Consider the following 57,671-nt stretch of genomic DNA (forward strand, 5'->3'; position numbering starts at 1 on the left):
GGCCCGGCCGTCAAACTCGTAGCTGTCGAGCGCCCCCACCCCGGCGAACATGACGATCAGGTGGCGCCGGTCCAGCTTCGCCGCGCGCCGCTTGTACTGGACCAGCACGCCGCCGTGGACAAAATCTAGTTCCCGTTCGGACATGCGACCCCAACGCCTCCATCAATGCTTCACGTTCTCGGACTGACCGAATCTACGTGGCCTGGGTGAACGTGGGGCAAACTATCGGCGACACCGGCATCGAACCCCGGCGGTGGGGCCAGTACTTCAGGGCCAGGCCGGGTCCGCATTCCTAGGCGGCCAAGATGACGTTCAGCGCGTGCGCCTTGCGGGCCGTGCCTTCGACAAGTTCAGCCTCCCAGACTTCCTGTGCTGCCTTCACCAGTGCAGCCGGCGTCGCGGGCGCCTTGCCGCGCCTGGTCACCAAGTGGCGGGCGAGTTCGCCACGGGTGTGCTTGGCGAAGTGCGAGACCACGGTGCGTTTGCCGTTCCGCTCTTGGAAAACGTTGACCACTACCGTCCGGGCAGGGTCAGGAGTCCAAGCGGCGGCGTAGGTGCTTGAGCGGCAGTCCACCACCAGGTGGCCCTCCGCATGGGTGTCGAGCGCCTGGGGGAGGCGCTTCTTCCAATAGGAGGCAAGCTTCCCGGTTTCCGGCAGGCCCACGGACATGGACAGCCGGTAGGCCGGGATGCTGTCTGCGAAACCGATCGCGCCCCACAACGCTGAGATGACGACGACGGCGGTGTCCGCCTTGCGCTTCTGTGCCGCGGTCATGGATTGGTAGCCGAGGGCGTCGTAGAGCACACCGGAGTAGACAGTGTGCGCCGGGGCGGAGGGTTCGTCGTGCAGCCGGGTGTTGCGTTCCACCTCCGCAGCCAGCGAGGCTCCCACGCCCAGACGGGCGAGAGCCTCCGGGCTCCGGCTGACGCGGGCCAAGGCGGTCAGCACTTCCTCGCGGGCCGGGTTCAGCTCCGGAAACTGCAGTTCCTGCAGGTCGAACGGGTGTCCCTTGACGGCAGCGGTCTTCCCTTCGGAAGGCGGAAGAAGAATCAGCACCGTAAGAGCCTACCGTCGGGCGTCGCGGCCGAACGAAAGGCTGCCCGCCGCCGTCGTCCCTGAAGGGAAGCGGCAGAAGCGGGAATTACGGGTGACGGGGGAGCAGGCCGTATCCTGAAGGCGGGACGGGTTGGCTGGGCGATCGCGTCGGGCTGGTCCGCGAGGATGAGTCCGCCGAGGAAAGTCCGGGCTCCACAGGGCAGGGTGGTGGGTAACGCCCACTCGGGGAAACCCGCAGGCAAGTGCCACAGAAAACAGACCGCCAGGACTGCTTCGGCAGGACCTGGTAAGGGTGAAACGGCGGTGTAAGAGACCACCAGCGCCCCGGGCGACCGGGACGGCTAGGTAAACCCCACCCGGAGCAAGGTCAGACAGGGCACGATCGAGGGCTGCTCGCCCGAGTGTCCGGGTAGGCCGCTTGAGGGTACCGGCAACGGTGCTCCTAGATGGATGATCGCCACCCGGCGGCGGGCAACTGCCGCAGGTGACAGAACCCGGCTCATAGGCCAACCCGTCCCTTTCTCATCTGGCGCCATCTGCGGAATCACTCGGCTGCGAGTGCCTCAGACAGCATCCACGGATCGTCCGTAAAGACGCCGTCGGCCCCTGCCTCCAGCAGCGAAGCTGCTTGTTTCGGATCGTTCACAGTCCACGGCCACACTGTTAATCCGGCTTCCTTCATGGCAGCGATGCTCGTGCTGTCGACGTCCTTATGCGGACCGATGTGTGAGATTCCGTCTTCCCTCACCGTCGCCGGATCGATCTCGGCGTTCGCGCCAACGAGAAATAGAACGTTCAGTCCTTCGTTTGCCAAGCGCGTCGCGAGGCCGTAGTCGAAAGATTGAACGATGACGTTCTGTTCTATGCCGCGGCGGGTTATCGACTCGACAAAGCCGTCCACATCAATGCCCGACTCCTTGATTTCCGGTACAAGAACGTGGTTCTCGCCGTACTCATCCGCAATTTGCTCCCAAGTGGTGGGTGTGCCGGGCGCACCCCCTGCCGGATGACGGATCGCAGCCTGGCGCCACTCAGCGAGCCTGATGCTCCGCGGTTCTCCCGCAATGCCGCTCATGGTCCTGTCCACCGTTTCATCGTGGAGGGGGACCAGAGTTCCATCACCGAGAACCCGCAAGTCCATCTCGATGGGAAAGTCGGACTCCGCCACGGCTTTGAATGCTTCGGATGAGGATTCGGGGTATACCAGAGCCCCGCCCCGATGGGCCACCATCGTAGGTCTTTCGGGAGCAGCGCAGGCGGTCAGAGCCAACAACAAACCTGCGAGACATGCGATCATTCGTTTCACCCGTTGAGTCTAAGGTGCGTCCGACTATGCCCATGAATGAAACAGCCTCGCCGCGGGGGAATGGCGAGTCCATTCATGCCGCCTAACATTCCGCGGGCCTTAGACGACAGTGGTCGATACAGTCTCAGCTGGTTCCATCGCCAGCCTGCATCTCTCGCCGGGGGAACTATGAACCGCCCTTCGCTCTCGCCTACTTCGCTGCGCTCCATGTTGCGCGTTGGCCTGACAACAGCAGTCCTCACGACGCTGCTCGCCTCGACCCTGCCCGCCTTCGCTTCCAGCGAGGCGGCACCGGTCAGTCAATCTTCCCAAGCGCCCGCTCCCGCTGATCCAACACCGGACAGCATGCCGAACAATGGCGAAAGCCCCGTCCCGACCGAGGCCCCGCCCGCCGAAACGACCCCGGAACCCGAGCCGACACCAACGACCATTGCTTCTCCACCTTCGACTCCCGCGGTCCCATCCAGCGGCGCGTCGGAGGAGCCAAACGTTCCCGCAACCCCGACACCGTCGGTGCTGCCCACAGAACCGGAGAAGGCACCAGGGGAGCGTTCTAATGCGCTCGTGCAGCAGAGCGCCCCCCAGGAAGCTCCCGAGACAGATGAGACGCTGGCAGAGCCACCGCATGTAGCGGCAGGGCAGAAGACAATCGCCGCGAAGGCCATGGCCTTAAAGCTCAGCCCGGTCAATGACTTCCGTTGCACGCTCAAGGACAACGGCTGTGTCCGCACCTACACGGACAGCGGCGGGACGGCGCGGATTGGTATCTACTGGTCGGCGGCTACGGGCGCTTTCGCCGTGGATCTCAAACATGCGATCTACAAGACTTTCCAAGCTGCCAAGTACGAAAACGGCAAGTACGGCTATCCCATCGCAGACATGAAGGTCGCCTCCGACAAGAGCGCCTCGCAGCGATTCCAGGGAGGCACCATCAGCTACACGCCTCCGCACATTGTCGCCGGCAAAAAGGCCATCGAAGCCAAAGCAAAATTACTCAAGCTGATTGCGGTCAACGATCTCAACTGCCGCCTGGTGGACAACGGGTGCGTCCGTACCTACAAGCCGTCCTCGAAGAGTGCCAAGCGGATCGGCATCTACTGGAGTGCGAAAACCGGTGCTCGAAGCATGGACCTTCAGCACCAAATCTTTAAGAAGTTCAAGACTTCAGGATATGAACGCGGGACCTTGGGCTACCCGACGGCCGACATGAAGTGCGGCCTCAAGTCCAAGGGATGTGTCCAGCTCTTCCAAAAGGGGACGATCGCGTACTCGCCCTCTACGGGCGCCAGGATTCTCACTGCACAGATGAATTACAGCTGGAAGGCCCGCGGTAGCCAGAACGGCACGTTGGGCTACCCCTTGCAGGACGCCGTGAAGCGCAGCGGCAAGACCACGCAGGTTTTCCAGGGCGGCTCCCTGGTGGCGGCTCGGGTGGGCGCCGTGATGTACCCGAAGAATGAGTGCTGGGCGATCGGCGCGAACAAGACCCGCTACGCGCATGGCTGGGCCAACCGCATTTCCTTCACCATCGCGGAGAAGTACGGAACCTCCAAGGCCAGCTTCATCAACTGCGTGCGGGTTGGCTCCGTCTACAAGCAGGAATGGAAAACGGGCAAGGCGACCGTGGGACTCAAGGGGTTCAAACGCCCGGGAGTGGCATCCGGGCACACCCAGTACCGCTGGTCCCCGCAGGGCAGTTTCACTGTCCATGAAGCATTCGGTGAGGGTAACCCCGGCACGGACCTCAAGTACAAGAAGCTGAACAAGCGGTCCAGATGGTCCGGTACGCTCGGCTCCTCCTACAACAAGTACTACGAAGCCGGTTCTGTGGGTTATGAACGGTGGCCGGACGAGAACATGTGGTTTTTCATGCGCCTGCCGACCGGGGACTACCGCCAAGGCGCTGTGATCGACTACAACCGCGGGCCGGGGCAAACTATCAGGCAGGGAGCGGGATTCGCCATTTTCCTGCACGCCAACCCCGTTCCGACGGCGGGTTGCATCGCACTGGACCTCAAGAACGTGGTCCGGTACCTCAAGACCGCGGACCCCGGGGACAGAATCATCATGGGCGTCCGGCAGGACATCTTCAAAGCCTGATCCTTCGAACGGCCGACGGCGGCGCGTCCCTGAGCGGGGAGCACCGCCGTCGGCGTGAGGCGGCGGACCCAGCCGGCCGGCAATCCCCAACCCTGTGAGGCAGTTCACGTGTAACGGTGCGTACGTGCTCCGCGTAGTCTCTAGAATGGATAACGGATAGGCGTGAGCCGCCGCCGATCGAAAGTCGGCGACGGGAACGGGCAGATCCACAAAGCTTCCCGCCGGCACTTGGCGGTGGCGTGCCGCGTGGCCGGACAGACTGTCGGGCCAACCGGCGTCGTCGTGAAAATCCACGGCGGTGACAACCGGGCTCGAGGGAGAGCCCGGCTGATGTAGGAAGGTAATTCTGTGAACCAGATGTCAGAGTCGGCCCTGGATACGTGGACCAACCGCGAGGCACTTGCCGAAGCGATGATCCCGATGATCGGGCGCTTGTACCGCGAAAACAACGTAGTCACCTCCATCCACGGGCGCAGCCTGATCAACCAGTCCGTGGTGGGCATCCTGAAGGCGCACCGCTTTGCCCGCCAGATTGATGACACCGAACTGCCGCTGGAAGAGACCTTCCCCGTGCTGCAGGCGATGAGCGAGCTGGACCTCGGCGCAGGTTCCGTGGATTTGGCCCGCCTGCTGGTGAAGTTCAAGAACGAGGGTGACGGCGCCGAGCTGAAGGACTTCGTGCGCACCGAGCTGGCCGATATCGTCGGCAAGCGCGGCGCCGACGAGCGCACCAGCACCGACGTTGTGCTCTACGGCTTCGGCCGCATCGGCCGTCTGCTGGCCCGGATCCTGGTGGGCCACTCCGGCGGCGGCCACGGCCTGCGCCTGCGCGCCGTCGTAGTCCGCAAGGGCAGCGACGACGACCTGGTCAAGCGCGCCAGCCTGCTGCGCCGCGACTCGGTGCACGGCCCCTTTGAGGGCACGATCTCCGTGGATAAAGACAACAACACCATCCAGGCCAACGGCACCCTGATCCAGTTCATCTACTCCAACGACCCGGCGTCCGTCGACTACACCCAGTACGGCATCAAGGACGCCATTGTCGTGGACAACACGGGCAAGTGGCGCGACGAGGCCGGGCTGTCCCAGCACCTGCAGTGCCCCGGCGTCTCCCGCGTGCTCCTCACCGCTCCGGGCAAGGGCAGCCTGAAGAACATCGTCCACGGCGTGAACCACTCGGACATTACCGACGAGGACAAGATCGTCTCCGCCGCCTCCTGCACCACCAACGCCATCACCCCGGTCCTCAAGGCTCTGAACGATAAGTTCGGCATTGCCCACGGCCACGTGGAAACGGTGCACTCCTACACCAATGACCAGAACCTGATCGACAACTTCCACAAGGGTTCCCGCCGCGGCCGCTCCGCCGCGCTGAACATGGTGCTGACCGAGACCGGTGCAGCCAAGGCAGTGGCCAAGGCCCTGCCGGAGCTGGAAGGCAAGCTCACCGGCAACGCCATCCGCGTCCCCACCCCGGACGTTTCCATGGCCATCCTGAACCTGAACCTGGAACACGACGCCACCAAGGAAAGCCTGAACGAGTACCTGCGCGGCATGTCGCTGAACTCGGACCTGCGCAAGCAGATCGACTACATCGACTCTCCCGAGGTCGTCTCCACCGATTTCGTCGGTTCCCGCCGTGCGGGGATCGTGGACGGCCTGGCCACGATTGCCAGCGGCAAGAACGCCGTGCTCTACGTCTGGTACGACAACGAATTCGGCTACAGCTGCCAGGTGGTCCGCGTGCTCGAGGAGATTGCCGGCGTCAACCCGAAGATCTTCCCGGCCGTGCTGGAACCGGTGGCCGAGACGGTCTGATCGCCCTTACTCGGCAATAACGACGGCGGAGCCGGCGGCATGCGAATGCCGCCGGCTTCTGCCGTTTAGAGGCCGGTGGCATTGGGGGACTCTTGCTTAATGGCCGGTTCGTCGCGATCCAGACGGCCCTGAAGGTTGAAGCGGTCCACGGAACCACTGACGCTATGGCTTTGCGGCGGCGCCGTTCCTACAATGGCCGCATGGTAGAGATGACGCGTTGGGAACGGGCGCAGGTCAATCATAAGGAGGCCCAGCGGCTGCTGGATGCGGCGCAGGACGCCTACGCCCGCGGCTATGTGACGGAGAAGCGCGTTGACGAACTCAAACGGCTGCGGGACATCGCGCTGGAAGATCTGCACCGTTGCGAAAAGGACCATAGGTCCAGTCTCACGGACAGCTGACCCGGATCCGCCCTCTGGGATTGGGGACCTCAGTGCGCAGAGGGCTGCGGACGGCTAGTGGCCGAACGGGTCCGGATCGACCCCGGGCAGCCACGTGTTGCCGGGAACGCCCCAGCCTTCCCTCTTGATGTTCTTCCGCGCCCGCTTGCCCCACCGGTCATTGAGCCGGTCGATGTAGAGCTTGCCGTCCAAATGGTCGTACTCGTGCTGCATCACGCGGGCGAACCAGCCGGTCGCCTCGAAATCCACCGGGCTGCCGTCCGCGTCGAACCCTCGGACGCGGGCCCACTCGGCCCGCTTCAGGGGGTAGCTGTGTCCTGGCACGGACAGGCAGCCCTCGTTTTCCTCGTCGGGGTCGGGTTCCGCGCCCGAGACCTTGCCGAGTACCAGGGTCGGATTGACCAGTACGCCCCGCGGCGGGACGTCGTCGTCGTTGGCGAATTCATAGGTGAAGATTCGCAGTCCCACCCCGATCTGCGGCGCAGCGAGCCCTACGCCGTGTGCCTCGTCCATCGTCTCGAACATGTCATCGATGATCGCGCGGAGCTCGTCGTCGAAATTCTCAACCTCGGCTGCACGGCGGTGCAGCACCGGCTCGCCGGTGATAGTGACGGGGCGGACGGTCATTTCTCTCCTTCACTCAGGATGATTCGCCTGGGCGTGCGCTGTTTAACCATCAGCGCGAGGCGTCGCCGTCGGGCCGGACATGCGAAGAGCCGCCCCGGCTTCGGGACGGCTCTGCCTGCCGGCTGCTGCCGGACCTTCGGGGTGAGTAACGGGGATTGAACCCGCGACCTCCTGGACCACAACCAGGCGCTCTGCCAGCTGAGCTATACCCACCAAGTGCCCTCTTGTTCCTCCCGACAGACCCCGCTCCAGCGGTTCCTGCCGGTCTCCAACCAGTAAGGCAACGCAGACTAGTTTACATGCTTTTCATCTGGCTTTTGCCACTTTAGGCCATTCCCGCAGGTAAAGTGGCACAGCTAACATCTTAGGCCCCGGAACTGGCGCCGATGCTTGCGGCGATCTTCTTGGCGGTGGCTGAATCCGGGCCGGGGGAGGGGACGAAGACGGCCTGCCGGTAGTAACGCAGCTCATTGATTGAGTCCTTGATGTCGCCTAGTGCCCGGTGTCCGCCGCTCTTGGCCGGCGCTTGAAAATAGGCCCGGGTGAACCAGCGGCGCGAGAGCTCCTTGATCGTGGAAACGTCGATGATCCGGTAGTGCAGGTGATCAATGACGCGGGGCATGTCGCGGGCCAGGAAGGTGCGGTCCGTGCCAACGGAATTGCCTGCCAACTGCGCCTTGCGGGGTTCGGGAACCCACGCCGTGATGTATTCCATCACTTTGTCTTCGGCCTCGGCCATCGTCATGCCGTGCGGGAGCTCGTCCAGCAGTTTGGACGTGGTGTGCATGGTGCGGACGAAGTCGTTCATCTGGGCGAGGGCCTCCGCAGTGGGCTTAATGACGACGTCGACTCCCTCCCCAAGGATGTTGAGTTCCGAGTCGGTCACCAGGACGGCGACCTCGATGAGCGCGTCGGCTTCAAGGTCCAGTCCGGTCATTTCGCAGTCGATCCAGACAATATGTTCGTTAGAGATTGGCACTGGACAAATGTATCGCGTCAGGGTGCTGGCGCGCGGGACAGGCGGCAGGGAATGCCGAGGCCCCGGTGCTAACATGCAGAGAGCACCTCAAGCAGGCGTGCCTCCCACGCTGCCTTCGACTGACCGTTCCGAGGCGTGCAGACCACCCCAGCGGCACGCGCCGCACCGGACCAGGTGTACTGACCCCGGAGTGATTGGACCGCCGAGAAGATGACTGCCCCAAGACCCGCGACTGAACCTTCCAGCTCCCGCAGCGGAAGCGTCGTCAAGGAACGGTCTACCCGGAGCATCCTCGAGGGCGCCATTGGCTCGTTCATGATGTTCCTTGGGTCGCTGGGGGTCGGGTGGCTGGCCTCGGTGTCCGAACTGCGGCGCTGGCCCCTGCTGATCTTCCTGCGGGTGGAACTGGTCGGTGTGATCCTCTCGGTGGTCCTGCTTGCCCTCGGGGGCATGATCCTGGTGCGGGCCTGGCTGCGGCTCGGTCAACAGTTCACGGTTTGGGGCGAGTCCGCACGGCGGGCAACGCTGACCGCTATCGTCGCCTGGGGCACCCCGCTGGCACTGTGTATCCCACTGTTCAGCCGCGACGTCTACGCCTACATCGCCCAAGGCAAAGTCATGGTCAACAACCTCAATCCCTACGTGGATGGGTACGACCAGTTGCAGAACTATCTGCAGACCGGCGCCGACGACCTCTGGGCACGCAGCCCAACGCCTTATGGGCCGATCTTTCTCTGGATGGAGGAGTTCATCGTCTGGCTCACCGGCGGCCATCCGGAATACTCCATCATCATGTTCCGGATCCTCGCGATCGGCGGTGCCGCGCTGTGCGTCTACTATGGGCCGAAACTTGCCGAACTGCACGGCATCAACCCCAACCGGGCGTTGTGGCTGGCCTGTGCAAATCCGTTGTTCCTGACCACCTTCATCGCCAGCATTCACAACGATGCCCTGATGCTGGGATTGGCCCTTGCCGGCCTCTACCATGCGGCGAACCGACGGGTACTGCTGGGCATCTTGCTGGTGACGCTTTCTATTGGCATCAAGCCGATCACCCTGATCTTCCTGCCATTTGTCGGCCTGTTGTGGGCGGGCAAGGGGGCCAGTTGGCCGCGCAAATTCGGCTACTGGGCCATGACGGCCGGAATTTCCTTCGGGCTGCTGGCAATTTTGGGAGCGATCAACGGGCTGGGATTCGGCTGGGTGGGAGCCTTGAGCCAGCAAGGAGCCGGCCTGATGATCTGGTATGCCCCGGTCGGGCTGCTGGGGATCTTCCTGGGGCTGGTCTCCGGCGGCTTGGGGTTCGACGGCGCGATGGTGCAGTCCGCCGTCTACACGGGCGGCAGGGTAGTGGCCGTGCTGATTGTTCTCTACACCATGTTCCGCGGCAGCTACGACCGGATTGTTCGTCGGCTCGCGCTGGCGCTTGCCGCCGTGGTGTTGCTTGGCCCAATGATCCAACCTTGGTACATCGTTTGGCTGCTGCCGCTGTTTGCGGCCACAGGGATCCGGAATGACTGGCAGGTACAGACTGTCTACGCGGTGACGTCCTTCCTGATGATCTACGCGATCACAGACCAGCTGGACATCTTCCCCTACATCGAATTCGACCTCGACATGGCGCGGCTTCTCGCCTGCATCGTGGCCGTCGCCTTCGCGCTGTACCTGGTGTTTCTGGATCCGAAAACCCGCAAACTCTTCCGCAAGAAATATGCCGACTCACACGACCAGCGACTCTTCTGACGCACTCGGCAACCGATCTAGGAGAAACAGGGCATCATGACCGAGGCCGAACACATCATCGCCGCCGACTTCGACGTCACCGATTGGGTGCCGGAACCCTATGAGGTCGAGGGAACGAGCTCGGACCTGAGCCGGGTCCGCGTGACCAAAGTATTTGACGGATTGATCACAGGCACCAGCCGCGCAGAACTGCTGATGGCCGGCAACAGCACCGGTGCCGGATACGTTGCATCCGAAGTGTTCAGTGGCTCCGTGGATGGCCGCGAAGGCACGATGGTGATCCAGCACTGGGGACTGGCGGAGGGGGAAATCGCTGTCAGCGACGGGCACATCATCCCCGGCTCCGGCACGGGCGGCCTCGACGGGATTGTGGGGAAGGCCACGTATTCGCAAGACACGGCGGGGCAGCACAGCCTGGAACTGCGTGTGTTCTTCCGGGACGTCGAGGGCTGACCCCCGCGGCTGCTCGTAAGCTGGACCGGTTCGATCTACTACACTCAGTAGAGGCGCGGCGGGGTATGGCCCCGTCGCGATTAGCGTTTATTTGACTGACCTGTAAGGGACATGTGGCATGAGCCTTGCCGAGGAAGCGGCGCAGAACAATCTTGAGCGGGTTGGACAAAGACCACCCCTGCGCGAGTATCTGGCCGAAGTCTGGCGTCGCCGAGAACTGACGACATCCATGGCGAAGTACCGGATCCAAGCGGGCAATGAGGAAAACCGCCTGGGTATGGCTTGGGTCGTGCTCAAACCGACCATGAACGCTCTGATCTACGGTCTCGTTTTCGGTTTGCTGCAGGGCGACCGGCGGCCGGAGAACATCGTTGCCTACATCGTCATCGGTGTGTTCCTCTTCGAGTTCTTTGCCAGTTCCTTTTCTCATGGCGCGGATTCGATCATGCGGAACAAGGCCTTGGTACAGACGCTCGCCTTTCCACGGATCACCCTCCCCTTGGGAGCGGTCATTCAGCAGCTGATGAACCTCGTGCCGATCCTCGTGGTGATGGCCCTGATCGTTTTGATCTCGGGCAACCCGTTGAGCTGGAGTTGGCTGCAAATCATCCCTCTGGTTGTCCTCATGACCATGTTCAACACGGGGGTCGCGCTGATCTCGGCGCGATTGACCGTGCACTTGACGGACATCAAAGAGATCATCCCGATCATTACCAGAGTCCTGTTTTACACATCCGGGGTCTTTTTCCAAGTGGACCGTATCCTCGGCGCATTCCCCTGGCTGGTTGCTGTCTTTGACTTCCACCCCTTGTACGAATTCTTGTCCTTGGCGCGTTCTGCCATGCTCCCTGATCACGAGGCCGACCCCACCTACTGGTTCTACGCAACCATCTGGAGCGTTGGACTGCTGGTAGTCGGGGTGGTTTTCTTCTGGAAGGCCGAAGAACGCTACGGCAGGATCTACTGAGGAGCGACGGAACAATGACAGAAACGGCACATAGGAGCAAGCCCGTAGTCATCGCGGACTCCGTCCACGTGGAGTACAAGGCCTACGCGACGGGCAGGGGACTGAAGGAAAGCTCGCGAAAAATCCTGACTCCGCATAAGGCTTTGCGCACAGTCCATGCGCTGAGGGGGGTCAGCTTCAAAGCGTACGAAAACGAGTCGATAGGCATTATCGGTTCGAATGGATCCGGCAAGTCAACCTTGATGCGTGCCATTGTTGGATTGACTCCGACGACGCGTGGCGCGATCTATGCCTCCTCCCGGCCCAGCATGCTCGGAGTTGGTGCGGCCCTGATGCCGAAGCTGTCCGGCGAAAAAAACATCATCCTCGGCGGCCTTGCGCTCGGCTTCACCAAGGCCGAGATGATGGAACTCAAAGACGAAATCATCGCGTTCGCCGAACTCGAGCAGTTTATCGATCTGCCGATGGGAACGTATTCCTCCGGAATGCAGGCCCGCTTGAAATTCGCGATCGCTGCTTCCAAACAACACGACATCCTGATCGTGGACGAAGCCCTCGCCGTCGGGGATCAACGCTTCCGGCAGCGCAGTGAAGCACGCATTAGGGAGATGCGCGAGAACGCCGGAACCGTCTTCCTGGTTTCACACTCCATGAAGTCCATCAAAGACACCTGCAGTCGCGTGCTCTGGATCGAAAAGGGTGAACTGCGCATGGATGGCGAACCGGCGGAAGTCGTCAAGGCATACCAGGAGTTGCGGAATCAGTGAGCCGAAGTCCCGATCTGAGGGCGCTTGCCGGCACGCCTGGCGTCTCGTACATCATGCCGATCCTTAATGAAGCCGGGCATGTGGCTGACGCTGTTGCGAGTGTCCTCGCACAGCATTATGAGGGCCCCAAAGAAATCGTGTTGGCTGTAGGTCCATCGACTGACGGAACGAGCGCCATCGTGGAGCAGTTGAAGCAGCGCGAACCGCGGGTAAAAACCGTTGAATCCTCGACCGGCAGAACGCCTGTTGGTCTGAATTTGGCGATCGCAGCCAGTCGTCATCCAATAGTCGTCCGAGTTGATGCCCATACCGAACTCGACGCCGGCTACACCGCCCAAGGTGTAGCCACCCTTCTGCGCACTGGAGCTGCGGACGTGGGCGGGCTGATGGACGCACAGGGCCGGACACCTTTTCAGCGTGCGGTCGCCGCGGCCTACCATTCCCCCTTGGGGCTGGGGGGCGCGGCTTACCACAGCGGCGCTCCGGAAGGACCGGCGGAATCTGCATATTTGGGCATCTTTCGTCGCGAAGCGTTGGACGCCGTCGGGCACTACGACGAAACGTTTTGGCGCGGCCAAGACTGGGATCTCTGCCTACGCCTGCGCGAGGCCGGATATTCTGTCTGGTTCGACCCCAAGCTCAGCGTTACCTATTGGCCACGCAGCACTTGGAACACGCTCGTCCGACAGTTCTACGCCGCGGGGACTTGGCGCGCTGAACTCGCCCGCCGGCACAAGTCGGGCAAGTCGACGCGGCACTTCCTGCCGCCGCTGCTGATCGCAGGCCTGGGGACAGGGATCCTTGCCGCCGTTCTGACACTCGCAGGGGTAACGTCAAGCTGGCCGATCTGGCTCGTTGCCGGGACAGCGGCGCTTGCACTGATCCCGCCGTTCTACGCCTTGGGAGTGGTCCTGGCCGCGGCAACGGCCAAGGGGCAACTGCGGATGCGGGACCGGCTGTGGCTTCTAGCGGTCCTGCCATCCATTCACATCAGCTGGGGACTTGGCTACATCAAGGGAAGGCTGTTTGGCGCCCACGGGACCGTCGACACCGGTCGGAGGAAAAGATGAATACGCCTTCCCGTCCCGGCCGCCCAACCTTGGAGCAATTGAGGGCGGTCGCCCAGCCTCCGGAAGTACGCAGCCGCAAGAACGCCGAGCACTGGACGGCCGAGCTGTATCTGCGCCACATCTCCATCTACCTGACCAGCGTGCTGGTGCGCACGCCGATTTCCGCGAACGGCGTCACCGGGTTGATGATCCTCTCGGGTTGGGCGATTTCGGCATCGTTGCTGATTCCCGGCATCTGGGGCCCGCTGCTGGCGGTGTTCTTTTCCCAGTTGCAGCTGTACTTCGACTGTAGTGACGGCGAAGTGGCCCGCTGGCGCGGCACACAGGGCCCCAAGGGAATCTTCCTGGACAAGATAGGCCACTACACAACGGAAGGGCTTATCCCCATAGCGCTGGGTATGCGCTGCATCGGGGAGTTCCGCCTTCTGCAAGCCGACCCTGGCCAGGCATATATGCACCTCTTCCTCGGCACCGCGCTGGCGCTGCTGATCGTGCTGAACAAAGCCCAGAACGAGATGGTCCATGCCTCGCGTGCGCTGGCAGGACTCGAGAAACTGCCCGACACGGCGGAGGCCAAAGCGGTTCCGTCGGCTACCCTCGTGGGCAAGTTGCGACGCCTCGCCAGGTTCCTGCCCTTCCATCGGGTCCTGCACTCCGTGGAGATGAGTTTACTGATCCTCGCCGCAGCCATTGTGTCCCTCCTCGCCTCTGCTCCTGGAGTGGGGGAACGCTGGCTTCTGTACGTTCTGGTCCCCGGGGCACTGTTCGTGAACCTGGGACATTTCGTCGCAATCATGGCTTCGCCGAGGTTGCGGAAATGAACGCGAGGAGACAGAACACTTCCGAGAGCCTGACGGCGCCAGACGACGTGGGCACGAAGCCGACGTTCGGCGTCGTTATTCTGACGCAAGGCACACGCCCGAGGGAACTGTCGCGGGGATTGAAATCGCTGCAGAACCAGCGGGGAGTGTCGTTGGATGTGGTCGTTGTGGGCAACGGTTGGCAGCCCGCGGATATGCCGGCTGGCTTCAAAGCGCTGTACCTGGAGGAGAACCTCGGAATACCGGCTGGCCGGAACGCCGGTGTGCCGCATGTGACCGGAGAATACCTCTTCTTCCTGGACGACGATGCATGGTTGCCAGACGACGACTTCCTGCTGAACTGTGTTCAGCTCTTCCAGGCCGAACCGGACATCGGCATGATCCAGCCCCGCATCGAGGATCCTAGCAATCCGGATGCGCCGCAGCGCTGGATTCCGCGACTCCGCAAGGGCTCGGCGGACAAGTCCGGAAACGTGTTCTCCGTCGTCGAAATGGCCATCACGATGCGCCGCGACGTCTTCGACCTAACGGGCGGCTGGCCCGCGACGTTCTGGTATGCACATGAGGGCATCGAGTTTGCCTGGCGGGTTTGGGACACCGGCTTTCGAACGTGGTACGCCGGGAACCTCCGCGCCGGACACCCTGTCATAGACCCGCGGCGGCATGAACAATTCTTCCGCCTCAACGCCCGCAACCGGGTGTGGTTGGCACGGCGAAACCTGCCCTGGCCGTTCAGTTGGGCTTATGTGGCTACGTGGACGCTGGTCCAGATAGCCCGATCCCGACGGAACCGGCCCGAGCTGAAGCCGTGGTTCGCCGGTTGGCTCGCTGGCTGGCAACAAGACCCTTGGGGGCCGGGTGAATCGCAGCGGAAGCTGGCCTGGCGGACTATCGTGCGGATGGGGCGGGCCGGCCGGTGGCCGGTCATCTAATCGCAGCCGACCCAGCGGCGGTGGATACACTGGCCAGCAGACCTACAACGTCCAAGCAAAGAATCAGGGGCAAGCGCGTGAGCAAGACTGTGCTGACCTATGGAACATTCGACCTGTTCCATATCGGTCACTTGAACATTTTGAAGCGTCTCAAAGGTCTGGGCGACCGGTTGATTGTCGGCGTATCCACGGATGAATTCAACGCCATCAAGGGCAAGAAGCCGGTGGTTCCCTTCGAGCAGCGCATCGAAATAGTCCGGTCAATCCGGTACGTGGACGAGGCGATCCCGGAAGAGAACTGGGAACAGAAGCGCTTTGACATTGAGAAGTACGGCGTCGACGTCTTCGGCATTGGCGAGGACTGGAGGGGCAAGTTCGATGATCTGGAAGACAAAGTGGAAGTTGTCTACCTGCCCCGAACGTCCGGCATCTCTACAACCGAGATGAAGCGTGTGCTGAGCGCGTTTGATGAGCGCCACGTAGACGAGCTCAAGCGAACCCTCGACAGCATCAGCCAGATCGTCAAAGAGCTGTCCTAGCTGCAGGGAAAACAAGCCGGCCGCAGATCCGTCTGCGGCTTCCTTCGGCGCGTCGCTCACCGGTTGTCTGAGCGCGGGTCCTAGAATCGCCGACAACCGATAGTGCGAGGAATGACTGTGACTGTAGGTGCCGAAACTTCTGTGCTGGACGACATCGCCAGTGCGCTCGAGCAGTTGGTACCAAAGGGTGTGCGTGTCCGGCGGCATTCGCCGGACTGCGTTGCCTTGGATGCAATGATTCACGGTGACCGTGTGGCCTTCGACCTGATGATGCTGGCGAATGAGATACGCCTGACGGTCTTTGGACGGACCCATACGGCGCGGACTTTGGTCAGATCCTTAATCGCTTCGGGCGGAACACGCCTTCAGCGGGAAGGACAAAAACATGTGCTCAAAAGCTGGAGCGCCGCCGACCATGGCTTGGTCGCCAAAGAAGCGAACGCGCTGATCGACAGCTTCATCAAAAGCGCAGCGTGGCGCAGCATTGAGTCCAGGACCGAGGTGCTCGGCCGTGGGGAAGTGCCCGCTTTTTGGTGGGACGGACGGGTTAACTTCGGCGACCTTATCGGCCCATGGCTGGTGTCGTCTTTGACCGGTAAACGCCCGGTGAACGTCCGCGGCTCGCTGGCTCATCCCGGGGCCATCATGTCGGTCGGGTCGGTCATTAACATGCTGGAGAGGCCGGGCTACCACATCTGGGGATCGGGTTTGCTGTCTCCGCTGGACGGACCCAAAGTACGGCGCCTGCGCGCCCGGAAACCAACCCAAATCACGGCTGTCCGAGGCCACCTCACCCGCAGGGAGATCGTCTCGGGCCTTGGTTGGGACGTTCCGGAGGTACTGGGCGATCCCGCTCTATTGCTTCCAAGAATTTTTGAACCTAGGCCTGCAGAGGCTGCTGGCGGCGTGATCCTCCTGCCGCACTACAAACACAAAGCTCTGCTGCCTGAACAGATATCAGACGATATCACCACCGTCGATGTCGAGCAGGAGGCGGCACAGGTGGTGAACGAGATCGCGTCGGCATCGCATGTGCTCGCCACTTCGCTCCATGGACTGATCGTTGCCCAGGCTTACGGCGTTCCTTGGACTTGGGTGCAAATCGAAGGCAGCGAGTTGGCCGGTGACAGATTCAAGTTTCAGGACTTCTTTTCCACACTCGATGACTCCGCTGTCCATCGAATGGCGTTGACGCCAGATGAGATATCGGCTGGGTCGCTTCGAGCAGCGGCCCGCCATTCGACGCTGCCGAAAACACTGGTCGACCTCGATCGCCTCTGGGATGCCTTCCCTCACGACGCCGTGTTCGGAAAGCGCCTACGGCGTTCACAGCTCCGAAGGAGCCTGACGGCGCGGGTCCGACGCGTCGCCAAGCGCGTGGCCGCCCGCTAGGACTGTTGGGTCACCTTCGGCCGCGAGGTGAATCTCTTCAAGAAGGTCAGGGGCTCAACCGCCGGTTCAGCGATCCGCTGTACGGGCTTGGACGCAGCAACTCCGCAGAACAGCACCGCCGCGAAGATGAACAGACCTGCCCTCACTGTTGGCTGTCCGGTTTCGGTCAACGAGGTTGCCCCGATAACCGTCAGGACGGGCAGATGAAGTAGGTAAGGATACATGGTGGAACGGCCAGCATCGGCGATCCAACGCCCCGCCTTGGTCGGCGTCCCTGGTTGTCCTGGCAGCACCAACATAAAGGACGTGGCAAGGGCGGTGCCGACAACCAGCGCACCGAGGCGCCATAGCATCCCTTCACCTGGGAGGAGTCCCAAGGCCTCGTAGCCGGCATTGCCTAGGAACGGTCTGCGCCAAAAGTCTTCATGGAGGAAAACGGTCGTGATTGCCGCCATCAACAGCATCAACGCGCCGCCAAAGCGCCAACGACGGTCCAAACGCCACGCCGAGATTCTCTCCACCAGCCAAGGGCCCAGCAGGAACAACGGCAGGAAGTACATGATCCGGGACAGCGAGAGGAATCCGCCAATGTGCTCGCTCAGTCCGGCGACCAGGGCCAGAGACGTCGCCAATGGCACCGCGTAAGGAATCCCCCTGAACCATGGAGCGAGCAGGCGCCATCCGGCGAGTGCAACCAGAAACCAGAGTCCAAATGTTTGGGATGTAAAGGACCAGCTTGGGGTCGCGCCCTTCACGACGTAGTTCATGCCAAAGGCGATGAGCTGGAACACGATATACGGAAGGAGAAGCTGCCAGAAGATCTTTCGCAGGTTCTCGCCGTTTGCTTCCGTTCGAGCTGCACCCCACCCAGCGAGGAGGACAAACACCGGAATGTGAAACATGTAGACGAAGTTGGAAACGACGAGCGCCGCGCCGCTGTCCCCGCGGATTTGGCCCATCGCGTGGCCTACGACGACGAGGACGATGGCAGCCCAACGAGCCTGGTCGACCCACGTTTGCCTGGTCCGAGAGTTGGAGATCAGTGTCAATGCGCTCCCAGTCGTAAATAATGAACGGCTTACAGCCTAGCCCCTCGGGCATCGAAGTTCCCCTCTGTCACAGCGGCGGATACTCTGGTAGTCGCTAAGCTGAATCGGTCAAAGTGAGGGTTACATGGTTCTCGGCAAGAGATGGGCAGACGTAGCGCTAAAGGTGGCAGACCGTGCGAAACCGTCAGCGCACCGACGCATGGATTCAGGACCATCGGCTAGTGCCTCGACAGCGCGGGTGGCAGTTGTGGTTCCCGTCTATAACGCCATGCCGTATCTGACAGAGCTGCTCAATTCGCTGGAAGCACAGGACTTGGCCAAGGCCCTCTTCGAGGTCATTACAGTCGATGATGGCTCCACCGACTACAGCGGCGAGATTCTCGATGTTTATGCTGCCCGGCTCAGCAACATGCGGGTCATTCATCAGGCGAACAGCGGGTGGCCCGGAAAACCACGCAATGTAGGCATGGCTGCCACTACGGCCGACTATGTATTTTTCTGCGACGCCGACGACAAGCTTGGTCCGCAGGCACTGCGCCGGATGCTGGAGTTCGCAGATTTGCACGGTACGGATGTACTGGTTCCCAAGATGGTTGGCATTGGCGGCCGCCGCGTGCAGAGCGCCTTGTATCAGGAAACACTCGTGGACGCAGACCTGCGCACCATCCTTCGGTCCCTGTCACCGCAAAAAATGATTAGACGCGACCTGTTGCTGGGCAACGGCATTCGCTTCCATGAGGACAAGGTCCGGCTCGAAGACGGCATGGTCATCTCCCAGTGCTATCTGAAAGCAAAGCGGATTTCTGTTCTGGCGGACTATGACTACTACTTCATCCGCACGCGGACGGACGGTGCCAACATCAGCAGTGCTGTCACCGTTCCGGAAGGCTATACGTGGTCAGTGGGGGAGATCGCCAAGATTCTTCTGTCCGGAGCGCCCGAACCCGAGTTGGCCCGGATGTTGGTGCTTGACCTCTACCGTCGCAAGTGCCTCCGCGTCTACGAGCCCCACCGATACCTGAAGATGTCGGAGGACATCCAACGCCGCTGGGTCCATGCGCATGCTGAGTTCGTGGAAAAGTACATTCCGGCGGAGCTGGCTTCCAGCCTGCCCGAGCCTGCGCAGCGCAAGACCTCCATCATTCGTGACCGTGACGCCGCAGCAATGCTTGAGGTGGTTAGATCGGAGGAAGCGCTGGAGGTCGACCCCAAAGTCACCAGTACGACTTGGGGCCCCGGCGGTTTGGACCTGCAGCTGAGCGTCAGCTCGCCGGCTGACAGCCTTAGCATCCTCCTGCGCACCCGGGACGGAAGCATCGAAGAGAGGCTGCCCGGTCAGTCAGCGTCTGGTCCGGGGCGGTTCAGGTGCACTATCGGCCAAAGCGTACTCGAGACGCTGGGAGGCCACATCGTCGACGTATTCGGGGAACTGTCCGAGCAGGGGCGACCTGGCAGCCCACGACGAGTGGGTGTGGTTCCGGAGGTGCAGATGGGGAAGGGACCGGGCGGTGAACGTCCTTACACCACTGTTCACGGCAACGTAAGCGTAGACCTGCGCGGCTGAAAGGCAGGCGCTCAGCCTTTCAGCGCCGCCAGGACTGCGCTTTCCAGGTACGGTGCGAGCGTTTCCGCGTATGTGCTTGTGATGTGCGACGCGTCGAAATAGGTGACGACTGATCCTATGACTGCTGGGCAGGTGCCATCCGCACAGAAATAGCCGTCCATGTTCACCGTCCGGATCTTTGGATGGTCCAGCTCTATCGCGGCTGTGGTGACCGGGTCCATCCAATACCATTCGTCAGGCGTGCCCGAGCATTGTTGAGGGTTGTCGGGGTTCTCGGCGAGGCAGTCCGGAATCGAAGGAATGGTATTTCCAGGGAAGGGCGGGTCCTTGATCACGACGACGTTGGCGCCGCTGTCCGCCCAGCGGGACAGGTAGTCAAGGTAGCCATCGACGGCGGGTTTTTCGGTGCTGTCCCACGATTCGCCTTGCACCGGGACAGACTGACGTTCCGAAGTAACGATCAGGTCGAACGCATCGCCGGCGGTTTCGTCCAGCACCCAGTCGCCGTAGGCGGCGCAGTTCGCCGTCTTTTCCTCGGTATCGAACTGCAGTGGCACCGATGTCGGGTTGCACCTGGAAACCAGGTACGTGGAGATCGTCCAGTCATTCTGTTCAGCCAGCACCTGCAGCGCGGGAAGCCATTGACCGGCGTGCGAGTTTCCTACTAGCGCGACTTTGGTGGGCCCATCCCCGTACGTGCATACGGGGCGGTCGGTAAACGGCTGGTTCGACCAGCAACCGTCGGCGTAGGCGTCGGATTTGTCGTCTTTGGCCAGCGATGGCTCCGGTACTACCGGCGCTTGGGGGTTTGGTACGCATTCGTCAAATCCCTTGGCGATGGCGGCGGCACCAAAACAGGGATCACCATTGTTCACCATGGCAGTGAGCTGTTGTTCAGCCTGTGAGGTGCGGTGGTTAACTTCTACCAATTGCGCGCCGCCCACTGCCGTGAGGAGCACCATGCCCACTGCCGCGAATCGGTACGTGGGCACCAGACCATTCTTGCCGGAGGGAAACCGGAATCGGTCCTCAACGAACGTCTTGCTGAGTCCAGCCAGCACCAGCGTCGCAACCAGAATCAGCGACTTGTCGAGCCAGCCCAGTTCGCCGCCGCTGACGTACGGCAGAAGAACGATCAGGGGCCAGTGCCACAGGTACACGGAGTAGGAAACCTCGCCCAGCCATTGGACTGGGCGGTTCCGCACAAACCGGGTGGGGGAGAGCCTTCCCTCAGCAGCGGCAAAGATCACCAGCGCGGTGCCCAGGACCGGCAGTAAAGCGGTATAACCGGGGAACGGCGTTGCTCCGGTATAGAACACGCCTGCCCAGACGATTGCAGCAATGCCGGCCCACGCGAGTGCTGCGCGCGCGGCACCAGGCAGGTAATGTGCCACGGTCGGCGCCACCAGTGCCACCAGTCCGCCCATTCCCAGTTCCCACATCCGGGTGGGCGTGATGAAGTAAGCGCTGCCGGGTTCAGCAGCGGTTGCGGCAACGGAGAAGGCAAGGGAGAGGACCACGACGGCGGCAACCGCCGCCAGAAGCAGGCGCCGCGCGTTCAACGACCGCTTATGCGCGAACCAGAACACGACGAACACGAGGACCGGCCACAGGAGGTAAAACTGCTCCTCTACCGATAAGGACCAGAAATGCTGGGTGGGGGTAGGTGCGTTCTCGGCGGCCAGATAGTCGACCGAACTTCCGGCCAGCACCCAGTTCTGCACGTAGAGTGCCGACGAGATGATCTCCTTGGCGATGGCGCCCCATTGCGTGGGCGGGGCCACCAGCCTCGACGCAACGGCGGTGGCCGCCAAAACGACGAACGCTGCCGGCAGGAGACGACGGATCCGGCGCCCCCAAAACGCGGTTAAGCCGTGCCAGTCCATCGGCGGCCGCCTCACCAGATGGGAGGTAATCAGGAAGCCCGAGATGACGAAGAAGACGTCCACTCCGACGAACCCTCCGGTCAACCGGTCGGGCCAGAGATGGTAGGCAACCACCAGGGACACGGCTATGGCGCGTAGTCCCTGTATGTCCAGCCGAAGCCCGGTGCCGGCCTTCGGCATTGAGGGGGTGGTCTTGGGCGGTGCTGCTACAGCGATGGTCTGGCTCCTGGCGGTCACGTCCGAATAACAGCGGATAGTCTATCGAACCGTCACGTCGTGACGGGGATGCGAAGGAGGCAGGTCGATTCAGGTCAGGCACAGGCAGCATTGCTAAGCTATTGCAGTCTTGGGCGCCGAAGAGTGGCGGTGCCAGTGGCAGTGGAGTAGCAGCGCAAGCCGTTGCAGGAAAGGAGCCCATGCGCTTCGGACTTAAGGGCCGCCTGGCAGCGGCCATCCCGTCTAACGTGATGCCGGCGGTGTTCGATGTCATCGCCAGCGGCAGTCGGCCGCAGGCTGTTCCCGGACACACGCGAGGGTCGGACCTGCCGCTCCTGACGACGGTTGATTTCCCCATAGATGTGGTCTACACATGGGTCGACGGCAACGATCCCCAGTGGCAGCGCAGCAAGGCGCAGGCGATGGTCGGCAGCGACCCGGCACACAGGAACCGCACAGCCGCCAACGAAGCGCGTTACTCTTCGCGCGGCGAACTTCTATACTCGCTGCGTTCGCTGGATTATTTCGCTCCCTGGGTCCGACACGTGTATCTGGTGACGGCGGGACAAACGCCGCAGTGGCTGGATGCCTCCAATGGCCGGATTACCGTGGTGGACCACCGGGAAATCTTCTCCGATGCCAACGCGCTGCCAACTTTCAACTCCCATGCCATCGAGTCCCAGCTTCACCACATTGACGGGTTGAGCGAACATTTCCTGTATATGAACGACGACGTGTTCTTCGGGCGGCCGGTCGAGCCGGAGCTGTTCTTCCACGGCAACGGGCTTGCCAAGTTCTTCCTGTCCGAACAAGCAGTCGATTACCAGCCGCGCTCGGCGGAGGACCTGCCCGTGGACAGCGCGGCCAAGAACAACCGTGCACTGCTGGAGGCGGCTTTCGGACGCACTGTTGAACGGAAGTTCAAGCACGCAGCCCACCCCCAAAAGGTCAGTACCTTGTCCAGGTTGGAGCACGAACATCCGCAGGAACTGTTGCGGACCCAGCGGAGTAAATTCAGGGATCCGGGCGATCTTTCCGTAGCGTCCTCGCTGGCTCACTACTATGGGTTCGCCATCGGGGCTGCCGTTCCGGGGGAGCTGTCTTACCGCTACGTTGACATCAATGATTCGGCAGCTCAGGCCAAGCTGTTACGGTTGCTGCGGCGTAAGGATGCGGACGTTTTTTGCCTCAATGAGGTAGACAGCGCCGGGATGGATACCGGGAAAGTGGACTCGCTGATTCAGGGTTTCCTGAACGCCTACTTCCCTGCCGCCAGCACCTTTGAAAGGGAACAGTCATGACATCACGAACCGGCGCTCTCCGTTCCGCGCTTCAGGGCGCACGCCTGGTCACCCGCAGGGGCCGCGGGCCGGCGAGAAAGGACTTTTGTTCGTTGCGCCTGGAGCAACGGGGCAGGGTTCTGCATGCCCGGTTCAGTGTTTCCGCCAAACTCCGACCTGCCTCCCTGTGGAGCAAGAATACGGCCGGCAACTGGACCAAAGTCGCCGACGTAACGGAGGTTCCGGCCGCAGCAGGAAGGGAAAGCCGCAGCTACGGTGTCCAGGTTGATTTGGCGGATCTCGCGCAGGCGGCAGTGTCCCTCCCGGAAGGTGAGGACGGCGAAATCCTAGGTCTCTTCGTCCAGTTCCGGGCGGCGGCCAAGGACTTGCCGAAGTTCAGCACCAACATCTTCGACAGCGATCCGGTCGCCACTGTCCTGACGGAGGCAAGCGGAAAACGATACGCCGACATTCAATCCGCGTTGGCGGACGGTTCGTTGGCGGGGGATAAGACCATGACGGCTTGGGCGTCATTCGGACGTTTTGCCGACAGCGAAGTTGGTTCACTCCGCCGGGTCCTGGTCCAAGGGAGCACCTTCGAGCCGTACATCAACCGGCACGGACTGCTGTCACTTGCGGTGAACCGGCCGCTGAAGCCCTATAACGCCGTCTACGTCCACCGGTTGACCGTGAGCAGGGGAAAGGTGGACCTGCGCGCGACGCTGGTCACCCGCCACGGTGAGGCTGAAGCAGTGGAGTTGATGCTGCTTGGGCGTGAGAGTGGAGCTCGTTACACTTCAACCGCCGTATTCGTGCTGGATACCGAGGCGACTCGGCGCAAACACGGGCTCCGTCGGTACAAGCTGCATGCCCGCTTGGACTTGCGCGCTGTCCCCGACGAAGAATTAGTGCGCGACGAAATTCTGGATGCCTGGCTCCAAATCCGTGCCGTAGGCGCAACCGAGCCGCAGCGCACGCGCGTGGGGCGTACCCGATACGTTACGCGGAAACTGACCCGTCCCGGATGGCAAAAGCGGGGAGACAAAACGCTGGCCATCACGCCCTACTACACCTTCAAAGCCAAGAACACGTCTTTCCACGTTGAACTCCTGGATACCGATGCCTTCGAATTTTTGCGGGAGCAGACCCGGAAGGGCCGGATCCGGGATTCCCAGACAGAACGCAAGCCAGTCTGGCTTGTGGGGGAGCGTCCTTACAAGGCCCAAGACACCGGGCTGCACTTCTTCCGCTACATGCGGCGTGAGCACCCTGAAATCGACGCCTACTATGTGATCGACCCTGCGTCTCCGGACCTCCGCAACCTGGACGGCCTGGACCACGTGGTGAACTACCGCTCCAGGGAACATTTCGAACTGGCCTTGCGGGCCGAACGGTTCATTGGCTCGCACCATCCCGACTTTCTGTATCCCACCTGGCTCCCGCAGTTCCGCAAGGCAGTGGGCGGCGTCAAGGTGTTCCTGCAGCACGGGGTGATGGGTACCAAGTGGATGGTCCCGAACTACGGCAAGAAAGCTCCCGGATTCGACACCGACCTGTTTATGGTCAGCTCGGAGCGGGAAAAGGAATACATCGTCAGCGACTTTGGCTATCCGCCCAAGGACGTGCTGGTGACCGGCTTGTCCCGGTTCGACGCGCTCTTCGCCGGCGATGTGTCGGTGCGGCCCAACCAAATCCTGATCATTCCTACGTGGCGGGACTGGCTCCAGAACCCGGATCAGTTCGAAGAGTCCGAGTACTTCCAGGAGTGGAACGCGCTGCTCCACGACGAACGACTGCGCGCTCTGGTTGATAAGCACGACGCCGAGGTGATCTTCTGCCTGCATCCGAACATGCAGCAGTTCCGGCACCACTTCTCCGGGGCACCAGCGCGTGTTATCTCCCAGGGTGAGGTGGACGTGCAGTACCTGCTCAAGGAAAGCGCTGTCCTACTGACCGACTACTCGAGCGTGGGCTTCGACTTCAGTTTTCTTGAAAAACCGGTGCACTACTTCCAGTTCGACCGCGAGCGGTTTTTGGGACCGCAAGGATCGCATTTGGACTTGGATGAGGAATTGCCGGGCGACATTGCTTTTGCCCGGTCCGCCGTGCTGGACCAGCTGGAGTCCACGCTGGGGCGCGGCTGCACCCCCAGGCCAGAGAATGTCGCGCGATCCCGCCGTTTCCTGACCTTCCGGGACACCAATAACTGCCAGCGGATCTTCGAGGCCGTAGCCGGAGCCCGCCCCGCTGAATCCCGGTGGAAAAAAACCTTGGACCCGGAGTTGTTCGAACGGCTGTTTGGCAGGTTCCGACGCAGCCGCTTCTACTTCCCGGCCATGCAGCGGATGTTCGCCTTGGTCTCGAAGACGCCCATGGACGCAGACCTGATGGTGTTCGAGTCCGGGCTGGGGAAACAGTACGCCGACAGTCCGCGCTATATCTACGAAGAACTGGTGCGGCGCGGGGACACACGCCGCAAGGTATGGGTCTATCACGGCAAGCTCCCGGCGCCCGACCCCTACACCAAGGTAGTCAAGCGGCTCTCGCCGAGCTACTACTGGTATCTGGCCAAAGCCAAGTACTGGATCAACAACCAGAATTTCCCGCACTACTTCCGACGCCGGAAGGACGGGGTGTTCATCCAGACCTGGCACGGCACACCGCTGAAGAGGATGGTCCACGACCTAAACGCTGTCCACGGCCGGGACACGGGCTACATTTCCCGCGTGGACCAGGCTGTGAAGCAATGGACCACGCTGCTTTCGCCGAGCCCTTATGCTACGGAAGCCTTCAGGAGTGCCTTCCGCTACACCGGTGAGGTTGTGGAGCTGGGGTACCCCCGCAACGACATCCTCGTGCGGCCGGACGCCGAGCAGCGCTCCGCTGCCGTTCGGCGGAAACTGGGTATCCCTGAGGGCAAGCGTGTGGTCCTTTACGCTCCAACCTTCCGGGACGACCAGTCGACCGGCACGGGACGGTTCCGTTTCGATCTGCCGTTTGACGTGGAAGCCTTCAAAGACCGCTTCGGTGACGACACCGTGCTGCTGCTGCGGATGCATGTGCTGGTCAGCGACGCCGTGAAGATTCCGGAAGAAGCGGGCGATTGTGTCTACGACGTCTCCAAGTACCCTGAAATCCAGGAACTCTACCTGGCCAGCGACGTGCTGATCACCGACTATTCGTCGGTCTTCTTCGACTACGCCATCCTGCAACGGCCCATCATCTTCTATGCCTACGACCTGGAGAACTACCGCGACGCCCTGCGCGGGTTCTACCTGGATTACAGCACGGAATTGCCCGGGCCTGTGACACAAACCGAAGAAGAACTGTTCGACGCTATTGGCGAGAGCCGTTCGAGCGACTCGGCACGCGAGCTTAAGCTGAAAAACTTCGTAGCCAAGTACGCACCGCGCGACGACGGAAGCGCGGCCGGGCGTGTGGTGGACCGCTTGCTGTCTTAGGGTGCCGGCTGTTCCGCGAGGATCTTCGCCACTGCGTTGACGAACCGCACGGTGCTCGCGCCCGGCGAAGTATCGCCGAAATGGTGGGCGATCAGCTGCAGCAGGCCAGGGCTGATCCCGGCTGCGGCAGCCTCGGCCAGCAGCGCCGGCGTCCGTGCTGCCTCGGACTGGTCAATGAGCCTGGTCTTGGCGGCCACGCCCTGTGCATCGATGTAGGCCCCTGGATCCGAAGGCTTCGTCATGAGCAGGGGCTTCCGGCTGGGAAGCCAATCCAAGGCCATGGCAGAGATATCGCAGATGCACAGGTCCGCTTCCGCCATGGCGGTTGAGAAGTCGGCAGCCGTGTCCACCCGGTGGCCCGCTGGCTCAGCCTTTTCCGCAGAGACGATCATCTTTTCAATCTCGTGCAGAGCGGCACGGTGAGCGGCGAGCCTGCTGCCGGTCCGCGGATGCGGCCGGAAGACCAACCGGTAGCGGGCATCAGCCAGGAGGGAGCCGACAATCTCCCGTCCATGGCTGGCCAGCGAGCCGTATGCCATGGCTGGACGGTCCCCTTCCCAGGTGGGGGCGTACAGGACGGTGAGACGTCCGCCGTCGTTCTTGGTTTGCGACGCAGAAGCGGCGAAGTCCAGTTGCGGCCGTCCAATCTCCACCAGGTGGGACTCATCAAACCGCTGCAAGGCGGCCAGGATGCGTTCCCGGGAGGCGGGGCCCGCGATGAAGGCGAAGTCGTAGGCCTTCAGCTGGTTGGAGACCATGGACACCTTGTCGCTCTCCCCGTGGCTCAGGTGCACGTGCACCTGAGCCGGCAGGCGGAGAACCGTGAAGTTATCCCGGTTGTTATTGACGTAGAACACGATCCGGGCCCCGGCGCGTTCGATGAATGTCTCCACCTCCGCGATGCCCTTGGTGAGGAACACCGGCAGCGGGGAATCAGGAAGCAGTTCCGCGGCCGTGGCTGGCCGGTGGACCAGAACCGCGACCCGGTGGCGCTCCGCCAGCTTCGCCATGGGAGCAAGCCATTGCCTTACCTGATAGGCGCTGTCCGGGCCGTCAGCGAAGTACAGGACACAGTCGAACCGGTCGCCGGCGTTCCTGTTGGCGTCGGCCAGCCGGGTTCGCACGCGGCGTTCCGTCAGCACGCTGTTGGCCTCGGTGATGATCCGGGCGGCGAGAGGCTGAAGGCGGGACGCGATGGGCAACAGTGAATCCTGACGTCGGAGGGGTGGACCTACCTGAACAGCTTAGAGCCTCCCCACGTTGCGCCGTTTGGCATAGCCGTCGTTGGTCATGGCGTTGCCACGGTAGAGCCACATGGCGCCGGGGCCGGTTGTGGCCAGCAGATCCACCTTGTTGTCCGAGGTCGTGTCACCGGGTCCGAGGATTTGCCGGTACTGTTGCCATCCGCCGCTGCCGATCTGCCGCTCGGCGTTGAACCACGCTCCCGAAGCAGTCTTGGCGGTGCGTCCCTGCCGGAGCCAGAGAGTTCCGTCCGACTTGCTGGCCACCAGGTCCACGGTGCCGTTACGGTCATAGTCGCCGACGCCGACAATCTGCGAGTAGTTCCAGCCGGTGTCGATACGCGTGCGCGTACCGTGCTGGCCGTTGCCCGGACCGGCGTACAGCCATGCCGAGCCGTCAGGGCGGACGCCGAGCAGGTCGTTCTTGCCGTCGCGGTTGACGTCGCCCGTGCCTACCAGGGCCACGAACTGGTTCCACCCGCCGGTGCCGATCTTCACCCGGCGCTTATAGCCTTCGCTGGAACTGCTGACGGTGCCAGTACCGGCGTAGAACCAAAGCGTTCCGTTGGTCTGTCGGGCTACTAGATCGTTTTTGCCGTCCCGGTTGTAGTCGCCGACCCCGACGATGGAGCTGTAGATGTGCCAGCCATGCCCGATCCGCTCGGGCGTGCCAAAGCTTCCCTTGCCGGTTCCGCGCATCAGCCAGAGAGTTCCGTCCGCCTTGCGGCCGATCAAATCGCTGCGGCCGTCGCCGGTGAAGTCGCCCGGAGTGACCACGGTGTCAAACTGCTTCCAGGTGCTGCTGACCAGGGTCCTGGCGTTGTAGCCCTCGGAATCGACCATCTGGGTGCCCTTGTAGAAGCCCAGTGAGCCATCGGGGCTGATGGTGAGGAGATCGTCTTTCTTGTCCCGGTCGTTGTCCCAGACTCCGAGGATGTCAGCGAAGGACCCCCAGCCCCAACCAATCTTGCGGGCAGCCGCAAAGGTGTTCGTTCCGGTCTTCCCTGTTCCGGCGTGCAGCCACAGGGTTCCGTCACCCTTGGAGGCCACAACGTCTACGCGCCCGTCACCGGTGAAGTCTCTGGTCGCAACCAGCGTGGTGTAGCTGCCCCAGCCGCTGCCGATCTGGCTGCGGGTGCCGGGCTTGCCGTCGCCGGGAGCCGCGTACAGCCATACCGTGCCGTCTGACCGGCGGACGAGAAGGTCGTTGGTGCCGTCGGCGTTGAGGTCGCCGGGCCCGATGATGTGGGTGAACCCGTTCCAGCCGCTGCTGCCGATGCGAACCCGCGGCTGGAACGTCCCGTTGCCTTTGCCCTTGTACAACCACAACGACCCGTCGGTCTGCCGGGCCAAGAGATCGTTCAGCCCGTCTCCGTTATAGTCCCCGGTGCCGATCAGGAGGTTGTAGATCTGCCAGCCGCTGCCGATTCGGGTCGGCGCGTTGTACCCGCCCGATCCGGTCCCGGGGTAGAACCAGAGCGAGCCGTCCGTCCGGCGGGAAAGCAGGTCGCCGTTGCCGTCGCGGTTCAAGTCGCCCGGTGCGGCGTAGCGCTGGGTGCGATCCCACGTGACGGTCCGGTTGTAGGCGAAGTTTTGCAAGTCGGTGTAGGAACCCCGCCACACATTCGAGTCGCCCGAGTAGGGGCCCGTTGAGCTGTACTGCCAAATGTCGTAGGAATTCCAGCCAGCCGGCAGCCAAGGGGTGCCGGTAGTGTAGTGCGCGACGTGCAGCGGGTGGTTCTTGAACGCCGTGCTGTTGCCGGTGCACTTGTTCCACCAGTCCGCGGTGGTGTAGATGGCCGGGAGGCGGCCGGTGCGGGCCTTGATGGTGTTCGAGAAGTCCTTGATCCAGTTGACCATGGCCGTCGGGGACATGCTGTAGCAGGTGTTGCCCAGTTCCGGATACGGGTTGTATTCGATGTCCAGCAGGGGCGGCAGGGTCTTTCCATCGGCGGACCAGCCACCGCCGTTGTTCACCATGTAGTCCGCCTGTGCCTTGCCCGACGAGACGTTGGGGATGGCGAAGTGGTACGCGCCGCGGATCATGCCGACGTTATAGGAGCCGGCGTACTGCGATGGGAACAACGGGTTCTTGTACGACAAGGCCTCGGTCGACTTTACGTACGCAAACCGGGCCCCGTAGTTCCACTCGGTATTCCAGTTGACGTTGGGCTGGTGGCTGCTGACGTCCATGCCCTGGACTCCGCTGGGCTTCCACTTGGTGCGGCTGAATGAGGGGAGCGCCGCGGGTGCCACAACGCTGGTGCGTTCGATGTCGAGGACTTCGAGCTGGGCGTCGAGTTCTGCCAGCACTTCCGGCTGTTCCAGTTCCCGCTCACGTTCCCGGCGCTGCTGGAGACCTTGGCCCATGTCGGCGCCGTGTTCGCCCTGCAGGGTCTTCAGGAGCTTAAGGAGTTGCTCCTGGCTGAGTTCCTCGACCGGCACCTCGACGGATTCCGGTTCGTCTGCCGTCGGGGTCGTATCGCTGGCTTCGGGGGAGGGCTGGGCCGTCGGTTCTTCCGTGGCAGCGGCGGGGGAGGATGGTTGTGGGCCCTCGCCCGGTTGTTCGAGGCCCGGCGTCTGTCCGGTTTCGTCGTCGATCTGCGGTTCATTTCCGGACGAGTCGCCGGGAGCCAGATAGGAGGGCGAGGGCGGTGCCGTTCCCAGACCGGTGGCGGCGGGGGCCTGCAGCAGGGCACCGTCGGGTGTCGACGCAGGTTGCGAGTCCGGTGCTGGCTGCTGCAAGTCCTGTGCGGATGCACCGGGGGCCATCAGGAGGCCTACCGCCATCACGACGGCGGTTGCGCTGGCCAGACGAGCAGTGGCTCGCTGGTTTCGCTTGGGAGAGGCTGCGGGGCTGCGGCGGAAGCTGGGCATGGAATGCTCCGGACAATAGGGCACGAACGGGCCGGGTCAAGAGAGCCGCAACCTCCGGTTGGCAATGGCGAAGCGTCGGCTCAAGGGCGTCGGTTAAACGTTATCAGCCGCGTCTGCGAAAACACTGAGCCAAGGGATGCGTTTCCACGAAAGTCGACAACTGTTAGCCAGCTGTTAATGTGCGCTGCTGCCTCCCGAACGGCCCGCCAGACGGACGGGAGCCGGTGCCCCGGGCCTCGGCGGCGGACGGCGCGCCCGCCAGGCGGACGGGAGCCGGTGCCCCGGGCCTCGGCGGCGGGCGGCGTGTCAGTCTTGGGGCTTGCGCTTCATCGACAGCGAGCCATGCTTCGTGGCGTAGAGCTGGTATAGCAGCCCGGCCTCCACCTTGAGGGTGCTGAAGGCGAGCCGCAATTCATGGCCGTCTCCAGCGAGGCGGGCGTGGAAGTCAAAGATTTCGCCCGGTGCAGACTCTGGCACATGAAGCTGCCAGGTTCCGTCTTGTAGGTGGGCGTGTGTCGTCGCCTTGTCGCGCCGCCGGCGGACGAAAACTTCCGCCGCCTCCGCTATCCCCGGCCGGGGAGCAAGGCAGAGGACGTCATCTTCCCACCACGCACGGTCGAGCAGGCGTTCCACTGTCTTCCCTGTGACGCGGACGGCGCGCGGAGGCCCCGACAGAACCTGCCGCCACGACTCCACAAAGGTGTCGGCGTTGAACCGGTCCAGGGTCCGGAGTGCGTTTTCCCCCATCTTCCTGCGAAGCTCGTCGTCCTCCATGAGGGCGCGGATCCGGTCGGCCAACAGCCCGGTGTCACCGAAGGGGACCAAGAGTCCGTTTTCTCCGTCGATGATGACGTCCCGGGGGCCGTAGTTGGCATCGTAGGCCGCTACGGGGACGCCGTAGGACATGCTCTCCAGAAGGATCAGCGGGAATCCCTCCGACTGTGAGGTCAGGAGCGTAAGGCATGCCCCGGCGTAGATGTCATCGGGGTTGTCGGCGAACGGCATGAAACGGACGTGCGCGCGGATGCCCAATTCGTCGATCAGCGTCTGGATCCGGGTCTCCTCGTCGTCGCGGTAGCCGAACCCGAACACCTCCAGGCGGGCGCTGGGACGGGAAGCGAGAATTTTGGCGAAGACGCGCATGGCTTCGTCCACGCGCTTCTTCGGGTGAGTCCGGGCCACCAGCACGATCCGGTCGGCGTCGACGGCCTTGCCGTCTTCCCTTGCCGGCGGCGCCACTTGCGGGATCACGGCCAGTTGGTCGCCGTGGCCGAACTCGGTGCGAATGTCTTCCCGCTGGGCTTCGGTCAGGAGAACCACCGAGTCCCATCCGCCAAAGGACCCCAGGAGCCGGCGCCAGCTCGGGCTGACACCGGAACCAAGGGTGTAGGGGTGCTCCTGGTGGTTGCTGTGGACCGCGGCGACCTTTCCCAGATTGGGGTGGCGCAGCGAGTGGACGACGTCGTCGAGGTTTTCGGCCGGCAGGTTGGGCAGGTTCTCCCGGAACTCGGAGGTGATGACCGGTGCCTGCTCGCCGGCAAGCAGGCGTTCGAAGGCGAACTTGTACAGCTGGCCCATCGACGAGAAGGTCTCTGGCTCTGGGCCGAACAGGTACCCCTTGCGCCACTGCTTCTCGCCGGGGTTTTGCAGGATGGTGAGAAAGCATTGACCGTCGCGACCGATGTAGCGCTGGGCGGCCGGAGTTGCGGAGCCCGGCTGGTAGTCCAAAATCCTTGCCACGCGACCGTGCTCGTCCAGTTCCCAGCGGCGGGTGCGCAGCCGGTCTGCGCCGAGGTCCTCGATGGCCGCCGGGATGCCGCTGGCGTGGAACCGGACGTAGTGCTCCTGAACTCCGTTGCGGAAGTAGGCGAAGGCCAGACCGGAAGTTCCCACCGGGAACCGGACGAAGTCGGCCTCGCCCGGCGGCTGGACGCTGGGCCGGGTCTCGACATCCGGGCTCGGGTCCAATGAATTCAGCACGCTGCGGACCTTGACGTCGAGGTGCAGGTGGCCGTCGGCCTTCAACTCGGCTACGTCGGCTTCCAGCCGAGGCTGGAACGCGAGGACCTCAATCCAAACATCAGTGAAACCGCCCTGCTCGGCCAAGGCGCTGGCGCGGGACCGCACAGCCTTGACCAGCCCCCCGCGCTTCAGGGCAAGGGTGTTGACCGGGAAGTGCGCGGTCGGCATCGGCTCGGGTGTCTGCATCGCTGTGCTGTTGTCCTCATCTTCGTAGCGCGGGCCGAGCCAGTCATATCTTGTTGCGCCCCGGACAGGAATCGAACCTGCGACCAAGAGATTAGAAGGCTCCTGCTCTATCCGCTGAGCTACCGAGGCTGATGGCCGGCTACTGTCCACTAACCGTCGACTCCAATTCCGGAGTCTCCAAACGTATCCAGGTGGTGTCCACTCTCGTGAACACCAATGCGGCCGGTGCTTAGTCTAGCAATTCGTTCAAGGCGGGGCGCGATGGCGGCCACGGCGGCGCTTCCCGTCGTCGCCCAGGGCTGTGACGCACTGCCACACTGAAGAAGGACGTACTGTTCTGACCCGTTCCGTTCTGCTGCCCACGCCGGGGCTTGCACAGACTCCCGCGGCCGGGCGCCCGGCGCCCGGCCGCGGGAAGGGACTTGCTACTGGCCTGTTCCGGCGTCGCCGCCACTGTCGGGCGGGCCGCCCTGCCCGGCTGGGCCGGGTGCCGGGATCTCTTCCGGTGCTGGTGCCTGGCTCGGCTCCGGGGCAGGCTCGGTGGTCTGGCTCGGTTCCGGTGCAGGGGCCGGGTCCTGTTCGGTGCCGTTCGATTCTCCATTTCCCGGCTCGTCAGTTTCGGTTGAGCTGTTTCCGCCGACCGAGGGATCGTCCGTGGTCGGAGCGTCGTCGGCCGCACCATCTTCGGTCTTCGCGGGATCCTCGTCCTGCTTGGCCGGCTTGTCCGTTTGATCCGCGGCCTCCTGGTTGCCGCCCAGGGTGCCAAGGGTCGTCTTGTGGGCGCTTGAGGCATGGTCGATACCCGTAGTCGAGGAGACCAGGCTGGAGATCGGCTGGCTGGTGCCGAGTTCCACCGCGGTGATGCCGACCATCGCGATGGCGAAGGCCGCGGCACTGGCCAGTCCAACCTTGACCCACGTCATCGGGGCGATGGGCTTTCTGGCAGGTTTAGGCTGCGGTTCGATCGCTTCGGACGGGGCGCTGGCGGCCACCTTCTCGACCTCCCGCAGGGCCCCCACGCGAGCCTTGGGGATTTTCTTCAGGGCCACAGTGGCGGCCGAACTCAGCGTCCGGGCATAGAGCGCGGCGCCCACGGTGGCGACGACGGAACCGAGTGCGGCGCCGATCAGCGTTCCGGCGACGCCGAGAAAGGACCCCACTACTGCGGAGGTCACCGCGGCCAGCGCCGAGGCGATAGTTTGGGCGCCACTCAGTCCGAGAAAGGGCTTGGGCTTGTCGTCGGCAGCGGAGTCGTCAGGCATATTGGTACCTAGTTCGGTCGGAGAATATTACGAGTAGGTAACGATACCTGTGCGCGGCTGGTTCCCGACACGGCCGTCCTTAAATGAGAGGCTGCTCACACCGGGGCCCGGGAGGGTCGTTCCGATGAGCTGGCTCGGGAAAGGCGGGCCCGCCTCGTCTCGTTGGCCGGGCGCCGTCGTCGTCTTCTTTCCGCGGGAGCGGCTACTTCTCTGTGGCCTCCGTAGGCACCGCTGAGGCGAACTGCGCACTTTGCCTCTAGCGCGGAACCAGCAATGTGTCCCAAGATAACAACTGAGATCAGCGTCCGCTGTAGGGATCAAACTGCCGGTCGCTTTCGCCTCTTGTATGCTGATTCAAAGCTGATGATCGACGGGCGATGGCGTCTATGAAGGAATGGCTGGCGGACAAGATTTCGGCGGGGCTGAATTCTGCTCCTGCCCGCAATTTCCGGGGTTGGCTCGGAATCAAGCCAGCTGTGCGAGCGAACCACGAGCTCCATGGGGTGAAGGTTCCGGCTGACGTCGCCGTTTATTTCGGTGACGTGGCCGCCAAGAACTACCAGCTGGAACAATGGCTCGCGGTCCTGTATGAACTCCACCGGCACCACCCGGTCGTTTTGGTATTTCGCAGGGTCGGAGCCCTCCGCGCACTCAAAGGCAAGACCGGGCTGCCATGCATTTTCGTGCGGCGGTTCGAAGACCTGGTGCACCTGTATGAGGACAACGACTACCGATTGTGCCTGTACGTGAACAACGGTGTCAGCAACTTCCAATCCCTGGCGAATCCTCGAATGGTGCACGTGCACATCAATCACGGGGAAAGCGACAAGCTGTCCATGGTCTCAAACCAGGCCAAGGCATATGACAGGGTGATGATTGCCGGTCCGGCTGCACTGGAACGGCACCGGAGCGTACTGGTGGACTTCGACGAGTCCAAATTGCTGGCCGTCGGGCGACCCCAGCTCGACATCGACTTCCCGGCCGGGCTCTCTCCACACGCGGGGCGCACCGTCATGTACGCGCCGACGTGGGAAGGAGAGAACTACGCGAACAACTACACCTCGCTTGACGTTTTCGGTAAGGAAATCGTCACTTCGATTCTTTCCCTGGCGGGAACGCGCTTGGTCTACAAGCCCCATCCGCGCGTCGCGGAGTCCAGCGACCCAGGAGTTTCTCAGGCCCACGCCGCGATCCTCGGGCAAATAGACCAGGCCAACGCGGCGGGAGGCGATCATGTAGTGGCAACGGCCGGAAATATCCTGACCATGTTTGACCGGACGGACGTTCTGGTGACAGATGTCTCCAGCGTCGGCTTGGATTACCTTTACCTTCACCCCGACCGACCGCTCATTCTCACTGATCGCCGGAACGACCCGGAGGCACTGCAACGGGAGGCCCCGGTGAGCCGTGCCTGCCCAATCATCGATGCCGGCTCTGTTCAGGATGCAGGAGCCATCATCGCGGAGGCATCTGACGACGACGCGCGGCGCGCCAAGCGCGTGGACATGCGGCAGTACTATTTCGGAAACTTGGACCGGGGGGAGTCAACGCTGGCTTTCCTGGCGGCAGTGGACAAGTTAATTTCGGACCGCACCCGGAAGCTTTCGGACTACGAGTTCCAGAGGAGCTCGCTGGAAGCGCAAGAATAGTGGAACTCGGCCTTCATCATCTTCCCTGGGGTTGGCGGTCCTGCACTCGTTCTGCTTCAACCAGGAGCTCTTCCACTGCCCGGATGAAGCGGCTGGTACTCGCTCCAGGGGAAGTGTCGCCGAAGTGGTAGTGGATGAGTTCAAGTTGTCTTTCAGGAACAGGCTCTGCCAATCGGTCCCGTATTAAATGAGGTACACGCCAGCTATCTTCGGCTGCCAAGAGTGGAACTACCGAGGCGATTCCAGACTGAGGAACCAGCGCCTGTTTTTGGACTGGACGCGTGATAAGCATGTGCTTGCGCTGAGGCAACCAATCCATCGCCATCGCTGAAATATCGCAGATGCAGAAATCCGCGTCGGCCATCGCAGCGGCGGGGCCCTCCCTCTGGTCACGAAAATGACCGGAGGCCGGATCACGCTTTCGGGTGTTCGCAATCAAGCGCGTGATCTCCCGGACTGCGTGCTTGTGTTCCGCAAGTCGCGACCCGGTGCGTGGGTGCGGCCTGAAAATCAACCGGCAGTCACGATCCGCCAGCAGGGACTTCGCCAGGCTTACCCCATGGGAGACACATGAGCCGTATTCCATGGCCGGACGGTCACCTTCCCATGTCGGGGCATACAGAACAGTGGTACGTCCGTTGTGGTGTGCTAAAGCGGGCGGATAGAAGTCGAGCTGTGGCCTGCCGACCTCCACCAGTTTTTGAGCGTCAAAGCGTTTTAGGGCACTGACTATCCGACGGCGCGACGCCTCTCCGGCGATGAAAACCTGATCATATGCTTTCAGCTGATTGGAAGCCATGGAAAGCTTGTCGCTTTCCCCGTGGCTGAGGTGGACATGGAATGGGCCGGCGGTGCGCAGCACGGTGAAGTTGAACTGGCTGTTGTTGACGTAGAAAACGACGTAGACCGAACGGCTGGCGAGAAACTGTTCGACTTGTTGTATCCCCCGGGTCAGGAACACCGGTAGAGGGGAGTCCTGCGCCAGCAACTGGGCAGTGACGGGCCGGTGGGCGAGGATGGCCACAGGGTGGGTCTTGGCCAGTTCCCTCATTGGCTCAAACCACTGGCGCACCTGGTATGCGTTCGAGGGCCCATCTGCGAAGTACAGAACACAACTGAACTTTTCCCGCCCGCTGTTGTGGCGCTCCTTCAAGCCACGCTGTACCCGGGGCTCCAAAAAAACATCGGACGATTGCTCGCCCAGCATCTGCAGCGCCCGGCGCGACTTCGAAAAGATTGACAAGGAATCTCCCGGGAACGACGAGTTGGTGCAACAGTCTAAACATGCCGTGAACGGTCTTGTGCAGGGTACTTGCTTGCTTAATCCTTATCCCTGTTCGAGGTGACAGCCGCTACGAGTCAACTGGTTCCGCGAACCTTTCTCTGAACGATACTGTGATGGCGTGCGTCTTTGCGCCACGCAACTTGCAGGGATGCACGGCCTGAAATGCGTCGCTCTCGAGGAGATCCGGAATGGCGGGGAACAACATTGATCTCTCCGTGGTGATCCCTGCTTATAACCCGGGGCGCTACCTCCAGCCCTGTCTGGAGTCCGTTGCGGACCAGGACCTGGCTGACATGAGAGTGGAGATCATCGCCGTTGATGACGGCTCCACTGACGGCAGCGCCGAACTGTTGGAGAGGTGGGCTGACAAGCTGCGATCCATGGCCGTGATACACGAGCCTAACTCGGGTGGTCCTGGTCGCCCAAGGAATATCGGGTTGAACCAAGCCACAGGACGCTACGTGTTCTTTTTAGACGCGGATGACTACCTGGGCAGGGAAAGCCTGCGGAGAATGGTTGCTTTTGCCGACCAACACGAATCTGATCTGGTCATCCCTAAACTCGTCGGGGTCAACGGTAGGTGGATACGCGAGTCGGTTTACCGTGAGACCCAGGTGGATGCAGACTTGTTAAAAGCTTCACAAGCGTCGGGTCCGACGAAACTTTTCCGCCGATCCGTCATCGAAGAAAACTGTTTACGGTTCCCTGAGGGGAACGTTCCGGCCGAAGACACCGTCTTCTTATTCAAGATGTTTGCGGTCGCACGCCGTATCTCAATCGTTGCCGATTATGATTACTATTTTGTCGAGTTGAGAGACGATGCTGCGAATAGAACCATGCAGCCGGTGGATCCGTATAAGTATGCTGATTCGCTCATTGTCGCGATGGAGGCAATTCAAGGCAGATTGCACGACCGGGTTATTGAGATGGAGCTTTGCCTGGAGCTTTTCCGCCGGGTCGGGCTGAACAAGTATGGTCCCAGCTATGCGGAGGCGCGGTCAAAAAGGCAGCAGGACTGGGTCCAAGCGCATAGGGGTATCATCTTACGATTCTTCCCTCCTGGCTCCGAGATGGCTCTCAAGTCGCCGGCGCGAGAGCGCCTGGCGTTAATCCGGGAGCAGCGGGTCTCGGACTTGGCCAGTCTCGCTACAGTCGCATCGACCCCAAAAGTGCAGGCGGCGGCGGAACAGGTACGGGCGCGCCGCCAGAACATGGTTCTAACCGGCGAAGTGAGTCTTGAGTCCGCGTTCCGCCGATTGGACGGCGTCCATGTGGAGTTGGTCCCGCGCGATAAACAGCGCCATCTGTCCTTCGAGTCGACAGGCGGGAGGTTGGCCGTAGATGCCGGAATGTCTCAAGTTGCGCCACCGCTGGAAAAGTTTGAGTTGGAGCTTGATGCGGCGTTCCTGCAAGCGTTGCCGGAGGGGATCTGGGACATGTTCCTGGTTGCTTCTACCGCGGGCAAGCAGATCAAAGGGCGGCTAGGGGTGGCACCGGATCTTCGTATGGCCGCAATGCATGCCTACGGCAAGTCGATCACTCCCTATGAGACCGTCCACCATAATCTCAGCGTGAAGGTCAACAGTCGACGAGCCGGCAGATCCTCTTATCGGGCCAGGTTGGGCGGAATCCGCGCTGCGCTGCGGCGGTTTAGGCGTCCGCATCCTGGCGTGGCCAATTCTGGGTCCTAGATTGCCGATCTTGTGTAGCAGCGCGCCGTACTGCTTGCGGGTTCGCCGCCAGGGGTGCGAAATCCAGTCACCGGTCCAGACTGCGTTAGACGTGCTTGAGGCTCAACGAACCGTGGATTGTCGCGTAGGGCAGCCAGTGGGTGTGGCCCGGGAAGCCCACCCGAAACGTGTGAAGGATATTTTTTCCGTAGACCTGCAAGCTGATGTCGAGTTCGTTGTTCGCCTCCGGTACCCCCGCCCGCAACATCGCAGCAGTGATAGTGCAAACGACTTCCAGTTTCCCCTCTTCGCGTCGTGCGATTGCAGCCGGAAAGAACGCAGGAGCGCCGACGGACCTGCGGCTGATGACGATGTTGGCTGCGAGTGCGTCTTCAGCCGGTGGACCGCTCAGCTGGCGCCAGGTCACCTGAGCCGCAAGATCTACATCACCTGTTGCGTTGTAGCAGATTTCCTTCAGGGTGAGGTCCAGGTCGCGGAGGACGATTCTGTCCTGTTTCTGTGCCCAAACCCGGTACAGCACGTCACCCCATCGGTGGAGTATGGCACCGTCAGAGAATCTCTCACTACGCTCCCAAGCGAGCTCACCCATTCGCTTCGCAAGGTCATCATCGGCACAAAGTTGAATAATCCGCCGGGCAGCCGCTTCCACGTTGCCAGGCTGAATCAAGTACCCGGTCTCCGTGTCATCGATGACGTCACTGGGGCCATACCGAATGTCATATGAGACGGGTGGGCATCCGCGGCCCATGCTTTCCAACAGCACGAGCCCCTGCCCTTCGTTTCTGCTGGTCAGCAAAGAGAATCTCGCCTGCTCGAATTCCCGGGCGGCGGCTGTGGAGTGGCCGTGGAACTTCACCACCTCCTGAAGGCCAAGAGCGACGGTCTGCGCCTGAAGATCGGCCCTCAAAGAGCCGGTGCCGTAAATATCCAGCGTGCAATCGGGCAGACTCTGGTGCACGACGGCCATGATGTTCAGGGCTTCGGCAACGTTTTTCTGTGGTTCGAGCCGACAAACCATGACCCCCCGCTTCGGCAAGCGATTCCAAAACGGAGGAAGATGTTCCGCTCTGCCGCTGGGGTTGGAGATCGTGAACAAGTTGTTGGACCGGCCAAACCTGTCTTCGAAATCGCGTTGATTCCTGTGGGTCAGGAAGACGATGCCGTCCCAACTTCCCGTCTCGTCGACGATTGTTCGGCGTCCGGTCCCAAGTTTACCTTGGAAGGGATTTTCGCCTGCCTTGACATGGCTATTGTGCATCACAATCAGCTTGACAATGTTGTCTTCTTCGAGAGGCGCAACGATAGTGCTTGTGAAGGCACTGTCGACAACGAACGTCGAATGCTCTCCGCTTGTGAGTTCCCGCATCCACGAGCGGTAAAAGTCGCCGGCCGAGCGCCATCTTTCGATCGGTTCTCCGTGGCGGTCGAACAAGGTGAGGTATCTTCCTGCGGACTCGCCCTGCCCGTCGAGCGGCTTTTCGTCGCGTAAGAACTCACTTCCATCTTCCCGGTAGAACTTCCGCCAGGCGAATGTCTGGCCATCGGGACGCTTTGCTTCCGTCATGAAAGTCCGGCCCGAAGGATCAGTGACGGAAAGGGAGTAGGCAAACGGTCCAAAATCTGAAGGAGGATCCTGCACATCGGTGAGGGGAATTCTTCCACCAAGGGCGGCTGCCCGGTAGTACTGGTAGATATTGAGCACCTTGGTCGCTGGAGAAATCTTTTCCCGCTCTTGCAGGACGGATACGGTTCCGGCGTAGCTCGCCTTGGGCTCGAAAGTTAAGACACTGGCATCGACTCCGGCGTAGTCATGCATCGCACGTGCGCGGTGAAGACTCATGGTCGTCATGCCGCCAAACTCTGTCGGCAGAGCCCAAAGAACCATGAAGTACCGTGATGCCGGCAGCGACACAGCATCCTCCAGCGTTTTCACGATGTTGTCTTCTTCACACTGAAATTACCGTACACGGTGGCATAGGGGAGCCAAGGACGCGCTGTGGGAAGCCACTTCACTCTGGTCTTCTTCTCCTGAGCGCCTGTTCGTGCAACAAAATAAATGTCGACTACGTCCTGTTCATCGAAGCCGATATCATGCAGGTTAATGCAGCATTGAGCGGTCCGTGATTCTTCTTGTCCGGGGCCGTTAATCACCTCGGCCGCGAATTCTTTCTTCCGGCCGCCGCTGCGCTCCGAGAACACGAAGGAGTATGTCGAGGGACCCTCGTCTGTTGCGGAAACACTGCCGGAGAGGGTCAATATGCCCTGATCGGTGAGCATCGCTTTCTCAAACTTGAACTCAGCTGCATCTTTCACCAGAGGACACTTCCTGCTTGAATTTTCGACGACCCATTCTTATGTCGGCCCGGGCTTGATTCGCGCGCGTCCTGTTGCCCTGGTTCTCACGTGACGATACCTGTTAAGGCGGGAAAAATGAACGTCCCGTTTGACATCACCGTGACCGGGAAAGGGAGAACTGCTGCACTGGATGCCGCGGGCAGGTCCCGGTCACCGCCTGGCGCTCCTGCAAACGAACTTCACGCAACCCTGAGCGCATCGGCTCAAGCTCGTGGACCATCGGGTCACGGAAGCGGGGGCATGTGCCCCTACACCGGCGCCTGTAGGCCGTACTCCGTCCACAGCGGCTAGGGCGTTGCTTTAGACCCTCGCCCCGCCGCGGAAGATTGGGACGTGCCGGCGGCACGGCCGGCTTGGACGAGATCGGAGGCAGGAGATGAGCGACTACATTACGGTTCGCGGCATACTCGGCACGGAGGTGCAGCAGAAGCAGACCAAAAAGGGGGATTCGGTGGCCGAGTTCAGGCTGGCGTCGTCCGGGGACTGGTTGAACCGTGACACCGGTGAATGGGTCAAGGGCGTGACCAACTGGTACACGGTCCAGGCCTTTCGGGGACTAGCGGAAAATTTGTGGAGGAGCCTGTCCAAGGGCGACCCAGTGGTGGTGACGGGCAGGCTGAAACTGCGCCAGTGGGAGTTGCAGGACGGGCGCCGCGGCACGTCCCCGGAGATCGATGCCGATTCCATCGGGCACGACCTCCGCCGGGGCACCGCGGAATTCACCAAGAACGGTTCCGTTTCATCCCTTTCGGCGGGTGGCCCGGCAGGCCAGGACGGGCAGCAGCGGCGGACCGGAGCCGACTACCGGTCGATGGCCTTGGCTGCATCTGGTGCCGATCTCGGAGCCGGCGACCCTGCTGACGCGGTGGAGCCATCCATGATGGCTGCCAGCGGTGCGAGGGCGTTGGACGGCGAGCAGGAGAAAGAGCCGGACCTGCCCATGGCCGGCTGACGTCCGCCGGCGGGCGGCAGCGGTGCCACCCGCCGGCGGGAGCGCCCGGTGTCTGAGTATGTGATCGTGCCGCGCAGCGACTAGCCTTGAGGGCATGGCGGAATTCATTTATACGATGTCCAAGGCCCGCAAGGCCGTTGGCGACAAAGTCATTCTGGACGACGTAAGCATGTCGTTCTTCCCCGGCGCCAAGATCGGCGTCGTCGGCCCCAACGGTGCGGGCAAGTCCACGATCCTGAAAATCATGGCCGGCCTGGACACCCCCTCCAACGGCGAAGCCAGGCTCAGCCCCGGCTACACCGTCGGCATCCTGCTGCAGGAGCCGCCGCTGAACGAGGAAAAGACGGTCCTGGGCAACGTCCAGGAAGGCGTCGGCGAAATCTACGGCAAGATCCAGCGCTTCAACGAAATCTCCGAAGAGATGGCCAGCCCGGATGCCGACTACGACGCGCTGCTCGAGGAAATGGGCAAGCTGCAGGAGGCCATCGACGCCGCGGACGCCTGGGACATCGACTCCCAGTTGGAGCAGGCCATGGACGCGCTGCGCTGCCCGCCGGGCGACGCCGACGTGACCGTGCTCTCGGGTGGCGAGCGGCGCCGCGTGGCACTGTGCAAGCTGCTCCTGCAGAAGCCCGACCTGCTGCTGCTCGACGAGCCCACCAACCACCTCGACGCCGAAAGCGTGCTGTGGCTCGAGCAGCACCTGAAGTCCTACCCGGGTGCCGTCCTCGCCGTGACCCACGACCGGTACTTCCTCGACCATGTGGCCGAATGGATCGCCGAAGTGGATCGCGGCCACCTCTACCCGTACGAGGGCAACTACTCCACCTACCTGGAGAAGAAGCGCGCCCGGCTCGAGGTCCAGGGCAAGAAGGACGCCAAGCAGGCCAAGCGCTTGACCGAGGAACTGGACTGGGTCCGCTCCAACGCCAAGGGCCGGCAGACCAAGTCCAAGGCCCGTCTGGCCCGCTACGAGGAAATGGCTGCCGAAGCGGAGCGCACCCGGAAGCTGGACTTCGAAGAAATCCAGATCCCGCCGGGACCGCGGCTCGGCCAGCTGGTCATCGAGGCCAAGGACCTGTTCAAGGGCTTCGGCGACCGCGAGCTCATCAAGGACCTGTCCTTCTCGCTGCCGCGCAACGGCATCGTTGGCGTGATCGGTCCCAACGGCGTCGGCAAGACGACCCTGTTCAAGACCATCGTCGGACTCGAACCACTGGACGGCGGGGAGCTGAAAATCGGCGATTCCGTGAAGATCTCCTACGTGGACCAGTCCCGCGGCGGCATCGATCCGAACAAGACCCTGTGGGAGGTCGTCTCCGACGGGCTCGACCACATCCAGGTCGGCCAGGTCGAAATGCCGTCCCGTGCCTACGTCTCCGCGTTCGGCTTCAAGGGTCCGGACCAGCAGAAGAAGGCCGGCGTGCTGTCCGGCGGTGAGCGCAACCGGCTGAACCTCGCGCTGACTTTGAAACAGGGCGGCAACCTGCTGCTGCTCGACGAACCGACCAACGACCTGGACGTCGAAACGCTCTCCAGCCTGGAAAACGCGCTGCTGGAATTCCCCGGCTGTGCCGTGGTGGTCTCGCACGACCGCTGGTTCCTGGACCGGGTGGCCACGCACATCCTGGCCTACGAAGGCACCGAGGAAGAGCCGGCGAACTGGTACTGGTTCGAGGGCAACTTCGACTCCTATGAGCAGAACAAGGTCGAGCGGCTCGGCCCGGACGCGGCCAAGCCGCACCGGGTCACGCACCGCCGCCTGACCCGCGACTAGCACAGATGAATGGAACGGCCGGGCCCCGCAGGGAGCCCGGCCGTCCCATTTGGTCAGCTATGTGGCGCAGGGGAGGCCAGCCACTCCGGCCTACGGAATGCGGATCATGCCCTCCTGGGCGACGGTAGCGACGAGTTCGCTGGCCCGGTTGAAGATCTTGCCGACCGCCAGGCCGCGGGCACCGGAGGCACTGGGGGAGGACTGCACGTAGAGCAGCCAGTCGTCGACCCGTACCGGGCGGTGCCACCACATGGCGTGGTCCAGGCTGGCGACGCTCATGCCCGGAGTAACCCAGCTGACGCCGTGCTGGCGCAGGATGGGTTCCAGGAGCGTGTAGTCGCTGCCGAAGGCCAGCGCGGCCCGGTGCAGGCCCTGGTCGTCGGGCAGCGGCCCTTTGGTCTTCATCCAGACGGCGTTGACCGCCTGGCGTTCGCCCTTGGCCTGGACGTAGAGCGCGTCCTGGACATGGCGGACGTCGAAAGGGCGGTGGTAGGCCATGTGCCGGGCCACCGGGTGGTCCACCTTGCCGAGCAGATCCGCGGTGCTCGGCAAGGTTTCCGGGTCCGGGATTCCGTCGGGGAAGCCTTCCTGGTGCTCGAGCCCCTCGGCCGGGGTCTGGAACGAGGCGATCATGGACAGGATCGGCACGCCGTTCTGATAGGCATGGGTGCGGCGGGCGGAGAAGGAACGGCCGTCGCGCAGCCGTTCGACGCCGAAGGTAATCGGCAGGTCCGCGTCGCCGGCGCGCAGGAAGTACCCGTGCATGGAGTGGATGGGCCGGTCCGGTTCCACGGTCCGCAGGGCCGCGATGACGGACTGGGCGAGCACCTGGCCGCCGAAGACCCGGCCGCGCGGCTGCTTTTCGGAAACGCCGACGAAAATCTCCTCGTCCGTATTGGCGCCGTCGGCATCGGAGAGGTCCAACAGCTCCAGCAACACCGCCGTCGGATCGACGTGTTCCTCGATGGCGGTCATGTAGTCTCCTTGCCGATTACCCGCGGGTACGAACACCTCCGACAGTAGTTGGCACCGCTCAACCGCTCAACTCCGCGGCGCCCCTCACGCGGGAGCACTCCAGTCAGTCAGCATGCAGGTTAGTTGCGGCTCCCGCGCTTTGAGAGGATGGCATCATGTCTTCCGTTCCGCACAATGCCCCGAGGTTCCCGATCCAGCTGAGGTTCAGCGACATTGATTCCTATGGACACGTGAACAATGTGACCTATCTGGGCTATCTGGAAACGGCCCGGGTGCTGCTGCACCAGCTGCGGCCGGAGCTGCCGGCCACCGCCGGCCACAGCCAGGGGGCGAGGCTGCGTGAACTGGGCGGCGCCGGAAACCAGACGCTGGTGGGACGGCAGGAAATCGAGTACCGCGTACCGCTGGACTACCGGACCGAACCGGTGAACGTCGGCGTGTGGGTGACGAGGCTTGGCACTTCGAGCTTCGACCTGGGCTACGCCGTCCTTGATGCCGACGCAGGGGAGACCGGCACCGTGCATGCGCTGGGCGCGTCGACCATGGTGCTGGTTTCTGCGGCAACGGGACGGCCGGTGCCGCTGCCGGACGCGTACCGCGCCGCCTTGCAGCTGTGGGTCGGGCCGCCGGTTCCGTTCCGCAACAGTGCACATGCTGCCGGCACGAACGAGGAGGCCGCACAGTGATGTCCACCGGAACGCCCGTCCTGCAGTTGGCCGATGTCCAGGTCGCGGCGGACTTGAAGACGTTCGTCAGCCGGTCCCGTGCCGCCGGCGACGGCGCCATCCACCTGCAGGCCTTCGGCAGTGTGCTGGCGGCCTACGTTTGCATGATGCGCCCGCGGATTCTGGGCGAGGCGACGCCGACGATCCTCGGGCTGCGGGTCATGCCGCTGTCGGCTCCGGCCGCCGTCGAGGAGACCGTCACGCTGGCCTCGGTCGGAGACCGGCTGGCCAGGATGGGGAACGAGGAAACCGGCCTGGCCCTTCCGCCCACGACCGTGACGGAATCCTGGACGGGTGTGCTGCCGCCGCGGTCCGGGTGGGAACACATCGGCAGCCTGCAGGCCGAGGTGTTGGAGGAGGCTGCCCGGGAGGGCATCCGGGAGATATCCGAGGCCCTGCCGGACAACCCCGGCCAGCTCATCGTCAACAACGCGCGCAGCACCGTCTGGAGCCGGCCGCTGCCGGCGGCCGGCGGGCTGCCGGAATCGGTGGAGCTCCCGGCCGGGGCGGCGTTTGCCGCCCTCACGCTGGGCTTCCTCGACGGGAACCCGGCAGCGGTGTACCGGAACGGCCGCTGGCTGCGGCTCAGCACCGGCCGCGGCCACGTGCTGGTGCGCAGCGGCGCCTCGCTGTGACGGAGCCGGCTGCGTCGCCGGAGCCGGTCACGCGCTGTTGACCATGGAGTGGGCGGCGCGCTCGAAGTAGTCCCAGAGCGTCTGTTCGTGCAGCGGCGGCAGTTCCAAGGCATCGACGGCGCGACGCATGTGCTTGAGCCAGCGGTCGCGGGCGTCGAAGTCCACCTTGAACGGCTGGTGCCGCATCCGCAGCCGCGGGTGGCCGCGCTGTTCGCTGTAGGTGCTCGGGCCGCCCCAGTACTGTTCCAGGAACATCCGCATCCGGACCTTGGCCGGGCCGAGGTCCTCCTCCGGGTACATCTGACGGAGCACGTCGTCCTCCGCGATCCCGTCGTAGAAGACGTCCACGAGTTTCACGAACGTCTCGTGCCCGCCGACGGCGTCGTAGAAGTTGTCCGTGTACGCGGGCTGCTTGAACGCGTTCGCGGCGGCCGGCGCCGGGGTCAGCGTGGCCAGCGGCTGGCCGAAACGGGACGGAAGGGCCGCGCCTCCGGCTGGCTGCGCCGTACCGGGGCGCGCGGCGGGCTGTTCGGGGGTCTGGGGTATTTCGCTCATCGATGGTCTCTGTTCGCTGATGCTGTCGGGAACCATTGTCTCAGCCCGCGACGACCCGGGGTTCGTGGTGGACCGGGAAGTTCACGCTGCGCGCAATGAAGCAGACCTTGTAGGCATCCGTATGGAGCCGCTGGGCGAGGTCGGCCTGGCCCGGATCGGCGATGGCCACCCGGGGCCGCAGCGTCACGGACGTGAATTCGCCGCTGCCGTCACGGTTCAGGCGCAAGGTGCCCTCGGCGTCGTCGTCATAGGCCGTCACCACGATCCCGTTCTTCACCGCCACGTGCAGGTAGGAGAGCATGTGGCACTGGGACAGGGCCGTGAGCAGCAACTGTTCCGGGTTCCAGCGGTCCTTGTCGCCGTGGAAGGTGGGGTCGGCGGTCCCGGCGAGCTCGGGCAGCCCTGCCGCGCGCACCACGTGGTCCCGTCCGTAGCCGCGGTAGCTGGCGGTGCCCTCGCCGCGGCTGCCGGTCCAGTGGAGGGAAACTGCGTACTGGTGCTCGGAGAGGTTCATGCCGCCATTAAACCCCGTCCTCCTGCGTCCCGCCTCTACCGGCCCCGTTCTCACCCGGAGTCCGCCTCTATCGGGCCCGGACGGCTCAGCGGCAGGCGGTGATTTCGTAGAGCGCCGCCGTGCCGTGGGAGGCGATCAGGCGGAAGCCGCGGGAGAAGTCAATGCCGTGGAAACCCGGCCATTGGTGTTTTTCGCTGTGCTGGTAGCCGCGGATCGGCTGGTCGTCGTACAGGTGGGTGGCACCGGTGCTTTGCAGCGCGTCGCAGACCCGCGGATCGGACATGATGTCGCGGAAATGGTGCCGCAGGTAGTCCTTGTCCGCGCTGCCGGCGCTGCTGACGTTCTGGAAATAGACGGTCCGGTGGCCGGTGAGGGAGTAGATGTAGGGCAGGCCGTTGAAGGGATCGCCGATGACGATGGCGTCGCCGGGCAGCAGCGGATCCAGGGAGCGGATGAACTCCTGCTCGTCGCCCATTAGCGCGCGCCCGTCGCGGTGTTCGGTGACACCGTAGCGGACCGAGGCCGCCTCAACCCGGACGTCGTGCCGGAATCCGCCGGAGGCGACGAAGACGGCGGCCAACACGGCAAACGCCAGCGCCGCGGCCACCGAACGGCGCGAGCCGGTCGGATTGCGGGTCCGGAGAAGCCCGGCCAGCAGGGTGCACAGCCGCTCCAACGCCAGGGCAGCGAAGACTACCCCCAAAGTGTGGACCAGCGGGGCGATCCGCGGCGGGTCCGTGTACCAGAAGCCGCTGAGCCAGCGGAAGGGGCGGTCTTCCGGGCCGGCCGCGAGGATGAACAGCACGATGGCGGCCGCCATGCCCGCAACTGCGGGTCGGGCGCGGTGGATGAAGCAGGCCAGCACGGTTCCGGCCGCCATGAGGAGCCCGACGACGACGGCGTAGCTCTCCGGAGTGGCGTCGGCGCTGTCCGGTTGGCGCGGCAGGTCGAAGAAGAGCCACGCGAGGGCGTCAGCCCAGCCCGCAGTGGACCCGCGTGGATAGGAGACGACGGAGGCCACGAGGTTTGAGGTGGCCAGGACGAACGCGCCGGCAGCCGCGGCGGCTGCCAGCAGGCCGACCGCCGTGTAGAAAAGCCCGCGGCGGCTTCGCCAGAGCCGGGCCAGGCGGAGTACGACGAAGCGCGCCAGGTAGATCCCGCCGAGCACCAGCAGGCTGCCGAAGGCGGAAGGATGGATCCATGCGGCGCCCACGACGACCATCGCCAGTGCGCTGAGGTCCGCCGTCGTTCTTCCCTGCCCGCTGCGGGGCGGGGGACCATCGCCGGCGCCGGCCGCGGCCGGAGCGGCAGTACGGACGGCGGTTTCGGCGCCAGGGTCGGCCGTGCCCGGAGAAACGGGACGGACAGCGGTTGTGCTCCGGGCGCCAGCGGCAACGGCCTGCGCCTTCGCCTCCGCGGGCAGCCGGTACTGCAGTTCGATGCCGAGCGCAAGGATGGCCGGCAGCAGCGCGGCCGCGAGGCCGTTGGGCCACTGCCCGGCACGGAACATCTGGACAACAGGGAAGGCCAGCATGGAGGAAGCTATCACCGGCGCGAGGACCCACACGAGCGGCCGGGCGGGGAACAGCGCCCGGGCCAGCAGGGCCAGGGAGGCCGGCCACATCAGGCAGCCGATCACCACGCAGGCCAGGTTTCCCGCCGTCACCACGTCGCCCGGGACCAGCGACACCATCGCATGCCAGCCGGCGGGATAGAACGACGGCGGTGCCCCGCCGAAGATCGGCCAGATGCTCCAGGGGCTGGCCTGGCCGTTGTCCTTGATCCACTGCAGGACGTTGACGTGGTAGGTCGGATCCCAGGCCTGCGAGACGCGGTGGATCGAGCCCATGGCCCCCAGCATCACCGAGCCCAGGATCAGCGCCGCGAGGGCGAGCGAGACCGCCAGCAGCCAGGCGGTCGCCCGCGGCACGTCGAGCCGCGCCGCCGGCGGAGGAACGATGGCCCGCCCGAGGAGCCAGCACCCGCCGATGCCAAGCGCCGCCAGCAGGGCGGCCGAGAGCAGGTTCCAGCGCACCCCGGTCGCCAGGCACACCATGGTGCCGGCCGCCGCCAGCGCCGTACCGGACGCCGGGGCCAACACGAGGGAACGGACGATGGGCTGGCGCAGCGCCCGGAGGGCCAGGAAGCCGGGAAGGTAGAAGACCGCGAGCATGACAGCCAACTGCCCGGCAACTGCCATCAGGACTCCCTTGCGCCATCACCCGTTGTGGAATTGTAGATCCGCGGGAGTGCAGGCGCAGCACCTCGCGGGGAATGCTCATGGAACCGTAGGGGAGGCAGATGTCGTGCCGGTGAACGGCGGGAGAACGCACACTGGTGTCCGGGCACCCTGCGGAAACGGGGCTGCCCGCCGAAACGAGTGTTTCGGCGGGCAGCAGGTCGGTGTGGGACGACGCTCTTCGGGCTACCGGTCGGCGGCCTGGGCCTTGAGGGCGCGGACGATGCCGTCCTTGTTTTCCAGCACCAGGCGGCGCAGGGCGGGAGAGCGGTCTACCAGGGACTCCAACCAGGCGTCCGTGGCGTCCACGGTGGCCTGGGTGGACAGCTGCGACGGGTACAGGCCGACGACGATCTGCTGCGAGAGTTCGTGCGTGCGGGTGTTCCAGATGTCTTCGATGGCGTCGAAGTACTTCGCGGCGTAGGGCTCCAGCAGCGTGGTGTCATGCACGCGGGTGAAGCCGGCGATGACCGACTGCTGGGTGGCGTTGGGCAGTTCGCCCTTGACGACGACGGATTCCCAGGCTGCCGCTTTTGCCTCGGCGGTGGGGATGGCGGCTTGCGCCAGCGCGGCCGCGCGCTGGCCGGTGGCGGTCTGGTCCCGCTCGAGTTCGGCGTCGATCTCGGCCTGGCCGAAGCGGCCGCCGGCCACCAGCGAGGTGAGCAGTTCCCACCGCAGGTCGGCGTCGACGGTCAGCCCCTCCAGCGTGCGCTCGCCGGAGAGCAGCGCGGCCACGGTGTCCAGTTGCCCGCCGGTCTGGGCGTGCACGGCGAAGGCCTTGGCGAACTGCAGCTGCGAATCGGAACCCGCGGCTGCCTCCACGGCCAGTTCCCAGAGCCGGTCGGCGGCAGCGATGGTCAGCCGCTTGCGGTCGTCCGGGTTCACGTAGAAGGTCAGGGTGGTGGCCAGCTGCCGCAGCAGCACCAGAACCACCGAGGAGTCCGTCTCGTAGGCGATGTTGTTCAGCACCAGCTCCACGTATTCGCGCGCCGGGGTCTCGCCGTCGCGGGTGGCATCCCAGGCCGAGCCGAGCACCAGGGTGCGCGGCAGCGACGCGGTGAAGTCCTTCAGGCGGCTCTTGGAGGTGGCCAGGGACACCTCGTCCAGCCGGATCTTGGCGTAGGCCAGGTCGTCGTCGTTGAGCAACACCAGCGCGGGACGGGCCAGCCCGGCCAGCTGCGGCACCTCGGTGCGCTCGCCGTCAACATCGAGTTCCTCGCGGTGCGTGCGCACCAGCTTGCCGGCGTCGTCCAGGTTGTAGAAGCCGACGGCGAGCCGGTGCGGGCGGATGGTCGGGTAGCCTTCCGGCGCGGTCTGGAGGATAGCGAACGAGGTGATGGCGCCGCCGTCGTCGGTGGAAATCTCCGCACGCAGGGTGTTCACGCCGGCGGTCTCCAGCCACTTGGCGGACCAGTCCTTCAGGTCGCGGCCGCTGGAGGTTTCCAGTTCGCCCAGCAGGTCGGCCAGCTCGGTGTTGGCCCAGGCGTGCTTGCCGAAGTACTCGCGGACGCCGGCCATGAACTCCTCCTGGCCCACCCAGGCCACCAGCTGGCGCAGCACGGAGGCGCCCTTGGCGTAGGTGATGCCGTCGAAGTTGACCTGCACGTCCTCCAGGTCCTTGATCTCCGCGGTGATCGGGTGGGTGGAGGGCAGCTGGTCCTGTCGGTAGGCCCAGGACTTCTCCATCGACGCGAACGTGGTCCAGGCGCCCTTGTATTCGGTGGCCTCGGCGGCCGCCAGCGTGGACATGAATTCGGCGAAGGACTCGTTCAGCCACAGGTCGTTCCACCAACGCATGGTCACCAGGTCGCCGAACCACATGTGCGCCAGTTCGTGCAGCACGGTGATGGCGCGGCGCTCCACCATGGCATTGGTGGGGCGGGAGCGGAACACGTAGTTTTCCAGGAAGGTGACCGCACCGGCGTTCTCCATGGCGCCGGCGTTGAACTCCGGCACAAACAGCTGGTCGTACTTGGCGAAGGGGTACGGGGTGCCGAACTGTTTTTCGTAGAACTCGAAGCCCTGCCGGGTGAGGGTGAAGATGTTCTCCGCGTCCATGTACTGCATCAGCGACTTGCGCGCGAACACGCCCAGCGGGATGGTGCGGCCGTCGGAGCTGGTCAGCTCGCTGCGCACGGACTGGTACGGGCCGGCGATCAGCGCGGTGATGTAGGAGGAGATCCGCGGGGTGGGCTCGAACGCCCAGGTGGCGGCCGCACCGCCGTCGTCCGTGGAACCAATGTTCCGGGGGGCCGGGGTGGGGGAGTTGGAGATGACGTCCCAGTGTGACGGCGCGGTGACGGTAAAGCGGAAGGCCGCTTTCAGGTCCGGCTGCTCGAAGACGGCGAACATGCGGCGTGAATCCGGGACCTCGAACTGGCTGTAGAGGTAGACCTCGTTGTCCACCGGGTCCACGAACCGGTGCAGGCCCTCGCCGGTGTTCATGTAGAGCGCGTCGGCGTCGATCTCCAGCACGTTGTGCTCCGCGAGGTCCGGCAGCTGGATGCGCACGCCGTCAGAGACCTTGGCCGGATCCAGCGCCTTGCCGTTGAGCGTGACCGAGCGGACGGTGTCCGTGACGGCGTCGATGAACGTGGAGCCGCCCGGCGTGGCGGTGAAGGTGACCACTGTGCGCGAGCCGAAGACCTTGTCGCCGCGGGTGAGGTCCAGCGTGACGTCGTACGACTCCACGCGGAGCAGTTCGGCGCGGGCGCGCGCTTCGTCACGGGTGAGATTCAAACCTGGCAAGTTCGCCTCCAGAAGTACTTAGGTGTCCCGGCTGGGCGGGACCGGACGGTGTGCGTGGCGGGACGCCGATATGAAACAACCCTTGCACAATGTAACCATTGTCTCACCGCAGCGGGGTGGTGCGCAGCAGTTGCGGCAAGAAAGGCGAATAGTTGCGGGCGGAGGCGGCCGGCGCCACATGATCGTGAGCCGGGCGCGTGGCCCGCGCCCAGCGTCAGTGGCGCGGAGCCGGGGCCAAGCGCCGCGGGACGGCTCAGCCGCCGGCGAGGACCTTGGTCCAGGCGGAGACATAGCCGGGTTCGTCGAAGCGTTGGAGGGTTTCGCGGCTGGATTGGGCGAACCGGGAGCGCAGTTCCGGATCGCGCATCAGCGCCAGGAGGCCGTCGGCCAGCGCCTGCCGGTCGCCGAAGGGCACCAGGAAGCCGTTCTCGCCGTGCCGGATCACGTCGCGCGGGCCGTAGTTTGCGTCGTAGGCGGCGACCGGCACGCCGAAGGACATGGTCTCCAGCAGGATCAGCGGGAAGCCCTCGGACGCCGACGTCAGCACCGTGGCGCACGCGGTGGCGTAGATGTCCGCCGGGCTGTTGGTGAAAGTCGGGAAGCTGACCGCGGCGCCGACGCCCAGTTCGTCGATGAGCGCCTTGACCGCTCCTTCCTCCTCGTCGCCGTAACCGAAGCCGAAGACCTCCAACCGGGCCCGGGGGTTGGAGTCGTGCACCAGGGCGAACACCCGAATCGCCTCGTCCACCCGTTTCTTCGGGTGCAGCCGGGCCACCATCACCAGCCGGTTCGGATCGGTGGCGTGGCCCGGCTCCGGCTGCCCGGGCTGTTCCGCCGGCTCCGGCTGCCCTGGCGGCTCCCGTTGCTCTGGCGGCGCCAGTTGGCCGATGGTGTGAAGCCGGTCGGCGTGGCCGAATTCGGCGGCGATGTCTTCGCGCTGAGCATCGGTGTGCAGCACCACGCCGTCCCAGGCGTCCAGGTTGTCCAACAGCCGGCGCCAGTGGCGGCTGACACCGGATCCCGCCACGTACGGGGGCTCCAGGTGGTTGCTGTGCACGGCGGCGATGCGCCGCAGGTTCGGATGCCTGACGCTGCCGACCACATCGTCCAGGTTCCGGCCGGGCAGGTTATTCAGGTTCTCGCGGAATTCCGAGGTCAGTACCGGCGCGTCTTCACCGGCGAGCAGTTGTTCGAAGGCGTGCCGGTAGAGCTCGCCCGGGTCCGCAAAGGTGAGGGCATCGCCGTCGTCGCGGGCCACGCGGTCGAACAGGTAGCTGCGCCCCCATTTGGGCGAGCCGGGATGGTGCGTGATGGTCAGGAAGCAGCGGCCGTCGCGGCCGATCAGGCGCTGGGCGGTGGGCGTCTTGGACGACTCCTGGAAATGCTGGACCAGCACCAGGCGGCCCTGTTCGTCCATCTCCTCCCGGCGAAGCCGCGCGCGGTTGGGGGCAAGCTGTTCGACGGCGGCCACCGTGCCTTCGGGGTGGAACCGCACGTAGGAGTCCTGGATCCCGTCGCGGAAGTACCCGAAGGCCAGCCCGGAGTTGCCCACCGGCACGATGTCGTAGTCATCCTCGGGCGGAGGCTGCGCCGGTTGGCGGGTTTCCGTCCCGGGGCTCGGATCCAGCCCGTACAGGACGCTGCGGACCCCGACCTCCGGATGCAGATGGCCGTCCGCCTTGAGGCCGGCCACATCGCTGGCGAGCCGGTGCTGCAGGCCCAACACCTCGATCCAGATCTGTTCGGCCGCCCCGTTCCGGGCCAGCGTGTTGGCCCGGGTGCGCACTGCCTTGACCAGGCCGCCGCGCTTGAGCGCCAGGGTGTTGACGGGGAAGTGGACGGTGAGCGGCACGGTGGCATCCTGTCGTCAGGGATGCCGCCATTGTTGCGGCCAGCCGGGCGCTAGTAAAGGGGCGGACGACGGCGGTACCGCCGCCGAGTCAGCTAACGAGCGCGCCGCGCGCCGCGCCGGTCAGCCTTGCGCGCCGCGCCGCCGCCCAGCCCTGGGCGCCGCGCCGCCGGTCAGCCTTGCGCGCCGCGCCGCCCGTCAGTTCGTGCGCGCCGCGCCGCCGGTCAGTCCTGCCCGCGGCCGGTCAGCCTCTGTCGGCCCTGCCGCCGGTCAGCCTCTGTCGGCCGTGCCGCCGGTCAGCCTTGGGCGGCCGCCACGGCGAGGTCGTGTTGCTCCGCCGCGGTTTCCAGCAGCCGTTCGGCCAAGAGCAGGGCCGTGCCCGGGGAATCTTGCCGCAGGCGCGCATAACCCTCCGGCGTGAGTACCTCCACGATGACCTTCCCCTCGGCCTGGACGTGGGTCCGGGGCGGAGTTCCGCCGAGGCCCCCGAAGCTGGTTCCGGCGGAGAAATACCGGGCGGCGTGATTGTCCCCGGGATCGGTGGCGGCCGTGCGTGCCTGCCCCTCCATGACCAGGACCAGGCCCCCGCCTGGCTCGCCCGCGGAAACGATGGCCGCGCCGTCGTCGTACGTCCGCCGCTCCAGATAGGCCGCGAGCGTCTCGCGCTCGCCGGCGGGCAGGGAGCCGACCACGGGGTGATCCTGCAACTGCAGCCGCCCGCCGGCCGCCGGCTGTCCTCCGTACCGGTCGATGAGGCGGTTTTCGCACCACTGGGCGGCAGCGTCCAGGGACGGGAACGCCGTCGGCCGGTCGCCCGTGCCGGCCTCTTCCGCGGACAGCAACCGGGACGGGTCCACGAAGATCAGCAGGCAGGGATCCGACGTTTCCTGCAGCCGCAGGAACATGGTCTTGGTGCGGCTGCCGAGCTCGTCCAGCCGGCTGATGTCGATCACCACGACCTCATGCGTCGCGGCCAAGTCGGCGGACATCCGGATGACTGTCTCCGCTTCGGGAAAGAGCATGTCGCCGTGGACCTCGAGGAACCGCACCGTGTGCCCGTGCTCGGCCAACACGGCCAGCTCCGGCGCCGGGCGAACCCGCGGCGACGGTTTCCCAGCCAGGTCGTAGTCGGCGCGGATCGTGGACCGGGCGCTGCGGGCGGCATGGATGAAGTGCAGTCCCAGCTCCGCCGAGAGTTGTCGGCACGCCTCGGTGCCGCGGACACTGTTGCCGTGCTGGTCGAGCCGCGGCGAAAAGACGGCGAGCCCCAGCTGGCCGGGCAGCACCGCCAGGATGCCGCCGCTGACCCCGCTCTTGGCCGGCAGCCCGATGCCCGCCACCCAGTCGCCGGCGTCGTTGTACATGCCGCAGGTCGTCATCACGCTGAGCACGTGCTCGGCTATCCGGGGCGTCAGGACCTCCTCGCGCGTGATCGGGTTGACCCCGCGGTTGGCCAAGGTGGCCGCCATGATCCCCAGGTCGCGGCAGGTGACGCTCAGGGCGTTCTGCCGAAAGTACAGGTCGAGGGCGGCCTCGGTGTCATGTTCGATCACACCCTGGCTCTTCAGCAGGTAGGCGATGGCCCGGTTGCGGTCACCCGTGCGGAGCCCGGACTCGTACACCTTCGGGTCCATCCTGATGTCGCGTCCGGCGTAGGCCGAATAGGTCGTCCGGAGCCGCTCGAAGGCTTCGTCACCGTAGCGGTCGACCACCAGGGCGGAGGCGGCGATGGCCCCGGCGTTGATCAACGCGTTGCGCGGCCGGCCGGTATCCGCCTCCAGGCTGATCTCGTTGTAGGCATCCCCGGACGGCTCCACGTCGATCTTCTCCCGCACGTCCTCGAAGCCGTGCTCGGCCAGCGCCAGGGCGTAGGTAAAGGGCTTGGAGATCGACTGGATGGAGAATTCGGACCCCGTATCGCCGGCCTCGTAGGTGCGTCCGTCCGCCATGGTCATGCTCAGCGCGAGCAGATCCGGATCCTCGATCCCCAGCTCTTCCGGACCGCCGGCCAGGGACCCTTCGGTGTTGCCGGCAAGACCGGCAAGGACGGACTCAAGGTAGTCACTGATCACTGGCTCCATAGGGGCACACTATCGACGGCGGGCGCGGCCCGATAGGGGGAGCGGCGCGTCGGGGCGGCGGGATGGCCGGGGCGAAGACGCGTCGCCGGCCCTGCTCCAGTAGGCTGGAAGCCGCCATTCTTCCTCCCCGCACGCCACAGAAGGACCGTACATGCGCGTTCACATTGCCACCGACCACGCCGGCCTGGAACTGAGCCACCACCTGATCGACCACCTGGCCGGCCAGGGCCACGACGTCGTCGACCACGGCCCCGCCGCGTACGATCCCGAGGACGACTACCCCTCGTTCTGCATCCGCGCCGCGCTCGCCGTCGTCGAAGACCAGTCCGCCGGGGTGGAGGCGCTGGGCATCGTGCTCGGCGGCTCGGGCAACGGCGAGCAGATCGCGGCCAACAAGGTCAAGGGCATCCGGGCCGCGCTGGCCTGGAACCTGGACACCGCCAAGCTGGCCCGCGAGCACAACGACGCCAACGTCGTCGCCGTCGGCGGCCGCCAGCACAGCGTCGAGGAAGCCACCGCCATCATCGAGGCGTTCCTGGCCGAGCCGTTCTCCCACGCCGAGCGCCACGTCCGCCGGATCGGCAAGATCGCGTCCTACGAGACCACCGGCGACGTCCCCGCCTGATCCGGGAACCGGTCATGCCTGAAGGCCATTCAGTCCACCGCCTGGCCCGCCAGTTCCAGGACGTTTTCGCAGGGGAGCGGCTGGCCGTCTCCAGCCCGCAGGGCCGGTTCGCCGCCGGCGCCGCCCGGCTCGACGGGGCGAGGCTGCTGGCAGCCCGCGCGCACGGCAAGCAGCTCTTCCTGGAGTTCGACAACGGCCTCGTCCTGCGCGTCCACCTGGGCCTGTACGGGGCGTGGGACTTCGGCGGGGATGAGAGCTTCCGCGGCGCCTCCAGCATCGGGGCGCCGCGCCGGGTGGGGGAGCAGGAATCGTACGACGACGGTGCCCCTGTCACGTACGCCGGCCCGCCGGAGCCGGTGGGCCAGGTGCGCGTCCGGCTGGTGTCCGACCACGGCTGGGCCGACCTGCGCGGCCCCACCGCCTGCGAGGTGCTCACGCCCGGGGAGGCGTCCGCCGTCGTCGGCAGGCTGGGGCCGGACCCGCTGCAGGATGCGGCGGACCGGGCTGCCGAGTTCGTCCGCCGGCTGACCTCGAAGCGCACCGCGGTGGGACAGCTGCTGATGGACCAGAACGTGGTGGCCGGGGTCGGCAACGTCTACCGGGCGGAGACCCTGTTCCGCCGCGGCCTGAACCCGTGGCTGCCCGGCAAACAGGTTTCGCCGGCGGAGGCGGGGCTGCTGTGGGCGGACATCGTGGAGGTCATGAGCGACGGGGTCCGCGACGGCAAGATCATCACCACCCGCCCCGAACACCGCGATGCCGACGCCGGCCGGTCGCTGCCGGTCTGGCCGGACAACGCGCACTACGTGTACAAGCGGCAGGGGATGCCGTGCCGCTTGTGCGGCACACCGGTCGCCGTGACTGAGATGGCCGCCCGCAACCTGTACTGGTGCCCGGCCTGCCAGCGGGCCTGAGGGGTTCGGGCCGCAGGGTTGCTGCAGGCCTGGTTCGTCGTGCCGCAGCCTGCCTGCCTGCGACGCCGGCGCGTCCACGCGGCCCA

At 64.0% G+C, this 57,671-nt stretch carries 44 protein-coding genes, 2 tRNA genes and 1 other RNA gene (1 of these 47 running past the window's edge); 24 read left to right on the forward strand and 23 right to left on the reverse strand.

Going from position 1 to position 57,671, the window contains the following annotated elements; genetic code table 11:
- Both AC5RUK_RS01835 and AC5RUK_RS01840 read right to left on the reverse strand, forming a co-directional pair.
- A protein-coding gene (locus AC5RUK_RS01835) for a hypothetical protein (RefSeq protein ID WP_494151231.1) crosses the window boundary here: on the reverse strand, positions 1-144 show its 5' portion. It extends 1,620 nt beyond the left edge of the window; 144 of the gene's 1,764 nt are visible here — the first part of the coding sequence; its start codon is at positions 142-144; the stop codon falls past the left edge of the window.
- A gap of 148 nt (positions 145-292) precedes the next feature.
- Complete coding sequence (locus tag AC5RUK_RS01840; RefSeq protein ID WP_494151232.1) at positions 293-1,057, reverse strand: YaaA family protein; 765 nt, start codon at positions 1,055-1,057, stop codon at positions 293-295.
- A gap of 126 nt (positions 1,058-1,183) precedes the next feature.
- Between AC5RUK_RS01840 and rnpB the strand changes: the two genes are divergently transcribed.
- Positions 1,184-1,575, forward strand: an RNA gene (rnpB, locus tag AC5RUK_RS01845) — RNase P RNA component class A.
- Positions 1,576-1,601: 26 nt separating this feature from the next.
- On the opposite strand, the gene AC5RUK_RS01850 is transcribed toward rnpB, so the two are convergent.
- On the reverse strand, positions 1,602-2,354 hold the full coding sequence (locus AC5RUK_RS01850; protein ID WP_494151528.1) for a glycerophosphodiester phosphodiesterase: 753 nt from the start codon (positions 2,352-2,354) through the stop codon (positions 1,602-1,604).
- A gap of 45 nt (positions 2,355-2,399) precedes the next feature.
- Between AC5RUK_RS01850 and AC5RUK_RS01855 the strand changes: the two genes are divergently transcribed.
- From AC5RUK_RS01855 to AC5RUK_RS01865, 3 genes are all read left to right on the forward strand, one after another.
- On the forward strand, positions 2,400-4,463 hold the full coding sequence (locus AC5RUK_RS01855) for a L,D-transpeptidase family protein (RefSeq protein ID WP_494151233.1): 2,064 nt from the start codon (positions 2,400-2,402) through the stop codon (positions 4,461-4,463).
- 357 nt (positions 4,464-4,820) lie between these two features.
- Positions 4,821-6,281 (forward strand): glyceraldehyde-3-phosphate dehydrogenase, encoded by a 1,461-nt coding sequence (locus tag AC5RUK_RS01860; RefSeq protein ID WP_494108683.1) that lies wholly within the window; start codon positions 4,821-4,823, stop codon positions 6,279-6,281.
- Positions 6,282-6,481: 200 nt separating this feature from the next.
- Positions 6,482-6,682, forward strand: a complete 201-nt coding sequence (locus AC5RUK_RS01865) for a hypothetical protein (RefSeq protein WP_494108444.1) — start codon at positions 6,482-6,484, stop codon at positions 6,680-6,682.
- Between the two features lie 54 nt (positions 6,683-6,736).
- Here AC5RUK_RS01865 and def read toward each other — a convergent pair whose 3' ends face one another.
- From def to orn, 3 genes are all read right to left on the reverse strand, one after another.
- Positions 6,737-7,309 carry a peptide deformylase gene (def, locus tag AC5RUK_RS01870; protein ID WP_494108443.1) on the reverse strand — a complete coding sequence of 191 codons (573 nt, stop codon included), beginning with the start codon at positions 7,307-7,309 and terminating at the stop codon, positions 6,737-6,739.
- Positions 7,310-7,449: 140 nt separating this feature from the next.
- Positions 7,450-7,522 (reverse strand) — tRNA-His (locus AC5RUK_RS01875).
- A gap of 151 nt (positions 7,523-7,673) precedes the next feature.
- Complete coding sequence (gene orn, locus AC5RUK_RS01880; protein ID WP_494151234.1) at positions 7,674-8,288, reverse strand: oligoribonuclease; 615 nt, start codon at positions 8,286-8,288, stop codon at positions 7,674-7,676.
- 210 nt (positions 8,289-8,498) lie between these two features.
- On the opposite strand from orn, the gene mptB reads away from it, so the two are divergent.
- The 9 genes from mptB to AC5RUK_RS01925 all read left to right on the forward strand — a co-directional run bounded on the left by mptB (position 8,499) and on the right by AC5RUK_RS01925 (position 16,972).
- Complete coding sequence (gene mptB / locus AC5RUK_RS01885) at positions 8,499-10,031, forward strand: polyprenol phosphomannose-dependent alpha 1,6 mannosyltransferase MptB (RefSeq protein ID WP_493987002.1); 1,533 nt, start codon at positions 8,499-8,501, stop codon at positions 10,029-10,031.
- 36 nt (positions 10,032-10,067) lie between these two features.
- Complete coding sequence (locus tag AC5RUK_RS01890) at positions 10,068-10,484, forward strand: DUF3224 domain-containing protein (protein WP_493987003.1); 417 nt, start codon at positions 10,068-10,070, stop codon at positions 10,482-10,484.
- A gap of 118 nt (positions 10,485-10,602) precedes the next feature.
- Complete coding sequence (locus tag AC5RUK_RS01895; protein ID WP_493977410.1) at positions 10,603-11,451, forward strand: ABC transporter permease; 849 nt, start codon at positions 10,603-10,605, stop codon at positions 11,449-11,451.
- 14 nt (positions 11,452-11,465) lie between these two features.
- A complete protein-coding gene (locus AC5RUK_RS01900; RefSeq protein ID WP_493987004.1) occupies positions 11,466-12,218 on the forward strand; it encodes an ABC transporter ATP-binding protein in 753 nt (250 codons plus the stop codon).
- Positions 12,215-13,288, forward strand: a complete 1,074-nt coding sequence (locus tag AC5RUK_RS01905; protein WP_494151235.1) for a glycosyltransferase family 2 protein — start codon at positions 12,215-12,217, stop codon at positions 13,286-13,288. The genes AC5RUK_RS01900 and AC5RUK_RS01905 overlap by 4 nt, the downstream gene beginning before the upstream one ends.
- The gene (locus AC5RUK_RS01910) at positions 13,285-14,109 is read left to right on the forward strand and encodes a CDP-alcohol phosphatidyltransferase family protein (RefSeq protein WP_494108440.1); all 825 of its coding nucleotides are present in this window, start codon (positions 13,285-13,287) and stop codon (positions 14,107-14,109) included. The genes AC5RUK_RS01905 and AC5RUK_RS01910 overlap by 4 nt, the downstream gene beginning before the upstream one ends.
- Positions 14,106-15,041, forward strand: coding sequence for a glycosyltransferase family 2 protein (locus AC5RUK_RS01915; RefSeq protein ID WP_494151236.1), 936 nt, complete (start codon positions 14,106-14,108; stop codon positions 15,039-15,041). The genes AC5RUK_RS01910 and AC5RUK_RS01915 overlap by 4 nt, the downstream gene beginning before the upstream one ends.
- A gap of 77 nt (positions 15,042-15,118) precedes the next feature.
- Positions 15,119-15,580 carry an FAD synthase family protein gene (locus AC5RUK_RS01920; protein ID WP_493987008.1) on the forward strand — a complete coding sequence of 154 codons (462 nt, stop codon included), beginning with the start codon at positions 15,119-15,121 and terminating at the stop codon, positions 15,578-15,580.
- 111 nt (positions 15,581-15,691) lie between these two features.
- Positions 15,692-16,972 (forward strand): polysaccharide pyruvyl transferase family protein, encoded by a 1,281-nt coding sequence (locus AC5RUK_RS01925; RefSeq protein ID WP_494151237.1) that lies wholly within the window; start codon positions 15,692-15,694, stop codon positions 16,970-16,972.
- On the opposite strand, the gene AC5RUK_RS01930 is transcribed toward AC5RUK_RS01925, so the two are convergent.
- A complete protein-coding gene (locus AC5RUK_RS01930; RefSeq protein WP_493987009.1) occupies positions 16,969-18,021 on the reverse strand; it encodes an acyltransferase family protein in 1,053 nt (350 codons plus the stop codon). The genes AC5RUK_RS01925 and AC5RUK_RS01930 overlap by 4 nt on opposite strands.
- Before the next feature lie 238 nt (positions 18,022-18,259).
- Here AC5RUK_RS01930 and AC5RUK_RS01935 point away from each other — a divergent pair, with 238 nt between their 5' ends.
- Complete coding sequence (locus tag AC5RUK_RS01935) at positions 18,260-19,585, forward strand: glycosyltransferase family 2 protein (protein ID WP_494108436.1); 1,326 nt, start codon at positions 18,260-18,262, stop codon at positions 19,583-19,585.
- Between the two features lie 11 nt (positions 19,586-19,596).
- Here AC5RUK_RS01935 and AC5RUK_RS01940 read toward each other — a convergent pair whose 3' ends face one another.
- Positions 19,597-21,708, reverse strand: coding sequence for an acyltransferase family protein (locus AC5RUK_RS01940; RefSeq protein WP_494151238.1), 2,112 nt, complete (start codon positions 21,706-21,708; stop codon positions 19,597-19,599).
- A 179-nt stretch (positions 21,709-21,887) separates the two neighbouring features.
- Between AC5RUK_RS01940 and AC5RUK_RS01945 the strand changes: the two genes are divergently transcribed.
- The gene (locus tag AC5RUK_RS01945; RefSeq protein WP_494151239.1) at positions 21,888-22,988 is read left to right on the forward strand and encodes a stealth family protein; all 1,101 of its coding nucleotides are present in this window, start codon (positions 21,888-21,890) and stop codon (positions 22,986-22,988) included.
- Complete coding sequence (locus AC5RUK_RS01950; RefSeq protein WP_494151240.1) at positions 22,985-26,428, forward strand: CDP-glycerol glycerophosphotransferase family protein; 3,444 nt, start codon at positions 22,985-22,987, stop codon at positions 26,426-26,428. The genes AC5RUK_RS01945 and AC5RUK_RS01950 overlap by 4 nt, the downstream gene beginning before the upstream one ends.
- On the opposite strand, the gene AC5RUK_RS01955 is transcribed toward AC5RUK_RS01950, so the two are convergent.
- The 5 genes from AC5RUK_RS01955 to AC5RUK_RS01975 form a co-directional block, all read right to left on the reverse strand.
- Positions 26,425-27,630 (reverse strand): CDP-glycerol glycerophosphotransferase family protein, encoded by a 1,206-nt coding sequence (locus tag AC5RUK_RS01955; RefSeq protein ID WP_494108432.1) that lies wholly within the window; start codon positions 27,628-27,630, stop codon positions 26,425-26,427. The genes AC5RUK_RS01950 and AC5RUK_RS01955 overlap by 4 nt on opposite strands.
- Positions 27,631-27,672: 42 nt before the next feature.
- A complete protein-coding gene (locus AC5RUK_RS01960) occupies positions 27,673-30,546 on the reverse strand; it encodes a GH25 family lysozyme (RefSeq protein WP_494151241.1) in 2,874 nt (957 codons plus the stop codon).
- A 306-nt stretch (positions 30,547-30,852) separates the two neighbouring features.
- The gene (locus AC5RUK_RS01965; RefSeq protein WP_494151242.1) at positions 30,853-32,754 is read right to left on the reverse strand and encodes a glycosyltransferase; all 1,902 of its coding nucleotides are present in this window, start codon (positions 32,752-32,754) and stop codon (positions 30,853-30,855) included.
- A gap of 56 nt (positions 32,755-32,810) precedes the next feature.
- A tRNA-Arg gene (locus AC5RUK_RS01970) sits at positions 32,811-32,883 on the reverse strand.
- A 296-nt stretch (positions 32,884-33,179) separates the two neighbouring features.
- Positions 33,180-34,016: a hypothetical protein gene (locus AC5RUK_RS01975; RefSeq protein WP_494151243.1), complete on the reverse strand. Its 837-nt coding sequence runs from the start codon at positions 34,014-34,016 to the stop codon at positions 33,180-33,182.
- Between the two features lie 386 nt (positions 34,017-34,402).
- On the opposite strand from AC5RUK_RS01975, the gene AC5RUK_RS01980 reads away from it, so the two are divergent.
- Positions 34,403-35,665, forward strand: coding sequence for a CDP-glycerol glycerophosphotransferase family protein (locus AC5RUK_RS01980; RefSeq protein ID WP_494151244.1), 1,263 nt, complete (start codon positions 34,403-34,405; stop codon positions 35,663-35,665).
- Between the two features lie 16 nt (positions 35,666-35,681).
- Here the strand turns inward: AC5RUK_RS01980 and AC5RUK_RS01985 are convergent, their stop codons facing one another.
- Positions 35,682-36,908 carry a CDP-glycerol glycerophosphotransferase family protein gene (locus tag AC5RUK_RS01985; protein WP_494151245.1) on the reverse strand — a complete coding sequence of 409 codons (1,227 nt, stop codon included), beginning with the start codon at positions 36,906-36,908 and terminating at the stop codon, positions 35,682-35,684.
- A 230-nt stretch (positions 36,909-37,138) separates the two neighbouring features.
- On the opposite strand from AC5RUK_RS01985, the gene AC5RUK_RS01990 reads away from it, so the two are divergent.
- On the forward strand, positions 37,139-38,641 hold the full coding sequence (locus AC5RUK_RS01990) for a glycosyltransferase family 2 protein (protein WP_494151246.1): 1,503 nt from the start codon (positions 37,139-37,141) through the stop codon (positions 38,639-38,641).
- A gap of 85 nt (positions 38,642-38,726) precedes the next feature.
- Here AC5RUK_RS01990 and AC5RUK_RS01995 read toward each other — a convergent pair whose 3' ends face one another.
- On the reverse strand, positions 38,727-40,574 hold the full coding sequence (locus AC5RUK_RS01995) for a glycosyltransferase (protein ID WP_494151247.1): 1,848 nt from the start codon (positions 40,572-40,574) through the stop codon (positions 38,727-38,729).
- Positions 40,571-40,954 (reverse strand): hypothetical protein, encoded by a 384-nt coding sequence (locus tag AC5RUK_RS02000; protein WP_494151248.1) that lies wholly within the window; start codon positions 40,952-40,954, stop codon positions 40,571-40,573. Before AC5RUK_RS02000 ends, AC5RUK_RS01995 begins: the two co-directional genes overlap by 4 nt.
- Before the next feature lie 418 nt (positions 40,955-41,372).
- Between AC5RUK_RS02000 and AC5RUK_RS02005 the strand changes: the two genes are divergently transcribed.
- Positions 41,373-41,948: a single-stranded DNA-binding protein gene (locus tag AC5RUK_RS02005; protein WP_494108423.1), complete on the forward strand. Its 576-nt coding sequence runs from the start codon at positions 41,373-41,375 to the stop codon at positions 41,946-41,948.
- Between the two features lie 94 nt (positions 41,949-42,042).
- Complete coding sequence (ettA, locus tag AC5RUK_RS02010; protein ID WP_493977427.1) at positions 42,043-43,725, forward strand: energy-dependent translational throttle protein EttA; 1,683 nt, start codon at positions 42,043-42,045, stop codon at positions 43,723-43,725.
- Positions 43,726-43,815: 90 nt separating this feature from the next.
- Here the strand turns inward: ettA and AC5RUK_RS02015 are convergent, their stop codons facing one another.
- Complete coding sequence (locus AC5RUK_RS02015; RefSeq protein WP_494108422.1) at positions 43,816-44,700, reverse strand: acyl-CoA thioesterase; 885 nt, start codon at positions 44,698-44,700, stop codon at positions 43,816-43,818.
- Positions 44,701-44,855: 155 nt separating this feature from the next.
- Here AC5RUK_RS02015 and AC5RUK_RS02020 point away from each other — a divergent pair, with 155 nt between their 5' ends.
- Positions 44,856-45,386, forward strand: coding sequence for an acyl-CoA thioesterase (locus AC5RUK_RS02020; protein ID WP_493987026.1), 531 nt, complete (start codon positions 44,856-44,858; stop codon positions 45,384-45,386).
- Entirely contained in the window at positions 45,386-46,060 is a 675-nt protein-coding gene (locus AC5RUK_RS02025) for a DUF8185 domain-containing protein (RefSeq protein WP_494151249.1), read from the forward strand. Before AC5RUK_RS02020 ends, AC5RUK_RS02025 begins: the two co-directional genes overlap by 1 nt.
- 27 nt (positions 46,061-46,087) lie before the next feature.
- On the opposite strand, the gene AC5RUK_RS02030 is transcribed toward AC5RUK_RS02025, so the two are convergent.
- The 6 genes from AC5RUK_RS02030 to glsA form a co-directional block, all read right to left on the reverse strand.
- Positions 46,088-46,615, reverse strand: coding sequence for a globin (locus AC5RUK_RS02030; RefSeq protein ID WP_494151250.1), 528 nt, complete (start codon positions 46,613-46,615; stop codon positions 46,088-46,090).
- A gap of 40 nt (positions 46,616-46,655) precedes the next feature.
- Positions 46,656-47,129: an OsmC family protein gene (locus AC5RUK_RS02035; protein WP_494151251.1), complete on the reverse strand. Its 474-nt coding sequence runs from the start codon at positions 47,127-47,129 to the stop codon at positions 46,656-46,658.
- An 85-nt stretch (positions 47,130-47,214) separates the two neighbouring features.
- Positions 47,215-49,329 carry a DUF6541 family protein gene (locus tag AC5RUK_RS02040; RefSeq protein WP_494151252.1) on the reverse strand — a complete coding sequence of 705 codons (2,115 nt, stop codon included), beginning with the start codon at positions 49,327-49,329 and terminating at the stop codon, positions 47,215-47,217.
- A 225-nt stretch (positions 49,330-49,554) separates the two neighbouring features.
- Complete coding sequence (gene pepN, locus AC5RUK_RS02045; protein WP_494151529.1) at positions 49,555-52,107, reverse strand: aminopeptidase N; 2,553 nt, start codon at positions 52,105-52,107, stop codon at positions 49,555-49,557.
- 262 nt (positions 52,108-52,369) lie between these two features.
- Positions 52,370-53,968: a glycosyltransferase gene (locus AC5RUK_RS02050; protein WP_494151253.1), complete on the reverse strand. Its 1,599-nt coding sequence runs from the start codon at positions 53,966-53,968 to the stop codon at positions 52,370-52,372.
- A gap of 293 nt (positions 53,969-54,261) precedes the next feature.
- The gene (gene glsA, locus AC5RUK_RS02055; RefSeq protein ID WP_494151254.1) at positions 54,262-56,046 is read right to left on the reverse strand and encodes a glutaminase A; all 1,785 of its coding nucleotides are present in this window, start codon (positions 56,044-56,046) and stop codon (positions 54,262-54,264) included.
- A 151-nt stretch (positions 56,047-56,197) separates the two neighbouring features.
- On the opposite strand from glsA, the gene AC5RUK_RS02060 reads away from it, so the two are divergent.
- Positions 56,198-56,671, forward strand: coding sequence for a ribose-5-phosphate isomerase (locus AC5RUK_RS02060; RefSeq protein ID WP_494108416.1), 474 nt, complete (start codon positions 56,198-56,200; stop codon positions 56,669-56,671).
- Between the two features lie 14 nt (positions 56,672-56,685).
- A complete protein-coding gene (locus AC5RUK_RS02065; RefSeq protein ID WP_494151255.1) occupies positions 56,686-57,585 on the forward strand; it encodes an Fpg/Nei family DNA glycosylase in 900 nt (299 codons plus the stop codon).
- Positions 57,586-57,671: the final 86 nt, after the last annotated feature.

Source organism: Arthrobacter sp. Y3223065 (assembly GCF_059090885.1).

Excerpts from the sequence above, each read along its gene's own strand:
- AC5RUK_RS01850 (WP_494151528.1), bottom strand. The coding sequence starts at position 2,354 with ATGATCGCATGTCTCGCAGGTTTGTTGTTGGCTCTGACCGCCTGCGCT.
- AC5RUK_RS01855 (WP_494151233.1), top strand. The coding sequence starts at position 2,400 with ATGAAACAGCCTCGCCGCGGGGGAATGGCGAGTCCATTCATGCCGCCT.
- AC5RUK_RS01860 (WP_494108683.1), top strand. The coding sequence starts at position 4,821 with ATGTCAGAGTCGGCCCTGGATACGTGGACCAACCGCGAGGCACTTGCC.
- AC5RUK_RS01865 (WP_494108444.1), top strand. The coding sequence starts at position 6,482 with ATGGTAGAGATGACGCGTTGGGAACGGGCGCAGGTCAATCATAAGGAG.
- def (WP_494108443.1), bottom strand. The coding sequence starts at position 7,309 with ATGACCGTCCGCCCCGTCACTATCACCGGCGAGCCGGTGCTGCACCGC.
- mptB (WP_493987002.1), top strand. The coding sequence starts at position 8,499 with ATGACTGCCCCAAGACCCGCGACTGAACCTTCCAGCTCCCGCAGCGGA.
- AC5RUK_RS01890 (WP_493987003.1), top strand. The coding sequence starts at position 10,068 with ATGACCGAGGCCGAACACATCATCGCCGCCGACTTCGACGTCACCGAT.
- AC5RUK_RS01895 (WP_493977410.1), top strand. The coding sequence starts at position 10,603 with ATGAGCCTTGCCGAGGAAGCGGCGCAGAACAATCTTGAGCGGGTTGGA.
- AC5RUK_RS01900 (WP_493987004.1), top strand. The coding sequence starts at position 11,466 with ATGACAGAAACGGCACATAGGAGCAAGCCCGTAGTCATCGCGGACTCC.
- AC5RUK_RS01910 (WP_494108440.1), top strand. The coding sequence starts at position 13,285 with ATGAATACGCCTTCCCGTCCCGGCCGCCCAACCTTGGAGCAATTGAGG.
- AC5RUK_RS01915 (WP_494151236.1), top strand. The coding sequence starts at position 14,106 with ATGAACGCGAGGAGACAGAACACTTCCGAGAGCCTGACGGCGCCAGAC.
- AC5RUK_RS01925 (WP_494151237.1), top strand. The coding sequence starts at position 15,692 with ATGACTGTGACTGTAGGTGCCGAAACTTCTGTGCTGGACGACATCGCC.
- AC5RUK_RS01945 (WP_494151239.1), top strand. The coding sequence starts at position 21,888 with ATGCGCTTCGGACTTAAGGGCCGCCTGGCAGCGGCCATCCCGTCTAAC.
- AC5RUK_RS01950 (WP_494151240.1), top strand. The coding sequence starts at position 22,985 with ATGACATCACGAACCGGCGCTCTCCGTTCCGCGCTTCAGGGCGCACGC.
- AC5RUK_RS01960 (WP_494151241.1), bottom strand. The coding sequence starts at position 30,546 with ATGCCCAGCTTCCGCCGCAGCCCCGCAGCCTCTCCCAAGCGAAACCAG.
- AC5RUK_RS01965 (WP_494151242.1), bottom strand. The coding sequence starts at position 32,754 with ATGCAGACACCCGAGCCGATGCCGACCGCGCACTTCCCGGTCAACACC.
- AC5RUK_RS01975 (WP_494151243.1), bottom strand. The coding sequence starts at position 34,016 with ATGCCTGACGACTCCGCTGCCGACGACAAGCCCAAGCCCTTTCTCGGA.
- AC5RUK_RS01980 (WP_494151244.1), top strand. The coding sequence starts at position 34,403 with ATGAAGGAATGGCTGGCGGACAAGATTTCGGCGGGGCTGAATTCTGCT.
- AC5RUK_RS01990 (WP_494151246.1), top strand. The coding sequence starts at position 37,139 with ATGGCGGGGAACAACATTGATCTCTCCGTGGTGATCCCTGCTTATAAC.
- AC5RUK_RS02005 (WP_494108423.1), top strand. The coding sequence starts at position 41,373 with ATGAGCGACTACATTACGGTTCGCGGCATACTCGGCACGGAGGTGCAG.
- ettA (WP_493977427.1), top strand. The coding sequence starts at position 42,043 with ATGGCGGAATTCATTTATACGATGTCCAAGGCCCGCAAGGCCGTTGGC.
- AC5RUK_RS02015 (WP_494108422.1), bottom strand. The coding sequence starts at position 44,700 with ATGACCGCCATCGAGGAACACGTCGATCCGACGGCGGTGTTGCTGGAG.
- AC5RUK_RS02020 (WP_493987026.1), top strand. The coding sequence starts at position 44,856 with ATGTCTTCCGTTCCGCACAATGCCCCGAGGTTCCCGATCCAGCTGAGG.
- AC5RUK_RS02025 (WP_494151249.1), top strand. The coding sequence starts at position 45,386 with ATGTCCACCGGAACGCCCGTCCTGCAGTTGGCCGATGTCCAGGTCGCG.
- AC5RUK_RS02030 (WP_494151250.1), bottom strand. The coding sequence starts at position 46,615 with ATGAGCGAAATACCCCAGACCCCCGAACAGCCCGCCGCGCGCCCCGGT.
- AC5RUK_RS02035 (WP_494151251.1), bottom strand. The coding sequence starts at position 47,129 with ATGAACCTCTCCGAGCACCAGTACGCAGTTTCCCTCCACTGGACCGGC.
- AC5RUK_RS02040 (WP_494151252.1), bottom strand. The coding sequence starts at position 49,329 with ATGGCAGTTGCCGGGCAGTTGGCTGTCATGCTCGCGGTCTTCTACCTT.
- glsA (WP_494151254.1), bottom strand. The coding sequence starts at position 56,046 with ATGGAGCCAGTGATCAGTGACTACCTTGAGTCCGTCCTTGCCGGTCTT.
- AC5RUK_RS02060 (WP_494108416.1), top strand. The coding sequence starts at position 56,198 with ATGCGCGTTCACATTGCCACCGACCACGCCGGCCTGGAACTGAGCCAC.
- AC5RUK_RS02065 (WP_494151255.1), top strand. The coding sequence starts at position 56,686 with ATGCCTGAAGGCCATTCAGTCCACCGCCTGGCCCGCCAGTTCCAGGAC.